Annotated in this window: 47 protein-coding genes (1 of these 47 running past the window's edge); 21 read left to right on the top strand and 26 right to left on the bottom strand. The window is 43.8% G+C overall.

The window, feature by feature from the left end; all coding sequences use genetic code 11:
• From Q0502_RS16445 to Q0502_RS16380, 14 genes are all read right to left on the bottom strand, one after another.
• A protein-coding gene (locus Q0502_RS16445; RefSeq protein ID WP_298653158.1) for a Gfo/Idh/MocA family oxidoreductase crosses the window boundary here: on the bottom strand, positions 1 to 8 show its start. 1,261 nt of this gene lie to the left of the window's left edge; 8 of the gene's 1,269 nt are visible here — the first part of the coding sequence; it begins with the start codon at positions 6 to 8; its stop codon lies off the left edge, out of view.
• 137 nt (positions 9 to 145) lie between these two features.
• Complete coding sequence (locus Q0502_RS16440) at positions 146 to 1,873, bottom strand: glycoside hydrolase domain-containing protein (RefSeq protein WP_298653155.1); 1,728 nt, start codon at positions 1,871 to 1,873, stop codon at positions 146 to 148.
• A 24-nt stretch (positions 1,874 to 1,897) separates the two neighbouring features.
• The gene (locus Q0502_RS16435; RefSeq protein ID WP_298653152.1) at positions 1,898 to 4,996 is read right to left on the bottom strand and encodes a DUF5107 domain-containing protein; all 3,099 of its coding nucleotides are present in this window, start codon (positions 4,994 to 4,996) and stop codon (positions 1,898 to 1,900) included.
• 705 nt (positions 4,997 to 5,701) lie between these two features.
• Positions 5,702 to 6,496 (bottom strand): DUF1080 domain-containing protein, encoded by a 795-nt coding sequence (locus Q0502_RS16430; RefSeq protein WP_298653149.1) that lies wholly within the window; start codon positions 6,494 to 6,496, stop codon positions 5,702 to 5,704.
• Between the two features lie 411 nt (positions 6,497 to 6,907).
• On the bottom strand, positions 6,908 to 8,242 hold the full coding sequence (locus tag Q0502_RS16425; protein ID WP_298653146.1) for a Gfo/Idh/MocA family oxidoreductase: 1,335 nt from the start codon (positions 8,240 to 8,242) through the stop codon (positions 6,908 to 6,910).
• An 18-nt stretch (positions 8,243 to 8,260) separates the two neighbouring features.
• Complete coding sequence (locus Q0502_RS16420; RefSeq protein ID WP_298653166.1) at positions 8,261 to 9,037, bottom strand: FAD:protein FMN transferase; 777 nt, start codon at positions 9,035 to 9,037, stop codon at positions 8,261 to 8,263.
• 31 nt (positions 9,038 to 9,068) lie between these two features.
• The gene (locus tag Q0502_RS16415; RefSeq protein ID WP_298653143.1) at positions 9,069 to 10,478 is read right to left on the bottom strand and encodes a putative oxidoreductase C-terminal domain-containing protein; all 1,410 of its coding nucleotides are present in this window, start codon (positions 10,476 to 10,478) and stop codon (positions 9,069 to 9,071) included.
• Between the two features lie 7 nt (positions 10,479 to 10,485).
• Positions 10,486 to 11,484: a Gfo/Idh/MocA family oxidoreductase gene (locus tag Q0502_RS16410; RefSeq protein ID WP_298653141.1), complete on the bottom strand. Its 999-nt coding sequence runs from the start codon at positions 11,482 to 11,484 to the stop codon at positions 10,486 to 10,488.
• Positions 11,485 to 11,583: 99 nt separating this feature from the next.
• Positions 11,584 to 12,372, bottom strand: coding sequence for a glucosamine-6-phosphate deaminase (locus Q0502_RS16405; RefSeq protein ID WP_298653138.1), 789 nt, complete (start codon positions 12,370 to 12,372; stop codon positions 11,584 to 11,586).
• On the bottom strand, positions 12,353 to 13,549 hold the full coding sequence (nagA, locus tag Q0502_RS16400) for an N-acetylglucosamine-6-phosphate deacetylase (RefSeq protein ID WP_298653136.1): 1,197 nt from the start codon (positions 13,547 to 13,549) through the stop codon (positions 12,353 to 12,355). Before nagA ends, Q0502_RS16405 begins: the two co-directional genes overlap by 20 nt.
• 136 nt (positions 13,550 to 13,685) lie before the next feature.
• Complete coding sequence (locus tag Q0502_RS16395; RefSeq protein ID WP_298653133.1) at positions 13,686 to 15,041, bottom strand: MFS transporter; 1,356 nt, start codon at positions 15,039 to 15,041, stop codon at positions 13,686 to 13,688.
• A gap of 115 nt (positions 15,042 to 15,156) precedes the next feature.
• The gene (locus tag Q0502_RS16390) at positions 15,157 to 16,320 is read right to left on the bottom strand and encodes a DNA-binding transcriptional regulator (protein WP_298653130.1); all 1,164 of its coding nucleotides are present in this window, start codon (positions 16,318 to 16,320) and stop codon (positions 15,157 to 15,159) included.
• 383 nt (positions 16,321 to 16,703) lie between these two features.
• Positions 16,704 to 16,973 carry a 30S ribosomal protein S15 gene (gene rpsO / locus Q0502_RS16385; RefSeq protein WP_298653128.1) on the bottom strand — a complete coding sequence of 90 codons (270 nt, stop codon included), beginning with the start codon at positions 16,971 to 16,973 and terminating at the stop codon, positions 16,704 to 16,706.
• 185 nt (positions 16,974 to 17,158) lie between these two features.
• Entirely contained in the window at positions 17,159 to 18,436 is a 1,278-nt protein-coding gene (locus Q0502_RS16380; protein ID WP_298653125.1) for a carboxypeptidase-like regulatory domain-containing protein, read from the bottom strand.
• A gap of 236 nt (positions 18,437 to 18,672) precedes the next feature.
• Between Q0502_RS16380 and nadB the strand changes: the two genes are divergently transcribed.
• The 5 genes from nadB to Q0502_RS16355 all read left to right on the top strand — a co-directional run bounded on the left by nadB (position 18,673) and on the right by Q0502_RS16355 (position 23,518).
• The gene (nadB, locus tag Q0502_RS16375; RefSeq protein ID WP_298653122.1) at positions 18,673 to 20,253 is read left to right on the top strand and encodes an L-aspartate oxidase; all 1,581 of its coding nucleotides are present in this window, start codon (positions 18,673 to 18,675) and stop codon (positions 20,251 to 20,253) included.
• Between the two features lie 116 nt (positions 20,254 to 20,369).
• Complete coding sequence (gene folP, locus Q0502_RS16370) at positions 20,370 to 21,209, top strand: dihydropteroate synthase (RefSeq protein ID WP_298653119.1); 840 nt, start codon at positions 20,370 to 20,372, stop codon at positions 21,207 to 21,209.
• A 6-nt stretch (positions 21,210 to 21,215) separates the two neighbouring features.
• Entirely contained in the window at positions 21,216 to 21,977 is a 762-nt protein-coding gene (gene cdaA, locus Q0502_RS16365) for a diadenylate cyclase CdaA (RefSeq protein WP_298653116.1), read from the top strand.
• A 135-nt stretch (positions 21,978 to 22,112) separates the two neighbouring features.
• Positions 22,113 to 23,219 carry a DNA replication/repair protein RecF gene (locus Q0502_RS16360; protein ID WP_298653089.1) on the top strand — a complete coding sequence of 369 codons (1,107 nt, stop codon included), beginning with the start codon at positions 22,113 to 22,115 and terminating at the stop codon, positions 23,217 to 23,219.
• A gap of 5 nt (positions 23,220 to 23,224) precedes the next feature.
• Positions 23,225 to 23,518: a DUF721 domain-containing protein gene (locus tag Q0502_RS16355; protein WP_298653087.1), complete on the top strand. Its 294-nt coding sequence runs from the start codon at positions 23,225 to 23,227 to the stop codon at positions 23,516 to 23,518.
• A gap of 126 nt (positions 23,519 to 23,644) precedes the next feature.
• On the opposite strand, the gene Q0502_RS16350 is transcribed toward Q0502_RS16355, so the two are convergent.
• The 11 genes from Q0502_RS16350 to rpe all read right to left on the bottom strand — a co-directional run bounded on the left by Q0502_RS16350 (position 23,645) and on the right by rpe (position 34,409).
• Entirely contained in the window at positions 23,645 to 24,289 is a 645-nt protein-coding gene (locus Q0502_RS16350) for a hypothetical protein (RefSeq protein WP_298653085.1), read from the bottom strand.
• 51 nt (positions 24,290 to 24,340) lie between these two features.
• On the bottom strand, positions 24,341 to 24,709 hold the full coding sequence (gene secG / locus Q0502_RS16345) for a preprotein translocase subunit SecG (protein WP_298653083.1): 369 nt from the start codon (positions 24,707 to 24,709) through the stop codon (positions 24,341 to 24,343).
• Between the two features lie 2 nt (positions 24,710 to 24,711).
• Complete coding sequence (locus Q0502_RS16340; protein ID WP_298653081.1) at positions 24,712 to 25,461, bottom strand: hypothetical protein; 750 nt, start codon at positions 25,459 to 25,461, stop codon at positions 24,712 to 24,714.
• A gap of 4 nt (positions 25,462 to 25,465) precedes the next feature.
• Positions 25,466 to 25,972 (bottom strand): LptE family protein, encoded by a 507-nt coding sequence (locus Q0502_RS16335; RefSeq protein ID WP_298653078.1) that lies wholly within the window; start codon positions 25,970 to 25,972, stop codon positions 25,466 to 25,468.
• Between the two features lie 9 nt (positions 25,973 to 25,981).
• Positions 25,982 to 27,247 carry a sigma-54 dependent transcriptional regulator gene (locus tag Q0502_RS16330; protein WP_298653076.1) on the bottom strand — a complete coding sequence of 422 codons (1,266 nt, stop codon included), beginning with the start codon at positions 27,245 to 27,247 and terminating at the stop codon, positions 25,982 to 25,984.
• Between the two features lie 179 nt (positions 27,248 to 27,426).
• Entirely contained in the window at positions 27,427 to 28,284 is an 858-nt protein-coding gene (locus tag Q0502_RS16325) for a 1-acyl-sn-glycerol-3-phosphate acyltransferase (protein WP_298653073.1), read from the bottom strand.
• 91 nt (positions 28,285 to 28,375) lie between these two features.
• Complete coding sequence (glmM, locus tag Q0502_RS16320) at positions 28,376 to 29,809, bottom strand: phosphoglucosamine mutase (RefSeq protein ID WP_298653070.1); 1,434 nt, start codon at positions 29,807 to 29,809, stop codon at positions 28,376 to 28,378.
• Between the two features lie 21 nt (positions 29,810 to 29,830).
• Positions 29,831 to 30,388, bottom strand: a complete 558-nt coding sequence (locus Q0502_RS16315) for a DUF4827 family protein (RefSeq protein WP_298653067.1) — start codon at positions 30,386 to 30,388, stop codon at positions 29,831 to 29,833.
• 140 nt (positions 30,389 to 30,528) lie between these two features.
• Positions 30,529 to 31,530: a bifunctional oligoribonuclease/PAP phosphatase NrnA gene (locus tag Q0502_RS16310; protein WP_298653163.1), complete on the bottom strand. Its 1,002-nt coding sequence runs from the start codon at positions 31,528 to 31,530 to the stop codon at positions 30,529 to 30,531.
• A 94-nt stretch (positions 31,531 to 31,624) separates the two neighbouring features.
• Complete coding sequence (locus tag Q0502_RS16305; RefSeq protein WP_298653065.1) at positions 31,625 to 33,589, bottom strand: ComEC/Rec2 family competence protein; 1,965 nt, start codon at positions 33,587 to 33,589, stop codon at positions 31,625 to 31,627.
• Between the two features lie 169 nt (positions 33,590 to 33,758).
• Entirely contained in the window at positions 33,759 to 34,409 is a 651-nt protein-coding gene (gene rpe, locus Q0502_RS16300; protein WP_298653064.1) for a ribulose-phosphate 3-epimerase, read from the bottom strand.
• A 350-nt stretch (positions 34,410 to 34,759) separates the two neighbouring features.
• On the opposite strand from rpe, the gene Q0502_RS16295 reads away from it, so the two are divergent.
• The 12 genes from Q0502_RS16295 to Q0502_RS16240 all read left to right on the top strand — a co-directional run bounded on the left by Q0502_RS16295 (position 34,760) and on the right by Q0502_RS16240 (position 52,731).
• Complete coding sequence (locus Q0502_RS16295; RefSeq protein ID WP_298653061.1) at positions 34,760 to 35,590, top strand: calycin-like domain-containing protein; 831 nt, start codon at positions 34,760 to 34,762, stop codon at positions 35,588 to 35,590.
• Positions 35,591 to 35,596: 6 nt separating this feature from the next.
• On the top strand, positions 35,597 to 36,262 hold the full coding sequence (locus tag Q0502_RS16290; protein ID WP_298653058.1) for an HmuY family protein: 666 nt from the start codon (positions 35,597 to 35,599) through the stop codon (positions 36,260 to 36,262).
• A 13-nt stretch (positions 36,263 to 36,275) separates the two neighbouring features.
• Positions 36,276 to 38,210, top strand: coding sequence for a TonB-dependent receptor (locus Q0502_RS16285; protein WP_298653055.1), 1,935 nt, complete (start codon positions 36,276 to 36,278; stop codon positions 38,208 to 38,210).
• Between the two features lie 235 nt (positions 38,211 to 38,445).
• A complete protein-coding gene (locus Q0502_RS16280) occupies positions 38,446 to 39,051 on the top strand; it encodes an HmuY family protein (protein WP_298653053.1) in 606 nt (201 codons plus the stop codon).
• Positions 39,052 to 39,131: 80 nt separating this feature from the next.
• The gene (locus Q0502_RS16275) at positions 39,132 to 41,339 is read left to right on the top strand and encodes a TonB-dependent receptor (protein ID WP_298653051.1); all 2,208 of its coding nucleotides are present in this window, start codon (positions 39,132 to 39,134) and stop codon (positions 41,337 to 41,339) included.
• Positions 41,340 to 41,545: 206 nt separating this feature from the next.
• Positions 41,546 to 45,733 carry a cobaltochelatase subunit CobN gene (locus Q0502_RS16270; protein ID WP_298653048.1) on the top strand — a complete coding sequence of 1,396 codons (4,188 nt, stop codon included), beginning with the start codon at positions 41,546 to 41,548 and terminating at the stop codon, positions 45,731 to 45,733.
• 105 nt (positions 45,734 to 45,838) lie between these two features.
• The gene (locus tag Q0502_RS16265) at positions 45,839 to 46,543 is read left to right on the top strand and encodes a hypothetical protein (RefSeq protein ID WP_298653047.1); all 705 of its coding nucleotides are present in this window, start codon (positions 45,839 to 45,841) and stop codon (positions 46,541 to 46,543) included.
• An 83-nt stretch (positions 46,544 to 46,626) separates the two neighbouring features.
• Positions 46,627 to 47,223 (top strand): MotA/TolQ/ExbB proton channel family protein, encoded by a 597-nt coding sequence (locus Q0502_RS16260; RefSeq protein WP_298653044.1) that lies wholly within the window; start codon positions 46,627 to 46,629, stop codon positions 47,221 to 47,223.
• A gap of 4 nt (positions 47,224 to 47,227) precedes the next feature.
• Positions 47,228 to 47,560, top strand: a complete 333-nt coding sequence (locus tag Q0502_RS16255) for a DUF2149 domain-containing protein (protein ID WP_298653041.1) — start codon at positions 47,228 to 47,230, stop codon at positions 47,558 to 47,560.
• 241 nt (positions 47,561 to 47,801) lie between these two features.
• The gene (locus Q0502_RS16250) at positions 47,802 to 50,210 is read left to right on the top strand and encodes a TonB-dependent receptor (RefSeq protein ID WP_298653039.1); all 2,409 of its coding nucleotides are present in this window, start codon (positions 47,802 to 47,804) and stop codon (positions 50,208 to 50,210) included.
• A 96-nt stretch (positions 50,211 to 50,306) separates the two neighbouring features.
• A complete protein-coding gene (locus tag Q0502_RS16245) occupies positions 50,307 to 51,707 on the top strand; it encodes a DUF4374 domain-containing protein (RefSeq protein WP_298653036.1) in 1,401 nt (466 codons plus the stop codon).
• Positions 51,708 to 51,861: 154 nt separating this feature from the next.
• The gene (locus Q0502_RS16240; RefSeq protein ID WP_298653034.1) at positions 51,862 to 52,731 is read left to right on the top strand and encodes an alpha/beta hydrolase-fold protein; all 870 of its coding nucleotides are present in this window, start codon (positions 51,862 to 51,864) and stop codon (positions 52,729 to 52,731) included.
• A 64-nt stretch (positions 52,732 to 52,795) separates the two neighbouring features.
• Here Q0502_RS16240 and Q0502_RS16235 read toward each other — a convergent pair whose 3' ends face one another.
• Positions 52,796 to 52,951 carry a hypothetical protein gene (locus Q0502_RS16235; protein ID WP_298653031.1) on the bottom strand — a complete coding sequence of 52 codons (156 nt, stop codon included), beginning with the start codon at positions 52,949 to 52,951 and terminating at the stop codon, positions 52,796 to 52,798.
• 304 nt (positions 52,952 to 53,255) lie between these two features.
• Here Q0502_RS16235 and Q0502_RS16230 point away from each other — a divergent pair, with 304 nt between their 5' ends.
• The 4 genes from Q0502_RS16230 to Q0502_RS16215 all read left to right on the top strand — a co-directional run bounded on the left by Q0502_RS16230 (position 53,256) and on the right by Q0502_RS16215 (position 57,514).
• On the top strand, positions 53,256 to 54,368 hold the full coding sequence (locus Q0502_RS16230; protein ID WP_298653029.1) for a TlpA disulfide reductase family protein: 1,113 nt from the start codon (positions 53,256 to 53,258) through the stop codon (positions 54,366 to 54,368).
• Positions 54,369 to 54,878: 510 nt separating this feature from the next.
• A complete protein-coding gene (locus Q0502_RS16225) occupies positions 54,879 to 55,691 on the top strand; it encodes an ABC transporter permease (RefSeq protein ID WP_298653026.1) in 813 nt (270 codons plus the stop codon).
• Between the two features lie 6 nt (positions 55,692 to 55,697).
• Positions 55,698 to 56,432: an ATP-binding cassette domain-containing protein gene (locus Q0502_RS16220; protein WP_298653023.1), complete on the top strand. Its 735-nt coding sequence runs from the start codon at positions 55,698 to 55,700 to the stop codon at positions 56,430 to 56,432.
• 23 nt (positions 56,433 to 56,455) lie between these two features.
• Complete coding sequence (locus Q0502_RS16215) at positions 56,456 to 57,514, top strand: MlaD family protein (RefSeq protein ID WP_298653020.1); 1,059 nt, start codon at positions 56,456 to 56,458, stop codon at positions 57,512 to 57,514.
• Positions 57,515 to 57,671: the final 157 nt, after the last annotated feature.

Genomic DNA, 57,671 nt, shown 5'->3' with positions numbered 1-57,671 from the left:
TCGATCATTTTTACTTCATTCTGTTTCGTGGTCACACATGAAACAGAGAAAAAAATGATATACAGCAGCAGGTGAAATTTTAAACATGTAGGCTTCATAAAATAATCTATAATGATGTCTATAAATTAAAAAAAATATAGTTTTATTATGGTTGGCTCAGGAAATCCAATATCTGCTTTCTAACACTTCTGAAAGAAGTTACACTCGCTTCATAATCGTTGAAATTAAAGATAATAGCGTCAGCATATCTTTTAGCTCTTTTCTCATCTTTCCTTTCCACCATCTTCAAGAGCTGATAATCGTCAATCCCGTCTCTCATAGCTTCAAACCGGATAGAAGAGTATAGCTTGCGATATCCGGGATATATGATACAATTATCTCCTGCCGGCAATCTTCCCCTATCTCTCGAAGCATCTGCATTTAACTGGTCTTCTACCCAGTAATTAAGGCCCCAATGCAGATATCCGGTAGCATCGTATTTATAATTGATCCAATGCAAATATCTTGTCTGATTGAGTGGTAACTCTATAAACCTGTTCGCATAATTACCCCTGGGACCGACGCAAGTATAGAACCAAATTTCCTTTCCTTCTTTTTTCAAATCCTGATAGAAAGCATAATCGTTATGTAAAACATTGAGTACAGGAACCCAAATATCAATCGCTCCGGCTAACTCTTTCGAAGTCAACACCGCATCCAGCACCTTGACCCCGGGCAGAAACTCATGAATATAATTGCTAATGGTGACGTAAGAAGATGCATTTTTAGCCGTCGGTTCATCTGCAATATGCTGCATGTACCTGTCCAGCCACCCTCTTTGTTCAAGATGTTGCTTGAAAGCAGGTAAGAATTGTGTAATGAAATTTTTTGCTCTTTCATCCTCGACAGGGAGCAACGTAAACCTGATTCCATTTTCAACTTTTTTGGGGTTGGGCGATACACGTAATTGGGCGGTTTCCTCATTATCGGGAAGGGGCACTTCCACGAAGAAAGGATCGTCCCATGCACCGGAGCGCCAGGCCAGATGACCTCCTTCTATTCTCTCCAAAGCCCCTACAGCATCAAAAATTTCCGCTTCTTTATCGAACCTGCTGAAATCGAAAGTATATTTCCCGTCATTATATGTATATAACGTATGCCAGATAGGGTATATCCTATGAACATTCTGCCTATGCGAAGCCATCAGTTTAGCATGTATCCCGATCAATTCCCAGTATAACGGAGAATATGCCTCCACAGGGTTATTATTATTCAAATAAGAGAGAGTTACAGGATTAAAATGGGCCGACCAATTCGTAATATACAAAGGTGACTTGCCTAACGTAACCGGATAAATCCGGATATAAAACTCTTTATACCATGCTTTTTTCTTTTTTCCTACTTCTCCCGTAATCTCTACGGTTCCCTTATATAAACCGGGAACTGTTGCCGCATCTGTGGGTATGCTGATCCATAAAGGTTGTATTTCGCCGGGTTTTATGGAAAAGGCGGAATCAGGTATAATGGGATCGGGGAAATAACCGGATACTGACCTGATGATATCTTTTGATGGCGGATTATAAGAGCGTCCAACGCGAACATATCCTACCCAGCCGGTTGTGGCTCCCGCCAGTTTGGAGAGACCGGAGGATATATGGGTCACGGTTGCCTGCATATTTCTAATTTCTGTCAACCCTTGCACAACAATTTGCACACTGGCAACTTCTCCCCTTGCTACCCTGATCGTGTCCGTTTCGTCCCTGAAATAATTTCTTTCTTTAAGGACTTTAATTAACGGATCTACCTGATAGAGATAAACCTGTTTATCCTTACTAAACATGTAAAATACAGAAGTGATAAACAAAAGAAAGAATAAACTCCATTTTTTAATCATAATCATTTGTGTTCTGCTAAAATATTAAAATAATCTTGTGTCTTCCGTCCCGGAAATAAGCCCGATGATCCGAATTGTCCGTTCATAATCGAAAGGATTATTTTTTTCTCTATTTTCCTTATAGAACGACTCTCCCCATTGTTGCATGTTTCCTGCTCTCTGATTATTCTTCCATTGATAGAATAACTCCTCTGATTTTTGTAATTCACCCAATTGATAAAGAGCAATACACTGCAAAAGGGTATTCGGGGAATTTTGGCTTAACGATGTAAATGCTACCTTTCCGAGATATTTTTTCTTCATCTCCGAATTGGACGCTTTAGTGTAGATCATAGCACTTATCCAATCTTCTACCCTTGAGTCAATTACTTCATTATACGGCTTTCCCACGCCTAAATTTCGAGGCCAAAGATTGGCTTCTTCAATTTTCTTTGAAGCTAGTTTTAAATTTCCGGCATTCAAAGCTGTAGCAGCCAACATTAACTTGGTTTCCTGATAGAGTAACCTGCCATCCCTGGCTCCTTCAAAAGGTAAAATGTGAATATCCGTCAAGACTTTTTCAGCATCCTTATATTGTTTATTTCGAATCAATGTTCTTGTATATAAAGTTGCCGTTGGAAAATGGGATGAATTTTCTTTATAAAACGGGGTAATCGCATCTAACGCTTTCCGTGTTTCTGATTTACTTAAATAAAACCGCGTTAATTCATGTACATATCGCCATTCTGCCGGAGTTAACGAAATCGCCCTTTGTATATCTCTTTCGGCATCCTCATCAATGATCAACTGAGATCTGACAATATAGAAGGGAGCGAAATCCGGTCTGTCTTCCACGGAAACAAGTAATTTAATAGCCTCGTTCTTGTTATTCCTGGATGCATGTAATAAAGATAGATAATAGCTTGCTTTCCATTCACTACCGTTATTCTTTGCCCATTCAAACACTTGCCGGCTTTCTTCGCGAAAAGGAAATATAAAATCGGGATTAAGATTCTCTGCTTTTTCTAATTCTATAGCATCACTTTTCAGAAAAGCTTCCCAATACTTTATCTCGGGATTAGATGGGGCAAGCCTGAAAACTTCCAATGCCCTTTCTTTTAATCCTAAAGAATTATACCAGATCCCTAATTCAAGGTAAATCTGTTCCGGCATTTCACTTCTTATCTGATCCTGGAAAATTTCCTGATTCAAAGAAGTTTTGTTTTGCAGGTATTCTTCAAACCGGACAAAATGATTGAATGGGTCTCCTGATCTGATCAGGTTTGCAAAATGAACCGTATGATTTTCATCTCCCGTTAACTGGGTCAGTAAACAGAGTAACTGCAAACTCTCTATGTTGTGTCGGTTATTTACTAAACTTTTTTCCGCATATTCAATTGCTTTGGAGTATTCTTTTCTCAGTGTATATATTTTGGAAAGTTCGGTAAATGCGGCGCTTCTGTACGGAAGAGAAAGGCTGGCGACTTCAAATCCATCCAGCGCATCGTAATATTTTTCTTGTTTTAATGCCGCTCTCCCATATTCAAAATTTGCCGCAGGGTCGTATGTATCAACGGATAATGCTTTATATGCATAATGGAATGCCGAATCATAATCCATTTTATGATAAAAAAGACGGGACATTTCCGTCAATGCAGGAACAAAATAGTTATCATATTCCAAAGCCTTACGAATAAATATCTCGGCCTGATCATACAACTTTAATCCCGAAAGGTCCCGTCCCCTGAGATATTGCCCCTGCGCCGTATCCCAATTGAATTGATCATTCTTATCCACAGGCCTTTCAAGATCAACGCTTTCACTGCTCCATAATATTTTGTTACATAACCTTATTGAATGAACAGAATCAGTTTTCAGCAGGGAGGTCTGAAATTCGTAGGTCTTTGCAACTTTCAACGATACCTCCTGCATAAGAAGTAATTCCCCTTGCTTGTTATAAAACTTAAGCGTATCTTCTATTCTTTGCAAGGGATACAATCTGAGAGAAAACAATCCGTTATCCTGACTGACATATATGACTCCCTCCAAATTTACATTACTCACACCTTGCGTATCTTTATACGGAAACCAATATTCGTTCCATGTATCAGTTGCATAGGGTATAAACCCGATTTGTTTAAAAGGTGTAAGGCTGCTGATTTCCATATTTTGATTGAAAAGTCTTCCGCTCTGAAGTTCTACATATTGCCCTTTACTATCGGTGAGCAATTCTTTCCAAATATTCCCCTGATCGGATAATGCCCAACTGAAAATTTTGCGTCCTAATTTTTCATCCCTGTCGGCGTACTGCATCATTCCGATCTCTTCCGAAGCCCAATAAGCTCCAAAATAAGGACTATGAGTACCCATAATATGATATGATTTAGAGCCTATAAAGTCATTTTCAATCCATCGGGTCAGATTTTTATTTCTCGAAGAATCTATTGGCCAGGGTAAGGCGATACCATCGTGACGGATATTGTGTTTTCCCGGATAAATAAATTCCAGGTCGTCTTTGGCAAGTACGCCCGTATTCACCCAATTATAATAAGGTTGGGTTCCTGAGGTGGAATTATGCCAAAAAGAACGGGTAGTGAACCAGCCTTTATCTTTAGGCAAGTTTATTTCAACAGTCCAACGGGTTCTTGTCAACAAATCCAAAACCCCTATGAAACAACTTGCACTTCCATCATCATTCACCTTTGTCATATAGTCCACAGGAAAAGAACAGGAAGGGGCATGTCCTACGACTCCGTAGTTAAACTCGATACCACCGCTTGTCCATGGCCCTCGTAAGGAGATATCCCTGAATTTCACGACGTCATTGCCATAAAATAGCTCTTTACCGTTTGTCTTGTCAATAACGGACCATATTTTACCTCCAATTTCGGGAAAGATCTTTATCTTAAGAAAATCATTTTCGAGTTCAACAATTTTCCATGACCTTTTCTCTGATCTTTCAGTAAATCCGTCATATCTGTAGTATGGATATATTTTCCCGAATACAGGTATAGGGTTAGGATCGGAAAATGGATATGTGACATATTCCTGCCCGTACTCTTTTATCCCCGATATATTTTGTCCGTATAAAGAAGAAAAAGAACCAAACAATACAAGAACAATAAAAACTGTATATTTCACCATACATAAAGTTTAGAGATAATTCTCGCCTCTTTTGTTTTTGGAAAGGTGAGAAAATTAAAACCTGAACCATTCTGTTTCGCCAGTTCGGATTTTGAGTAAGATTGGGATTCCTGTCCCTCTCAGCTATGGATATCCGCCACAGGTAATTCTTTTTCTCAAATTTATTTAAATATGAAAGACCGCTTTAAAGTTTTTAACCTGATTGTGCTTACTATTCTTTCATTATTGATAAATCGTTCTTATTTGTTAAAATATAAACTTGACTTATACGTATACAAAGAAAATTAGAATACAATTTACAAAAGTTTATTTTGCGAAATCATATCTTCAAAAAACGTTAATGTTTGGGGCTTTTATATGTTTACGATAAAAGCTAAACAACGAGCCAAAATCAGTTTGTATTTTATTTAATCAATTTATTTGAAAACAGACCTCAATCTAAAAAGAATTGGCCGTAATTAGATGATAATATAATAGCTTTAGAATTTTAAGTTCAAGCACGAATAGAGTATCATTAATTCCAAATGTCTTAGAGCGAGAAGAGGGGTCTCAGATGAAAATGTTGATAAACATTATTCTCAAACTTCGAAGATATGTGAGCAAACAGCACATCTGCATCCACCAATGTCCTGTTTCGGATGGCATCAAAAAAATTCTCAATATGTTGAATGAATTGTCTTCTATTGGTTGACAGGGTGTGAATTTTTATAAGGGTCTTACTTTTATGTTTTTAAACCACAATTTACAATTACGGTAATTCTGAAGCAAAAATGCACCACTTTTATTTTCACCGTAACATGACGATGTAGCCCATTTACTTTTTCCCAAGCGTGCATACCAATCAGGGGTCCATGTGTCAAATTCAACAATCTTTTTTCCGTTCAACCAGTGTTCAACATGACCTTTGTGAAAAATAATTTTCGAAACATTGAATTCTCCAACCGGATTCAACTTCTTGTTTTTCAGCTCTACATGCATCTCGTAATCGACACCGGTAAAATGATCTTCAGAGAGCGGGGCAGGCCAACCCAAATCATCAATAATTTGGTATTCGGGCCCGATACACAGAGGTGCTTCCGTGAATTCATCACCCCAGTGATAAATGATACCGCTATTCGCCGCAGGAGCTAGTTTCCATTCGATTGAAAACTCGAAATCGGCAAACTCACTTTGGGTAATGATATTTCTGTTTCTATTGCCTTCACGCCACTCCACCTTCAAACAGTTGTCCTCAACACTCCATCCTGCATCCGGATACATAACACTATCACCAGCCACACGCCAACCATCCAAAGATTTCCCATCAAACAATAAAATCCACCCGGCCTTCTTTTCTTTTTTTGCTAATTGATTGTCTTGAGCATAAGATATCAATGCAATAGGAAACAATGCAATACAGAACAGTATTTTCATACGATTATTTTTTTCTTTTCGGTGTATGGAACCTTTGATATTTAAAATAATCATTCCCTTCGGGTGTTTAATGATTATTTTAAACATATCGGTTTCATACGATTATTTTATTTTTCATTAAAGTGTATGGAACCCGTTTTAATCATGCATATGGGTGCACATGGTTGACATGCTCGTTTCAAGTGAATAAAAATCTAATAATTGAAAAAGAGGCATTACTTTTTTATAAGTCCGCCTGCCAGATAAATTATAAATCGGGAAAAAACAATGATCAGATATAGCACAATTGTTATAACTACGACGTATCCTATTTGAGTAAATATTTCATACCAAGGTGTTTTGAATATGATGATTGAAACGATGTTCGTCAAAAATGCTGCGGCAAAGCAGGCTGAAAGAATGTATATTTCTTTTTTTAATTGCCTCGACGTTATAATTAAGTCTTTCATCTGAGTATTCCTTTAATAGTAAAGTAATAATAATTGTGAGGAATCTTTTCTAAGAGAATTTCATATAAGGAATTTTGTATTCTTCGGGGAAAGTGATTTTCTTTTGCTCTGCCATCGCCTGATTCCCCATATGACAAAGCATGGTAGCGAGATACGCTTCTTCCACGATATTTTTCCCTTTTTCACCGGTAATACAAGCCTGACAAAATGCAGACAGAATTTCATCGGAACCATCTTTTAATGCACCAATCATGGATAGGCCATCATTCACATGAAACTCACCTTCAAGGATATTGTGAGCAATGTATTTCTCTTTCGTTTCCGGGCGCCAACTCGGGCCGGCAGCGGGTACGGAGGCATATAATTTATTACCTATCTGCCCGATCAATTGTTCAATTCCGGATTTTTTACCGCCGGCCTCATCCTCCAGATAATAAATACCGGTAGCAAGGTTCATGGTTCCTTTATTGCCCAGTATCTGGTCTTCCATCCCATTGAATTTATTGGAAATAAGCGATTCATAATTGATTTTGACTCCGTTGGAGTAGTGATATACCAGGCTTACACTATCATATACTTCTCTTCCGTCTTTCCAATATACAATGTCTCCTGTTCCTACTACTGATTCAGGCACCATCTGCATAGCCCAGCAACATACTTCCAATTGATGGGATGCCAATTCAGTCATCAGGCCGGCTGAATAATCCCGATACAAACGCCAGTTGATCTGGCGTTCCAGTTCCGGGGAAGGTACGGGACGCCTCCAGTCATGATTCCTGAACCAATAACAACGTTCTCCCACGATATCACCGATCAAGCCGGAGTGGATCATTTGCATTCCCTTTATATATTTCTTGTCGAACATACGCTGTACGCAGAAATAGAGTACTTTATCCGTTTCTTGATATGCATCGTAAACTGCTTTGCATTGCTCCATGGTTAATGCCATTGCCTTTTCGCAATACACATGTTTTCCTGCATTCAGGGCATCCAATGTCATGGGGGCATGCAGATAAAGCGGAGTAGATATAATAACTCCGTCGATGTCCGGAGATTCCAGCATCTTTCGATAGTCGGTGTATGTCTTCGCATTGGGACAAAGACCGGATGCTTCTTTCAGGTTCGGAGGATATATATCGCACAGGGCCACAATTTCGGCATGTTGTAGAGACAATATGGCGTGTATGTTATACGTCCCTCTGGAACCCGTTCCAATAAATCCTATCCTGGCTTTCTCTTTTTTTATTTCTTTGGCTTTGTCCGGGGTAAATGACTGCAACCAGGGGGTCGTAGCCAAAAGCGCGGCACCACCCGAAACGTAGCCTAAGTCTTTGATAAATTGTCGCAGGCTTGTGTCTACTTGTTTAGATTTTCTTTTCGACATAATATTACTTCAATACTCCTATAAACTATATTCTGCTATATTTTGTACTTTAAAATTTTCTGTAATTCGCTTCTTCTCCATATCATTGGTCATCATGAAAACCGTGCTTAGCACTTCGGCATCCAGCGGATCATCCGAGGTAATCGAGACTACCTTATGTGCCTTCACCGATTCTACTGATGTAGGCCGTACAATGTGCCCCGTGTACGAAGGAGTATTTCCGGATACCGAAAGCGCCTGATCCTTTAAAGAAATCTCATCCAAAATTTCATTCTGGTCATATGGATTTTCAATGCTCACCTTCCATGAATCTCCGTGAGGATGGTGACCAATTCCCAATATAGAACTATTTCCGAAATCTACAAAACAATGTTGCACTCCGGCTTGATAAATTAAATCCTTAATTTTCAATAATGCATATCCCTTAGCGTAGCCTCCGAAATCCAATGAAATATCTTTTTTCGAAAAAATCACAGTATGTGCTTTTTCATCCAGCAATACTTTTGAAAAATCATTTAATGTAATATCAAACAATCCCAAAGTGCGTGTATAATAAATTTGGCAACTTCTCAGGATGAACCACATCTCCGGGCTTACATGAACAGGATCAGTAATAGCTTCGCAATTGATTTTTGAAGTTTCGCTTGTACTATCAAAGCGATTAAAAATCTGGTCGAGCCGTCGAAGTTCGAACACTATATCGTTCCAAATCTCTTGAGATTTCAATCTGTTCTGATCGATGATAAGTATATCGAACCGTGTACCCATGATGTTCTTTAATGAACCATGGAACATCTTTGATGATCCGTAATAAGTTCCGCCGGTGTCAATCCCTATCCTTTGCAATTTCTACAGCTTTTGTTGTGATGTAATATTTTGCTAAAGTATTGTTTTTTTCCCATTCAGGCATAGTGCGGTTTGCTAAAAAGTTGAAAAAGCTTTCAGCAACATATTTGAAATGCGATTCATGCCCCTCTCTGTTTTCCACAGGAATGTTGATGAGATACTCCCCCTTATTGGATGTAGGCGAAACAGAAACAAAAGGATAAGTCGTTTGGATTTTTCCGATCGCTTTTTGCAGATTACCGGAAAATTCATTTTCATCCAATCCTTCGGACTTCTGCACGTATAACTGTTTTACAAAATTTTGTTCCTTGTTCTGTACTGTTTTCAGAATGGCTTTTGTCCCTTTTATAACCGACATGAAGGTGTCTCCGCTACCTTCGGGAGCCTGGTAATTCCAAATAACCTTTAGACTCACAGGATGGTTTTTTACATCGAAATGGACGTTTCCGTTGGCATATACCTTCAGTATGGAATTGTCGAGATATTTTTGCAGATAATCGGGAAAAGCTGTTTCACCGGTCGATTTTGTAAATTGCGCCAATGTAATTTCAGTGGGCCAATGAGTGGAAGAGATATTTCCGATATCCCGTGTATAATCAATAGGCTGACCGGGAAAACATTTCCAGAACAGCAAATCGATCAGGTGTGTGGTTACATCGGCGATACCCTCTCCCTGTTGTTCCACATCGTAATACCATGCCGGACGGATCAAAGGTACTCCGGATACTTCTTTATAGAAATGATGCACGCTTTCCATATACACGGCGGGATCTTCCGGTGTTCCCGGTTGTAGTTCACCGCAGAATTCCCGGTCATTGATAAGTTCTTTTTCGATAATATTGAGCATATCGTAACGCTCGGTCATCATATCATATAACAATACGTTTTGTGCTTCGGCGTTAGCATATGCTTCTTCCAATAAAAGGAAATCTTCCCGATTAATCGCCATCGGTTTATCAGACAGAACGTTTAATCCGGCATCTACCACACTGAGAATATACTCGGTCTTTTCTTTGTTATTACCGGCAAGTACAACTACGTTTCCCTTTTTGTCGGTTATCATCTTATTCAGAAAATCATCACCGATATAAACAACTGTTTGCCAGTTTGTAGGATTTTCGTCTCTTTGATTGAAAGATTCAATGGCCGAAAGATATTGCTTTAAGCCGGCATCTTTGGGGGCTGCATATACAAATACAGAATCGTCCACTTGCAATATGGCGCTTTTTTGAAGCAGATTGGCATGGAAATGCCCCGGAGCCGGGACAATTAATTTTATCTCTCCCGCTTCTCCGGTGAACACCGTTTGATCTCCCGGAGGGGTGTTATTTTTTTGCATGCATGAAAAAAATATCAATCCGACGGCAATAATTAACCAACCTTTCTTCATTTTGCTGCTATTTTAGTTTACGGATCAGTTTTTGGGCCTCTTTTATGCCTTTCTGATAAGTTGCATCCATAGAAATGATCTTTCCCCCTTGGCTTTTACTGATGTCAGCAGCCTCAATAAATGTGAATATCTCCAGCGTTTCTTTTTCAGTTACAGGAGAAACACGGGTTTTAAAGAATTTTAGTATTTCCTTTAACAGCGCTTCATAACCCTCATATACTCCTGTTGAGACGACACCCTGATCCGTGAAAGCATTTCCCCCATAAGGGCTTTTTCCGGTACGGGCCCCTCTTACGGTACCAATTCTTCCATCGTCCCAAAGACCGACTATCACGTCCGTTCCTTCTGAAGACATACGGTTTACTGAAACACAGCCTGTTCCCATAACGGTAAACAAAGCTTCAGTGCCGTGTATTCCATACCATGCCATATCGGCGTGCGATGGTTCGATATGTGCGGGAGAATAACAGTCAGCCCCCAACACTTTACCTAATTCTCCATTACGTAGTTTTTGGCTCTGAGAGACATATCTTAAAGCTGATGATGAGAAGACAGGCACGTTGTATTGTTTAGCCAGTCGAAAAATAGCAATAGATTGAGCTAAATTAGCGCCTATCGGTTTATCGATAAAAACGATCTTCCCCGCTTTAAATACTTCATAGGCCTGTTCCAGATGCAAGTTCCCATCGTTGGTTTCCAGCATCACGCAATCGACCTTATCCAAAAGTTCGGCAATGGATGGAGTAATTTCAACTCCCAATTCCTTTACTTGCTCTATATAACCGGGTATGCGATCGTAGCTCGTTTTGATGGTTTTTGATCCGTAAGGATAGGCGGCTACGATCCTAAACTCCTTGAATTCTTCTTTTTTATCTTCTCCATTCAGAAATTTGGTGAATGCAACGGAGTGGGAGGTATCCAACCCGATAATTCCGATCTTTATTTGTGCCTGGGCAATTAATAAAAGCCCGGACAAAATAGCTGATAAAATAATTTTTAGTCTCATAATGATTGAAAATTTAGATATAAGAGCCAAGACGCAAGACGATTTTAGACAGTACTTTATGTGAATTTTCTCATGCTTGTCTCAAACTATTATCTTGTTTTAATCCAGTAATGATGCACTTTCTTCATCCAGGTATAGTCTGGCATCTTCTTTTGTTCTCAGAATAGTGGCCGGACATTTTTCGCTGATTTCCTCATTTAATGTGCGATAAACGGCCTCGGCTTTATTTTTGGCAGGCACCATACAAAACATATATTTAGCGCTTATCAAGGCAGGTATAGTGACTGTGACGGCATGGGTAGGCACCAGTTTTATGCCGGAAAACAGGTTCTCATTTACTTGTTGCTGCCTGCAAGGCATATCCAGTTCCACCACTTTTACCCGCTTCGGATCTCTGAAGTTAGCTACAGGAGGGTCATTGAAGGCAATGTGGCCATTCTCTCCGATTCCAAGACAAACAATATCAACAGGATATTGATTCAGTAAGCCGGCATATCTTTCGCATTCTTCGGAAGGATCTTTCGCCCGTCCATTTATGTAATGAACACTTTTAAAAGGAACTTTATCGAAGATGCGTTCCCTGAGGAAATTGCCGAATCCTTGCGGTGCATCTTTTTCCAATCCTATATATTCGTCCATATGAAAGGCATTGATCTTTTCCCACCGGATGCGTTCATCGGCAATCAGTTCTTTCATAAAATCACTTTGCGATGGCGCAGCGGCGAAAATCATATTGATCTCATTTTTTTTCCTGAGCAGTTGCCGGATGGTATCCGACACATTGGCTGCTGCTTCTTTACCCATCTCTTCTCGCGTATGGAAGATTTTTACTTCCAACATTCCTTTTGTGAATGTGATTACATTCGTGTTAGTTTCCGTATATGACATTTCCTTCTAAAATTGTGTGTGAAACATTAATATTATCATCAAAAATAACAAAATCGGCATCCTTCCCTTTCCGGATAGATCCTTTCTGCTGATCTATCTTCATCATGCGGGCCGGTGTTAGGGTCATCATTCTTACTGCTTCCACCAAAGGCACTTCCGCTATATTCACCATGGTTCTGACTAAGCGGTCGGTGGTGGCAACGCTCCCGGCAAAGGCCGTACGATCCGGCAGTTTGGCTACACCATCTTCAATGATCACCTTCTGTCCTTTGTCCAGGCTGCCTAAGATGGACTCTCCGTCGGGCATGCCTGCTCCCCGCATTGAATCGGTACAAAGCGCGGTTCTGTCGGGACCTTTGAATTTATAAACGAACTGAAGAAGGGATTTGGGCAGATGGACACCATCGGCGATGATCTCTACGTCCATCCCGTCGATCAGATAAGCGGCTTCGACCACGCCGGCATAACGGTACGCGTTTCTCCGGGTGATAGTAGACATGCCTGAGTACAAGTGAGTGGCAAGAGAGAATCCGGCGTTGAACGCCTTCACCACCTCTTCGTAAATAGCGTCGGAATGAGCGACTGCAGGAAGGATATTCCTTTCAGTGAGTACTTTCCCGAACTCTAACGCACCAGGCAGTTCCGGCGCCAGGCTCCATCGAACGATATCGTCCGATGCCGCTAAGATCTTATTGTACTCTTCCGGTTCGGGATTTCTAAGGTATTGGGGATCCTGGGCGCCCCGTTGGTTATACGCGAAATAGGGACCTTCAAGATGCAGGCCGAGAAATTTGGCTCCCTTATTGTTCTGCTTTACTGCTTCCTTGTAGGTGGAGAATGTTTTCATCAACTCTTCAAAAGTGCTGGTGAGAGTAGTCGGCAAGAGCGCGGTAGTTCCGTGTCTGGCATGTGTTTCTGCCGCTCCAAGATATGCTTCGACGGTTCCGTCCATAAAGTCGTGTCCGCCCCCGCCGTGGGTGTGGATATCAATGAAGCCCGGAGATATATATTTGTTTTGCGCGTCTATGACCACATCTCCGTTACCGAAAACAACCTCTTCCGGTTTTACGATATCGATTATTTTTCCATTCTCACATACAATGGTCACATTATCTTCTATTTTATCGGAGAAAATGACCTTTCCGTTTTTTATGATGAGTCGATTGTTCACATTCATAAGAATAAAGATTTTTAGCGTTAAGAACCAAGACTTGAGATATAGGATTTTGGATCTGGGATGGTTGAACTGGCAGAATTACTGAAATTATTATATTAACAAATCAACATGTTAGTCTCATTGGCATATTATCATATTAATCATGCGTTTTTTTCCAGGATTTGATCTGATATCCTTTGGCAGCATACCATACAATGTAGGCAAAACAGGGAATAAGGATCCAATAGGCTTGTTTCATTGCTTCAAAGGGAGATAACGATGCATTCAATTCTACAAAAGCGTTATAAACGAGGGGCATAATTGCGCTACCGCTTAAAGCCATCACGAGGAATGCGGAACCCAGATTGGTGTATTTGCCCAATCCGTTGATAGCCAACGGCCAGATGCCGGCATACAGCAGGGCATTCGGAAGTCCCATCATCACTAAATACCAAAGGGAGATATCGGTAGTGATGCCAAGGAATTGTATTGTCCCCGATGTGGTTATTATCATGGCGGACAATACCAGATTGATGGAGGCACAAATTAAGAGGGCATTCCGTTGTTTCAGGTATTTGGGGATAAGGGCGATTCCTAAGAAATAGCCGATAAACGTCAGCAACATGGTATAAGAGGGGATATTCCGGGCAGGTCCCGCAAGGCTCTCTCCCATGGTTCCCGCATATTTAATACTGGTTCCCAGCGCAATCATCTGGGTTCCTATATGAAAGAACATTGCCGCCACTCCTAATATAAGCGCCGGATATTGTGAGATGGATTTATGTGAATTTTCATCTTGTTCGGACCGTTTATTTACTATAGAGGGATCCAAGTCAGGTAAGGGTGAATAACGGACAATTATACCGAAAATGAACAGGGCAATGGCCAAAACGAGGTAAGGTGTCATTACCCCTTTTATCAGGGTATCTAAAGCCGTTTCTAAAGCTGCCCCGGTGTAATTTCCCGCTTCAATCTCCCGCATAAGGACTTTGTCGGATTCCCTGATAACGACAGCTGCAAATATAAGATTGGCAATCACCCCCGCCAGCTTGTTGCCGGTTCCTACAATACTCATCCGTTTGGCAGCGCTTTCTATAGACCCTACAATTGTTACGTAGGGATTGGCAGCGGATTGCAAGATGGCCAATCCCACACCCAACAGGAACAGTCCCAAAAGAAATATTTGATAGATACGCCAATAGGCGGCAGGAACAAAAAGCAAGGCTCCTATTGACATGCACCATAATCCAAGCATCATTCCCTTTTTATAGCCCATCTTATTCAGCAGGAAGGAGGAGGGGATCGCCATGATCAGATAGGCGATATAAAAAGCAAATGTGACCAGATAGGACTGGAAATTAGACAATTGAAGAGTTAGCTGAAAATAGGGTATTAAAATGGTGTTCACCCATGACACCAATCCGAAAATAAAAAACAGTAATGCCAATATGATCATCGACTTGATGGTGGTGCTTCTGTCTGGTACATGATTGATTTGGGGACTGTTACTCATATTATTATAAATTTTAAAAAAACATATAGTGATGCTTCCGTGTACTCAAAGCACAAAATTATTTTTTATATGGTTGAAAAATGCTTTAAAAGCGTAATTGTGTTTTCAAATAACGTTATTCCTTATGAGAATCACCATATTTTTTACGGTACTCAAGAGGAGTATAGCCTTTCATTTTCTTAAAAATACGGGAAACGTTCTTGCAATCATTGAATCCGGACTCCAATGCCAGGTCAAATAGTGTTCTCTCAGTAGTTAATAATAAATGTGCGAAATAATCAATCCTGCAACTGAGAATAAATTGATAAATAGAGGTTCCCATTTCATCTTTGAATTTCACTTCCAGGTTACGCCGGGATAGAGGTACCTGTTCTATTAAGGATTCAATGACGATATTGGAGGTAAAATTATCTTCGATATAATTTACAATTTGTGAAATATATTCATTGGAAATATCGTATCTTTCTGTTGATTTCCGGAGTTCAAACCGGGTCGGCCGGACAATGATATTGAAAGGATCTTTCAGTTCTCCCTTTATCAGTCTGTCAATTAATCTTCCCGCTTCATATCCGCCCCTCTCCACATCCGTAACAATGGAAGAGATAGGCGGGTCGGACAAATTGCAGATCAGTTCATCGTTATCTACTCCCAGCAAAGCGATATCTTCAGGAATTCTGATGTTGTTGATCTTGCATATTTGCGATACCCTCAATGCGAAATTATCGTCGCAGGCAAATAATCCCACAGGCTTGGGAAGAGACAGTAACCATTCATCGAGCTGTATATGGCTGGTTCCCCATTCCTCTCCGTTTAAATTTTCGCTTTCAAAGTAATAGTAGTTGCCTCCCGCTTTTTCTATTTGGATTCTGAATCCTTCCGCTCTTTCACATGACCAAACCACCCCTTTATTCCCATAGAATGCAAAATTCCGGTAGCGCCTTTTGATGAAAAATTGTGCCGCCATCTCTCCGGTACCGAAATAATCGCCGGTCAGATTGGAGAAATAGGAACTTCGTTCTTTGTAATTTTGAAGCAGGATAGGGATATTCAATGACGCCAGCAAATTAGTCCCTTCATGATCCCACCGAGCCACAATAGCGTCGGCTTCCCACTCTTTGGCCCACTCCACGATACCCTCTTTACCATACAGTGTTTTATAATAAGAGGGTAATCGATAAAAAATCCAGGGCCCATGTTCCTTGGAGTATTGGATCAGGCCTCTCAGCAGTCGGCGGCTGAATTCGCTGGAATAATCAATAAGAATAAGTATTTTTAGCATAGAGGTCAGATTTATTAGAAAAGTTCAATTACCGAAAAACATCCAATTCATTCCTCAAATATAGATGTTTTTTTATATAATCAAAAATATAAAAAGATTTTAAAAAAAAGAGGCCCCCTCGATCGAGAGGGCCTCTTTTGTATCGGTTAACGTGATATCAGCGTTAAGGTAAAAAAGATTGTTTTAGGTTATCGATGCAAAGATAGGGCGCTATTTTGAATCCGCAAAATAAAAAAATATGTTATAAGACATAGTTTTAGAATATGTTTTTGTAACATATCTTTACGCCAGCAATGTTTAATTTCCTTTAATGGAGAGGGTTATTGATAAAAAAAGAGGATAAAAAGTTATTTCATCCTCTTTCCAGTCTCTCTTTGAGAAAATTATTTTCTGATACCCAATTCTTTGATAATGGAACGGTATCTTTCGATCTCCGTATCGATCAGATAATCGAGTAAACGACGGCGTTTGCCCACTAAAATTCTCAATGCTCTTTCCGTGCTATAATCTTTTTTGTTTGACTTGAGATGTTCAGTCAAATGCGAAATACGGTAGGAGAACAATGCTATCTGCGCTTCTGGTGAGCCAGTATCAGTGTTGGACTTCCCGTGTTTGGCAAAGATTTCCTTCTTTTTAGCAGAATCTAAATACATACTGATTTGTAAATAATAAATAGTGTATAAAACTTTGGGTTACAAAGGTACACCTAAATTTGCTAATTCCAAACAGTTTTGGCTTTTTATTCGATTTCATCAGCCTATTTGAGTCGCCTTCGCTCTTCGATTTTCAATTCTTGCTATGGCAGAGGATAAGCTTGCTTATCCTCTGCTCATTTAGCTTAACGAAATAGTTCACTCCTTCGCCGTAATTTTCCGCTTAATCGTTTCACGGCATCCGTTATTTCCTGATCCGGTTCGATCACGTTGTATTCTCCCCAGAAGTCTGGATCGAGAAAATGTTCCACCTTTTCAGCGATCACATCAGTAGACCGGATCCGTTCATTACGGGGAAATTTCACCACATTGTTGTCGTATCTGTCGGTAATGGCCATTTCCGAACTTATGGTATAAGTAGTGGCAAACAAGCCGAAGAACCGGTTCGTCCACCGTACGCGAAATGCAACCTCGGTACTGCTGTAATTGAAATACCACCTCCCGTTATCTTCAATAAAATCCACTACATACTGCGCATTGTTCACCTCTACCCTCATCTTCGCCGGTTTTCGCCTGATAAAGATATTGGCGGCATCTTTCCGGTCTTCCACATTCATGCTGAATTCCATGCGGGCGAAAGCAAGGGATGCCGCGTCTAAGTAAATATTCCCCCTGAACAGGATATCTTTTATTCCCGGATGGGGGGAAAATGAAATAATATAGTGTGGTTTATCGTTGATATTAATCAATCCCTCGATGTGAAACCCGTATTCAGATGCGTCCGTCCCAAAAACAATCTCCGGGTTCTTGGCTATATCAAGCATCAAAGCATCATTGATCCCTCCCTGAAACTTCAACAGGACAGTGTCGCGGGGAGAGATATCAGTGGCTTTGCGACCGATATAAATTTTAGACTGGTCATTACTATAGGAGCTGTAGGTGGCTTTGTAAATATCCAAAACGGTTTCTACCAGCGAGATATAGTTTGATCCTTTCTTTACCGACTCCCGATAAAAGGCTACCATCATGTGCGGGTTGTCGGGATAGTTCTGCGGGATACGTTGCAGTGCTTCACGCACCAGTTCTGTGCCGTCGCCCGAGACCACGACTATCTCGCTCAGTTGAATGGGAGAGGGTTTCAAAGTGATATGGTTGTTCGGATTATCCATCAGTGTGACCACCGGGATCTTCTGGTTTTCGTATCCCAGGTAGCGGATAAGGAGTTCTGAATGCCTCGTAGAGGCCGGGACACGAATGGAAAAATATCCATCCTGATTGGTGACGCTCGATATATTCACCTGTTGTACCAAGACACTTGCATTGACCAGCGGTTCGTTGGTGTCGGCGCCAAGTACCCTGCCTCTGAGTAGATAGGTGGAATCCGGCTGCGTTATATTTCCGGAAAACAGGTTCGGGGCCGACAGGAAGCAGAAAAACAGAAGCAGACGGAATAAGTTGTTCATACAGGGATAATTAAAAGCGTAAAACAGTTAATAACGTGATGTTTAGCAGTCGGTTCATTTAATATACAAAGAAAACAAATTAGGGGAGATTTTTGAATGATATAATGTTTTTTAACTTTACTGTGCTCTGGAGGATTCAAATGAGAGACTGATATATTGGAAAACCCACCTGATTTTTCCTATTCAAAGGGAAAATCATGTAAATTTGTACCTCAATAATCCTAAAAAAGAGGCAAATGGTTTATAGATACGATTTTCTGGTGATCGGTTCCGGTATTGCCGGAATGAGTTACGCCCTAAAGGTGGCAAAATACGGGAGAGTAGCCATTGCGGCGAAGAATTCACTTGAAGATGCCAATACATACTACGCGCAAGGGGGGATTGCCTCCGTCACCAATCCGTGGGATAATTTCGAAAAACATATAGCCGATACGTTGGATGCCGGAGGAGGGCTCTGCGATGTGGAGGTAGTGGAAAAGGTAGTGCATGAGGCGCCCGCTCAAATCAGGGAACTGATAAGATGGGGGGTGGATTTCGACAAAGATGACAAAGGGAACTTTGACCTCCACCGCGAAGGCGGACATTCGGAATTTCGTATTTTACACCATAAGGACAATACCGGAGCGGAAATCCAGGACAGTCTGATCGAGACCATCCGCAACCATCCCAATATCGATGTGTTTGATCACCATTTTGCTATAGAAGTGCTCACGCAGCACCACCTGGGACAGGTGGTCACAAGGCATACCCCGGGGATTGAGTGCTACGGGGCCTATATACTCAATCAGGAGACAAATGAGATCGATACTTTTCTTGCACGGGTCACGATGATGGCTACGGGTGGGATCGGATGTATTTACCAGACCACCACTAACCCGTTGGTCGCTACGGGTGATGGGATTGCCATGGTGGCGCGGGCCAAGGGGGAGATCAAAGGGATGGAATTTGTGCAGTTCCACCCTACGGCATTATATCATCCCGGTGTACGTCCTTCGTTTCTTATTACGGAGGCGATGCGGGGTTATGGAGGCGTGTTGAAGACACTCGACGGTAAAGAGTTTATGCACAAATACGATGAGCGAGGTTCGCTTGCTCCCCGCGATATCGTCGCCCGCGCTATCGATACTGAGATGAAAGGGAAGGGTTTTGAACATCTCTTTCTGGATGTAACCCATAAAGATCCGGAAGAGACCCGGAAACATTTTCCCACCATTTATGAAAAATGTCTTTCCTATGGGATCGACATTACCAAAGATATGATCCCGGTCGCTCCTGCGGCCCACTATCTGTGTGGAGGGATCAAAGTAAATATGGATGGGGAGACAAGCATCAGTCGCCTCTATGCCAATGGAGAGTGTGCTTGTACCGGACTTCACGGGGCCAACCGGCTGGCATCGAATTCATTGATTGAGGCGGTGGTTTTTGCGGATGCCGCTGCAAGACACTCTCTGCCTGTCTTCAGAGGATATCCGTTTCAGGAAGATATTCCTTCCTGGAATGCTGAAGGAACCACCTCTCCCGAGGAGATGGTGCTTATCACGCAGAGTTACAGGGAAGTAGGGCAGATCATGTCGTCCTATGTGGGTATTGTCCGTTCGGATCTGCGTTTACAAAGAGCGCTCGACCGGTTGAATATACTGTTCCGGGAAACGGAGGATCTCTTCCAGCGTTCCGTGGTATCGAGAGATATTTGTGAATTGAGGAATATCATCAAAGTAGGTTACATGGTGATTAAACAGGCTATGGCGCGCAAAGAGAGCAGGGGATTGCATTATACTGTTGATTATCCGGGCAGGGATCCCGATTCGGTACTTTAATTTCAAAGATTTTAAGATTCAAGATTTAAGATTCAAGATTTAAGATTTCTTCGCTTCTTAGTTCTCAGTTCTTTCTTCTAGAATGTTTCATACGTCGAAAAAAGTAAAATATTCAAATGAAAACCATCAATATAAACGGTACGCTGATTGACCTTTCAACGCCCCGGGTAATGGGTATTGTGAACGTCACCCCCGACTCCTTTTTCCCGGGAAGCAGGAAACAAGCCCCAAACGAGATCGTAGAGAGATGCCGCCAGATACTTCGGGAGGGGGGGGCAATGATTGATGTGGGTGCGCAATCCACTTCACCTGCCGCCCGGTTCCTGGATGCGAAAGAGGAGTCTGAACGGTTGATGCCTGCGCTGAAATTGATCCGCAAGGAGTTTCCCGATATTATACTTTCTGTAGATACCTTTTATGCCGATGTGGCTAAGGAGGCTGTAGAGGAATATGGTGTGAACATCATCAACGATATTTCGGGAGGGCAGATCGATGAGCGGATGTTTCCCGTTGTGGCGCAGTTGAACGTTCCCTATATCCTTATGCATATGCGGGGTATGCCTCAGACAATGCAGCAATTGACCCATTACGACAATTTTATGCAGGATATCCTGTATTATTTTTCTGAGCGCAAGGCAAAACTGAATCAGCTCGGAGTAAACGATGTGATCATTGATCCCGGTTTCGGATTCAGTAAAACGGTATCTCAAAACTATGAATTGATGGCTTATCTGAAATATTTTCATATCTTTGAGGAACCTCTACTGGTAGGCATATCGAGAAAATCGATGATCTGCAAGTTGCTCGGAATTACGCCGGAGGAGAGCCTTAACGGCACATCCGTGCTGAATACCGTGGCGCTGCTTTCCGGCGCTGATATTCTGCGGGTCCATGATGTGAAAGAAGCAGTGGAATGCGTGAAGATCATCGCGAAAATAGTTGAATTTGACACATAGGGAAATATGTTCGCACATTTTGGAGTAAAAGATTTCATTGATGTAATCCTGGTAGCACTGCTCCTCTACTACCTGTTCAGGTTAGTGAAGATATCGGGGATGCGCCCCCTCTTTATTGGGGTTCTGGTCTTCATGGTGATCTGGATCCTGGTCTCACGGGTGTTCAACATGGTGTTGCTCGGATCCATTCTCGACCAGTTTGTGGGTGTGGGACTCTTTTTGCTGGTAATTCTCTTTCAGGATGAGATCCGGCGGTTTCTGATGTCGCTCGGCTCCAAAAAAGGATGGAATTTTATCACAAAACTTTTCTTTCCGGGGGATAAGCAGAAGAACGACAATTCATACCTGACGGCCATTGTGCTTGCCTGCATGAATATGTCAAAGACAAATACAGGCGCACTTATCGCCATTCAGGGCGACCTTCATCTGGGGCTCTACGAACAGACCGGGGAAATTGTCAATGCCGATATATCGTCGCGCCTTATCGAGAATATATTTTTTAAAAACAGTCCGCTGCATGACGGTGCCATGATCGTTGTCGGAAAGAAGATCAAGGCGGCAGGATGCATTTTGCCCATCTCTCAGAATCCCAATATTCCCACTCACCTGGGATTACGGCACAGGGCGGGATTGGGGATATCACAGGAAACTGATGCCAAAGTGATTATTGTTTCCGAGGAGAGGGGCAAGATCTCATTTGCTTCCCAGGGGCGGCTCAAGATGAATATTTCGCCCGAAGATCTGCAACGATTGTTGTTAGAAGACTAATGAAACAATTTGTTGATTTGACGATTTAATGATTTAACGATGAATTTTGGAATTCTGAGAGCATGAATTAAAAATCGACGCAGTCAAATTCTGACAGTCTTTACTCTTGGTTCTTTGTTCTTTACCCTGTATGATATGATTTTAAAAGAACTTTCCCTTATTAATTACAAAAATCTGACTCAGGCAGACCTGATATTGTCCCCTAAGATGAACTGTTTTATCGGTGACAACGGAATGGGAAAGACCAATCTGCTGGATGCCGTTTATTACCTTTCCTTCTGCAGGAGTTATACGAATCCCGTCGATTCGCAGATCATAAAGCATGGTGAGGAGGTGTGTATGTTGCAGGGAAAGTATGAGTTTGCGGATGCCACGCAGGAGGAAATCTACTGCGCCATCCGCCGACGGCAGAAGAAACAGTTCAAGCGTAATAAGAAGGAGTACGAGCGGCTCTCTGACCATATCGGGCTGATACCGCTGGTAATGGTATCCCCGGCGGATAACGAACTGATCACCGGCGGAAGCGAAGTGCGACGGAGATTTATGGATATGGCTGTTTCGCAGTTTAATAAAGAATATCTGCGCGCGCTGGTCAGGTATAACAAGGCGTTGCAACAACGGAATGCACTATTGAAGGACGAGGAACCGCTCATTGATCTCACGCTATTGGATCTCTGGGAGGAACAGATGGCAGAAGCGGGTACCTTCATTCACCGGAAAAGAAAGGAATTTATCGAAGAATTCACCCCTATCTTCAATCAGTTCTATACCTGCATCAGTCAATCGAGCGAACAGGTTTCCTTCAGTTATACCTCTCAGTTGCATGAGGCTGATTTCCGGGAAAAGCTGAGACAAAACAGGCAACGGGATGTCTTTCTCGGTCACACTTCGGTGGGTATTCATCGTGACGAGTTGGAGATGATGCTCGACGGTTACTCTATCAAAAAGGTGGGGTCGCAGGGTCAGAACAAAACCTATTTTGTTTCGCTGAAACTGGCACAGTTCCATTTTCTGCTGAAAACAGGCGATACAACACCTATTATGTTACTGGATGATATTTTCGACCGGCTTGACGCCAGGAGGGTGGAGGAGATTGTAAAACTGGTTTCCGGTCCGGAGTTCGGGCAAATATTCATCTCCGATACCAACAGGGGGTCACTCGATAGGATCCTGCATCGGATCCATAACAACTCACATATCTATTCCGTAGCGGATGGAGAAATAAACCTATTGAAAGATTAGTACGGATGCAGAAGAAAAATGCCCAACCGTTATCAGAAGCGTTCTCCGATTTTTTAAATGAAAATAGTGCGCTGAGAGTGAAAATGGCCCAACAACGTGTTGTCAGGGGATGGAATGAACTGTTTGGAGAAGGAATCTCCAAATATACCGGTAACATTTATTTCAATCGCGGTACCCTTTACGTGCACCTCACTTCTGCCGTACTTCGCGCTGAGCTTCTGATGAATAAGGAGGAGCTGATCAAAAAACTGAATGATCATGCCGAGATGACTGTTGTGCAGGATCTTATGTTCCGTTGATCTGTGCGAAACAGGGGACTGCAGAAAATAGTTGGCGGCAGAAGGATATGCTGAAACCATGTGATGCAACCCATTGCAGGGCGATATACGGACAAAAACAACTAATTTTGTCAGGCAGTTGGTTGTTTAGAAAAATGCGGAGACCCCAAGATAGAATCCGTCGGGATGAGGGGAGTTGGTATGTTGCATCAGGTCGTAGTTCAGCGTGATGTGTGATCTTCCCAACCGAAAACCCCCTCCCACTACCAGCGATGGCACAAGCCCCCTGTCCGTTATGGTTTCCCCTGTAGTCCGGCGGGTTAATTCAGACCAGATATAGTTGAGTTCGGGTTGCACAAAGGCAGCGATGAAATTTACCGGATAAAAATAACCGAACAGATTTGCTCCCAGTAGATTGTTTTTTATTTCATAATCATAGGTACGCGCTCTCGTATAATAGTATTTGATCCCAGCGCCGGCCATGAAATATTTGTTGAACTGATATCCTGTCTGTGGTCCAAAACCCAGATTGGTATAATTTCTGCTTAACGACAGACCCAGGTTTGCGCCGAAACGCAATTTACTCTTATCAAAGGCGGCAGACTGCCTCCCGGCAGTAGATGAACCTTCCCTCCGCGAAGGTTCATTCGCAACAGTCTTTATTTTCCCGCGACGATGGAGATAGATATTCCGCTCGTCATCAGGAGATACTTTGATCGTATCGTATGTGATAGTCTGTGCTCCGGCCAGTAGGGACGGCAGCAGAAAAAAAAGGAATAACAGCTTCTTCATACGAACATCGTTCATTTATTAACGTTAAGGTCGTATGGAAAATCATTGTTTTCACTCATTCGGCGTTCCTTCTTCCGGCGCCGGTTGGGCAGGAATTTGCGACGGAACGGGCATCTCCGGAGTTACATTGGGTGCCGTAGTAGGATTCAGCGGCGCCGGCTGTTCAACTTCTATCTGAGATTGCGGAACATTGGCGTGTGAGGCGGTGTATTTGGCTGTCAGGATGCTTAACACAATGATCGTGCCTGCCAGTGTCCATGTGAATTTCTCCAGGAAATCGGTTGTTTTCCGGACACCCATAATCTGGTTCGACGATGCGAAACCGCTTGCCAGTCCCCCCCCTTTTGATTTTTGTACCAATACGGCAAAGATCATTAGGATCGCCGCCAATACAATAAGGATTGTGATAAAAATATACATATTTATTTGTCTTTGTTTTTTTCGTTAATAATCAATAATTCAAGAAAACGAATTTGGTGGGCAAAGTAAACACTTTTTTTTGGAAAATTCAAACTTAACCTTTTAATAATTGTGAGCGCCTGCTCATATTTTTTTTGTTTGATATAGATCCTTGCGAGTGTTTCGGTCAGGAACTCACCTCCTTCTTCTTTTATTTCCGCATCTTGCCTGGTGTCGGCAGGAATTGTTTCTTTGGGTACGAATAATATATCTGATTTTGCTTTTTCGATAAAAGCATCGATAATATCATGGTGTTGCAGCTTTTGACTTCCGCTCTGATCCGGATTGCCGGTCTCCCCTCCCAGCGATCCCAGATAGGAGAAATAGTCGGTCGTCGCCAGATTCAATTCCGCATTTTCGACAGTCGGCTCAATCATCTCTCTCTCTCCGAGTGAAGAAAGAAATGATTCAAGCAGTTCCTCTGTCCTGTCTCGTCTGCTTGGAAAAATACCGTCGTTCTTATTCAGCAACTTCCCGTATTCTTCCCGGTAGATAAGATAAAACAGTTTCCTCCTGTCGTTACACAAAACAGCCGTTCTTCCCAACTCTTCCTCATAACCTTGACTGTCAGCCAGGTTTAAGTTCTTCGTGTACAATAACCTGGCGGTATGAAAATAAGGATATTCCTCCACAACCTCTTTCAGCTCTTCTAATGTGGAAGCGTCCAGCCTGTCGGGGTTCTCCATCCATCCGTATAGATCTTCCTTTTGCATTGAATTACCAGTTTGCCATGGTAGCGTTGAATATCTGATCTACAATTTCATCGATGAGTTCATTAATGAGTTGATCCTGTACGGAGTCAAAGACGGTATTACTGGGGAATGTGCGATTGGCGGAAATTCTCTCTTCTATCTCGGGCGCATCGATTTTATTATTCCGGAACCGCATCCTCACCGTCATGGTCAGCCGCGTCTCGGAAGCAAATGCATCCTCCTGCACCGCCATAGGGGTTAGTTCATACCCTACGATCTCCCCCTCAATTTCCATATCCCCGTTTTGATTCACCAACTGCAGACGCGTGTTGCGGGTGAACATATCCTTCATCTCTTCGTTGAATCGCTGCTCAAGCGGGGGGTAAACCAATGGTGCCTGATTTACAAAGTGCGCTATCTGGAGCGTTTTGGTGAGATCATAGTCGATAGAGGCAGTCCTGAACGAATAGGATATCCGGCATGAACTGACAGAGACCAGTAATAACAGGAGGAGGAAAATATTTTTCTTCATAATCTTAATCTAACCTAACAGGGAGTATTCCTTAATTTTGCGGTAAAGTGTGCGCTCGGAGATCCCCAGGTCGTTGGCTGCCAACTTTCTTTTTCCATTATGCCGTTCCAACGCCTTAATGATCATATCTTTCTCCACTTCACTGATCGACAGGGCGCTCTCTTCGTACTCGGTGGCTTCCTGGATATTGTTCGTTTCGGATTCATCCAAGGTGAATTTTTTTGATACAGCCTCATATTTCACTGGGACGGAAACCCGGGTATTATCGTTTGTGATGATGGAAGAAGAGTGTATTTCCGGCGAGGGCGTATTGTAGGATGCATGTTGTGTTGAATCCTCCATGATGCTTTTTACCACCCGTTTCAGGTCGGTAATATCTTTTTTCATGTCGAACAGCACCTGATAGAGGATCTCCCGTTCGTTGGTGAATGATTTTTGCTCCGATTCCTGAATCTGATGGATGGAGACGGGTAGCATCCCTACTTCATTGTTCGGCAGGTATTTCTGAAGAATGTCGGAGGTGATCAGGCGCTCCTGTTCAATGACCGAGATTTGTTCCGTAATATTCTTCAGTTGACGTACATTCCCCGGCCAGCGATAGTTTTTCAGTATCTCTTTTGCATCGTCGGTAAGCGTAATCGGGGGCATCATATATTTTTCGGCACAATCGCCAGCAAATTTCCTCAATAAAAGGGGAATATCCTCTGACCGGTCGCGTAACGGCGGAATACGGATAGGTACCGAATTAAGGCGATAATAGAGGTCTTCCCTGAATTTCCCTCTCTCTACAGCCTTGACCATGTCGAGATTGGTGGCTGCCACCACCCGCACGTTGGTCTTTTCTATTTTCGAAGAACCTACCTTAATGAATTCCCCGCTCTCCAGCACGCGAAGCAGGCGTGCCTGTGTCGGGAGTGGAAGTTCACCTACTTCGTCGAGAAAGAGGGTGCCTCCGTCAGCCACCTCAAAGTAGCCTTTTCGGGTTCCCGTAGCGCCGGTAAATGATCCTTTCTCGTGTCCGAAAAGTTCCGAATCAATAGTTCCCTCGGGTATTGAACCGCAATTGATGGCAAAATAGGGACCGTGCTTCCGGTTACTGTATTGGTGCACGATCTGCGGAAAGTTCTCTTTCCCGGTACCGCTTTCTCCGGTAATAAGTACCGAGAGGTCGGTAGGGGCCACCTGTAAAGCTACGTCGATAGCACGATCCAGCTTGGGATCATTCCCAATGATCCCGAAACGTTGCTTCACCTGTTGTAAAGAGTGTTTTGCCATAAGCGTGCTGTTAGTTTGAATATTCAAAGATAGGAAATTTTTCATTGTTTTCATACGATAACCACTTCTACTTTCAAAGGTGTCGTATGGAACTTTTTCGTTAAGCAATGAGCAAAAAGCGAGTTTACTCGAATTTTACCGTTGCGGGAAAAAGTCTAACTTTAGTGAATTCGCTTTAATCACTTAGTTGTGTATGAATAATTTTTATGCTTGTTTCCTAAAGCATAGGTTTCTTCCTTCAGGTACTCGGCCAGATGCGATATATCGTCTTTAAACGGTTTTATCGTATTTGGCATGATGGGTTTACCGAAGGTGATCACCATCTCTTTGCCTTTTTTGTTGTATAATTCGTGACAGAGCCTGAGATTACGCATTTTCCATCCCAATATCCTTGAAAGATAAAACGACGGGCTATTGTGTCCGGAGATATGCATCGGAATGACCGGCACTTTTGTTTTCTGGATAATTTTGATCACTGCCGGTTGCCACTCCCGGTCTTCAATCACCATTTTCCCTTTTTTTAAAATAAGATTGGAAACCGCCCCGGCGGGAAAAAAACCCAATGGGAGCCCTGCCCGCACATGGGCGATGCTTTCTTTGATACCGGCGAAAGTGATACTGTTTTTATCGGCATACTTCATAGGGTTCACAGTAATGAAGTTTTCAGCCATCGTATCGATCAATCCCAAAATAACGTTCACCATCATTTTATAGTGCCGAACCCGGCTGCCTACGGTTTCAATCGCTGCAATCCCGTCGATATGCCCGTAAGGGTGGTTGGATACCGTAATAAAAGGACGGTCTCCCATCTCATCGAGGACCTCCGCATTTCTTACCGTACGGGTGATTTCGAGTTTATCCAGGACATCTTTACAGAAAGCGGGGCCGGTAAGATGTTTGGAGCGGTTGTAAATTTCATTCGGAACATGTAATGCGGATATTCTTATACCCAGGTCTATCAATTTGTCTCCGTATTTTCCCCTGAATGCAGGGTGCAGACTGCGCAACTCTTCGCGCCTGATCAGTGTATCTTTCATTAATTCCGGATCTGTTAGTTTATTTAATTCAAAAGCCACATCAGATGAGGTGAAGTGGCAATTGAGTGAAGAATAGACGATATTTACTATGTTATGAGAACTCTTGTATCAGGTTGATGACCTGTTTGCCGATCCTCTCCGCCTCCTCTATGGAGTGTGCTTCTGAATAAACACGGATGATAGGCTCGGTGTTCGATCTTCTCAGATGTACCCATCTATCGGGAAAATCGATCTTCACCCCGTCGATATCGGTTATCTGCTGATCACTGAATTTTTCTTTCACCTTGTCCAGAATCATCTCGGTATCGATACCGGGTGTAAGTTCTACCTTTTGTTTTGCCATGAAATAGGGAGGATATGACTTCCTCACTTCCGAAGGTGTTTTCCCTGATTTGGCAAGATAGGTGAGAAACAGGGCGATACCCGTAAGCGCATCGCGTCCGTAATGCAGAGCGGGATAAATAACGCCGCCATTACCTTCTCCGCCGATCACGGCATTTGTCTCTTTCATTTTGGTCACTACGTTCACTTCCCCTACAGCCGCAGCATGGTATTCGCCGCCTCTGGCACGTGTGACGTCCCTTAACGCACGGCTTGAACTAAGGTTGGATACCGTATTGCCGGGCGTATGCTGCAAAACATAATCCGATACGGCAACCAGTGTATACTCCTCACCAAACGGTTCCCCGTCTTCACAGTAGATGGCCAGCCGGTCCACATCCGGGTCCACGGCAAAACCGACGGTTGCTTTCGAGCTTCGTGTGAGTGATGCAAGTTCGGTCAGATGCTGGGGCAGCGGTTCGGGATTGTGTGAGAAATTACCATGCGGTGCACAGTGAAGCTTAAAAATCTCTTTTACACCCAATGCGTATAATAATTCAGGGATGGCTATCCCCCCGACGGAGTTCACACAATCTATTGCCACACGGAAGTTGGCAGTTTCTATGGCATCTTTATCCACTAAGTCGAGTGATAGAACCTGTTGGATATGTTCATGAAGGTATTGCTTTTGGGAGATCTTTCCCAGTTCATCTACCGGGGAAAATGAAAAGTCTCCTGCTTCGGCAATGGAGAGGATCTCCTCTCCTTCGGCTGCACTCAGGAATTCCCCGCTGCTGTTCAACAGTTTCAGGGCGTTCCACTGTTTCGGGTTGTGGCTGGCCGTAATGATAATGCCGCCGGAAGCGTTCTCCTTTACCACAGCGATCTCTGTAGTGGGAGTGGTGGCCATCCCGATATCGGTTACATCGCACCCCATCCCCATGAGCGTTCCGGTAATGATACGATGCACCATCTCCCCCGAGATGCGGGCATCCCTCCCTACAACGATACAGGGCTTCTGCTTCCGTGGCAAACCATTGTTGGCTACGCCGATTTTCAATTCAACGGGATGAAGTGTAGTTATTCTTTTGATAAATGTTGCGTAAGCAGCCGTAAATTTTACGATATCGAGCGGAGTCAGATTTTCGGCTACTATCCCGCCGATTGTTCCTCTTATTCCGGATATGGATTTGATTAATGTCATAAGAGTTTTCTTTTTTTGTGATCACCACTGGCTGTCGAACCTGTACTCCACCTGTTCGTAATAGGTCGGTTCATATTGGGACTGGTCATACGATGCACCCATCTCGAAAGGAATGATCAGTTTCACTTTTCCCCTATGCCCCACATAGGACAGGGGAACAGCCCATCCCGCGTTTGCATAACCGCTCCTTGTTATCGAAGAAACAGGCCCGATATATTCTAATTCTTCCGGGCGGGCGCTCTGGTAATTGGAATATCGGATTGTGTCGTCGCCCTTGAAATAATGCAGCCCTTTGAAACGGACATATATTTTTTCCCTCCACTGCGGTCTGATGGTATCACCAAGGTCAATAATATTAAAATAGACGCCCGTATTCGGGTCTTTATAAAATTCATTCTCGCCGAATACACTATCTGCCGGAAAATCCCTGAGGATGCTGAAATTATTTTTAGCTATTAAAAGATCAATGGCCTTTCTTTCATCTTTCAGATAGTCGGCATACGATTTTGTGTTATTGCAGGAGGTGGCTATAATCAACAAACCGATAAGTGTGAGAATTATGGAATTGAATAGTTTCATATGATTATTTTACTTTTTTAATCATCAAAGATTTCATTAGTTGCTGTTACTTAATAAGGAATAGCCTACAAAAATACATAATCTGCTCCAAAAAAACAGAGGTTGCTCCGAAATAAACATTATCTATTCTTAAAAATGGGTTAAAGCTCACCTGCAGTCCTCTTCAGCTTCTCCTCGTAGGATCTCAATCCTTCATTGAAAATGCGGAGCGCTTCTTCGAAGGTGCCGTAAAATTCCCCTCCGGAGGCATTCAGATGGCCTCCCCCGTTAAAGAAATCGGCTGCGAACTCATTGCAGGGAAACGATTTTTGGGAGCGGAACGAAAGTTTGATCAACCCTTCATCTTCGCGAATAAAGGTGGAGAAGATAACCCCTTTGATACTGAGCGGATAGTTCACAAATCCCTCGGTATCGCCCTTACTGAAACGAAACCGGGATTGGTCTTCCCTGGAAAGGTAAAGAAGTGCCGAATGCAGTTCGGGATATATCTCCATCCGTTGCGATAAGGTAAATCCGAGCAGGCGAAACCGCTCCGCGGAGTAATTATCGAATACTTGTGAATAGATGGCATCCTTATTGATGTTTTTCCGCAGCAACAGGCTGATGATCTCATAGATTTCAGGATCACTTGAATTGTATGTAAAACCTCCGGTGTCGGTCATCATGCCGCAATAGATGCATTCGGCCTCCGCCTGTGTCAATTCTTCATACTTTCCCGCCTGAAAAAATAATCTGAACAGGACTTCGCTGGTGGATGATATTTCGGGATGTGATACTATTATGTCGAAGTTCTCTCCGGGGAAAAGATGGTGGTCGATCAGAATTTTCTGTGCCGGAGACTTATCCAGAAAAGGGCCCATATCGCCTACTCTTTTGGATATGTTATAATCCATCGAAAAGATCAGGTCGGCATGAGAAAGGATATGCTGCGCTGCCGTTGGGTTATATTCATATACCTCAATTTCACGGGCGCCTTTCATCCATTTCAGAAAATAGGGGAAGGAGTTGGGTACGATAACCCTTACATTTTTGTTTCTCCTTTTCAGGAAATGGTAGAGGGCGAGTGAAGATCCCAATGCGTCACCGTCGGGAGAGAGGTGCGCGGTGATGACGATCTTTTCCGCCCTGTCGATGGCATCCATAATCTGCTCCATCTGGCGGGGTTGAATCACATTCGAGATCGATGGTGTACAATTCATTTTTTAATCTCTGTCGTTTGATAGAGCGACAAAAGTACTAAAAATTTAGCGAAAAGGCTCCGTTTTCCGTTACATCATGTACCTCTATGCCCAAAGCGGTGCACTCCCGCGCTATCCTGCCGGCGGCATACGGAGGTAGGGAGCTGTCTAAAACGATCATCGCGGGGCGAAACAGGACGAGCAACTGTTCGATATCGAAGGATCCGTACTGTGAGAGGATCAGGATATCTAACGGGAACTGTTGGCCGGCGTGATAAGTGGTGAAAGCAGCATCCGACAGCAGGAAAATCCGTTTTTCAGGATGTGGAAGAATATTATTTTCCGGAATTTCCATGTAGTGCCGTTTGTTGTTGTGAAAAACGGCGATTTCACTCTGGCCCGGACTATTGAATACGGTGAGTTGTGGCGCCGGAGGAGTCAGGTTTTTATAAGTGATGGTGAACTGAAAGAACAGCAGCGCAACCAGCGAGATGATAAGCGGCCGGGCACGGTGTGAAGAGAGGAACCGGACAAAAGGATACATAAACAGTAAAAGCAGTATAAGTTGGAGGAAGGATATCTTTTTGTCGGAGATCTGGGCAAAAGGGATCGATTCGGAGATATATACGATCCTCAATAATATCCCGATCAGGATTTTTTCTATCCATTGAAAGAAAGTATACAACACCGTGATGAAATCCCACTGGAGAGAGCGAAGCAATCCGAATAGAATGAGAGGGAAAGTGGTATAAATAATAATACCGACAAGAGGCACGACCAACATGTTGGTAATGAAAAAATAGGTAGGGAATGTACCGAAATGGTAAAGTACCAGTGGGAAAACACCTAACTGTGCAGTTGTGGTGATGCAGAGCAGATTCCACACATATTTCACAACTTTGTTTGGAGGCCGGTAGAGCCGGCTCATCTTCGGATTAAAGAACAGGATGCCGAACACGGCGCCGAAACTCATTTGGAAACCTACATCAAATAGAGAGAACGGCCGGAAGATGAGAATGAAAAATGCGGCTGCGGCCAACGAGTTATAGGTGAATCCGTTGCGATGATACAGGTCTCCTATGCTAAATAAGGTAAGCATGATGGCGGCACGGACTACGGAGGCCGACATCCCCACTATGAACACAAACGCCCATAGGGCAGTAATGATCAGCCACTGACGGGCAAGGAACCCGTATCCGCTTTTTCCAAAGAAGGAGAACAGCAGACTGATAACTGCGTAGATGATTCCCACATGGAGTCCGCTTAGTGCCAGTACATGTGCTGTACCCGATGCCCTGAACGCCTCCTGCAAATCGTTGGATAGATGAACTTTGTATCCGAGAGTGAGTGCACAGATAAATGCGTATGCATCGCTCTCCAAACGGAAGGAGTGATAGAAGTCGAGCATTTTTGCCCTGCACCGTTGGGCCATGACCGGTATGCTCTTCGCCTGTCGGCCGGTTTTCTGCCAGTCGCTCCCGGGAACATAACCCGATCCTGCGAAACCCTTGACCTGCATGTATCCGGTATAATCAAAATCATCCGGATTTCCGAAATTACTGAAGGGTTCTACTCTGGATAGGAAAACAATTTCATCGCCGGGAATCAACCCTCTCGCCTCGTCGGTTTGCTCTAAGTAAAGGATTACTTTCTTTTCTTCAGGGAGGGCTGTTTTTATATGGACCGCAATACTACGCGGCTTCACCTCCGGTATGTCGAGCACGATGCCAAGGTCATATTGTCCGTAACCGGAAGGGGTGAGCCGGGTGGACTCCGCATGTTGCCGGTACTGATACAGGGAAAGGGAGAACAGAAAGAAGCAGACACCGGCGCCGAACAACCATCTGAACCTGAATTGCTCGTCCGGGCGGATAAAGAATGATAACAGCATCAGGAGCAATCCGCCCAAAGCTGCCGGGAGTGATGCAGACAGAATTCCGGGAAAAAGAGAACCCGCAATGATACCGGCAATTATGGGAAGCAAGAGACGGAAGAAAGGCGTTTTTCCGATCAATGCATTCATTAAAATTAGACTATTTCTACGTTAAGCAACAGGAGCAGAAAGCAATTGACGACAAACTGAACCAAAAAAACAAACTTGTTTGGATTTTGGTGAGGTACGAAGGAAGAAGACGAAGTCAAATGTCTTTGTATTACGTCATAGGGAATATTTACGAAGGCAAAAGGCGATTTTACAACATTTTTAACTGGTGGATAGTCTCTTCCGGATGTTTCGAAGAGAATACGAAACTGCCGGCCACCAGCACATCGGCGCCTGCATCCACCAACCTTTTGCCTGTTTCCAGGTTTACCCCGCCATCCACCTCAATCAGGGTAGAGGTTTGCTGTCGTAGGATCATCTCTTTGAGCATAGCGGTTTTCCTGATGGAATGCTCAATGAATTGTTGCCCGCCAAACCCAGGATTCACCGACATCAAAAGTACCATATCCAGGTCGGGAAGAATATCTTCGAGTATCGATACGGGAGTATGCGGATTCAGTGTGACAGCCGGCTTCATCCCTTTTTTTCTTATCTCCTGTACTACACGGTGCAGGTGTATACAGGCCTCATAGTGCACATTCATGTAGGTGGCGCCTGTAGCAGCTATTTCATTGATAAACTTCTCAGGTTGTACGATCATCAGGTGTACATCCAGCGGTTTTTGAGTCACTTTTCCCAGTAGGTCGATCACCGGAAATCCGAAGGAGATGTTGGGCACGAAAACACCATCCATGATATCCAGATGAATCCAGTCGGCCTCGCTGCGGTTCAGCATTTCGACGTCTCTTTCAAGGTTCAGAAAATTGGCCGCCAACAGCGACGGCGCTACAATTGTACCCATACGTTTCGAAGTTTATCGACTCAAAGTTAGCAAAAAATGGTAACAGGGCAAAGATTTGATAGAATAATCAATGTAAACTAAAAACTAAAAGTGAAAAATTGGGGATATTTGATTAGCAGATTTACCGATGAATTAATAATTCACTAAGCGAATAAAAGGCACGGGCAGATAGTATAGATAAAATCTATTTTTTATTTTATATACCTATAATTAGGGATAAAACGTTACTTTTTTCATAATTTTTAGGGATTGTACACTCTTTTTTGACTTCCTACTTTTGTAATCGGAAATAACAAGACTGTATTAGCCTTGACTAAACGATTCAATTCACCTGTTAAATTTTAAAAAATATGAAACTAAAAACTCAATTGATTATGTTGGTTGCCGTACTTTTTACGGTATCGTGCGACAAGAACGACGAACCTGATGTCAATCATGCACAGGATATTGCGGGGAAATACGAAGGCTATTCCGTATCTGAATTTCAGTATACCGCTATCCCGATAACCACGCCGAGCGAGAACATTTCCATAACCGCAAACGAAAACGGAACGGGAACCCTTTCGTTTGAATCGGTAACTTGGGGTAAATTCACCATACCGACTGCCGAAGTAACCCTTACCGGCAATGAATACAAAATAGCGGGCAGCGGAAAAACCGTCATGGGAATGGATCCCGCATCGCAGAAAGAGTATGACTGTACGATCACGGGTACCATCAGCAAAGACAAAAAAACGGTATCAATACTGTTCGAGGTGCCTGCAGTTATGGGCGGACTCAAAATAACCTTTACGCAGGGTGAGGCTCCTGCCAGCATGGTCGTTGCCGGAGTGTATAATGGAACATTGGAACTGTCGGTTGGAAGCACCAATATGGACCCTGTGGAAAACAGCAAAGTAACCATCAAACATCAGGAAAACGGAAAAGCCGAGGTTACGCTAGAAGGGTTTGGAGAAGGAGGTATGGCATTCCAGGATATTGTGATAGAGGATGTGGAAGTAACGGCGAAAACGGATGGCAGTTATTCCTTAACCGGGAACATAGACACAATGAGTGGCACGACAAACGTAACCGGCAAGTTGGAGGGAGCCATAGCGAAAGAAGGTGATGCCAACATCACATTTACCTTGAAACCCGGCGCCATGCCGATGAATATCATTGCCGTGTTTACCGGAGAATAACGAAAGATGAAGCCGGTTACTCTTTTCACCCAACTCATCATGCTGGGAGTGATCCTTCTGTCATTCCCCGCATGTAACGGTATTCTGGGTAATATCTACGATGAACCGTTCGCCGAAGAAAAGAACGAATTCGGATTTATCGAAACGGACAAGGCAAATAATTCCGGTACTGTTTACATAGACGCTACAAGCTATACCAGATGGACGTACATAGATTTTCATGCGCTCATCGTTGATTCACTGAAAATTACCGAAGATATGCGCGAGCCGGAAAACTGGGATATCGCTGTCCACCGCTACGACGCCAAAACAAACGGGGCCTCCGTACTCGAAACGGGATTTACCGGCCTTTCGACCCTCAAAACCTCCGGAGAGATCCCGAAGGGCGATTACATCTCCGATGAGTGGACAACAAACAAGATTGTGGTGGATATGTCGGGGATGATGGATGGAAAACTGAAATACGCCGAGTCGTACTACAATCGTGAACTTTCCAAATGGCTGTTTGTAGATACGAGCACGATGCCGCCTGCTTACAATCCGTCGAATAAGGTTTATGTCATTAAGCTGAAAGACAATACCGTTGCCGCCGTTCGCCTCCGGAACTTTATGGATACCTCAGGCATAAAAGGGTACATGACCATAGATTATATCTATCCTTTTAAAATATAAACAAAACATTATTATGCAAAAAATATTGGTAGCAGCATTTTTTCTTGCAGGATGCTGCTTCCTTGTGACTCCTGTTTCTGCACAACCTATCGTCAGCGCAACTGTTTTAGACAGTGCTGCATACGACACGTTACTCGACGAGATAGTGGTTACAGGCACACGCAGCCCCAAGATATTGAAAAATTCACCGGTCATCACCAAAGTGTTTACCGAGAACGAGATAAGGAAAGTGGACGTAACGCATATCGGGGAGTTACTCCAGTCGGAACTTCCCGGTATTGAATTTATCTACTCCATGAACCAGCAGGTCTCGCTCAATATGCAGGGTTTCGGTGGAAATTCCGTCCTTTTTCTTGTCGACGGTGAGCGGATTGCGGGTGAAACATTAGACAACATAGATTACAGCCGCCTCAACCTTGATAATGTGGAACGCATCGAGATCATCAAAGGAGCGGCTTCATCGCTCTACGGGTCAAATGCCGTGGGGGGCGTGGTGAACATCATCACTAAAACTCCTGTAGACCCGTTGCATGTCAATTTCAATAGCCGGTTTGCCTCCAGCAATGAACAGCGGCACGGTGGCAGCATAAGTTTTAATACAGGGAGGCTGAGTAGTGCGACCAATGTCCAATATGCATCTGCCGGCGAACTCAAAATGAAAAATGAAGGAGTCTATTCCAAAGTGTACGGTAACCGCACGCTGAACGTCAAAGAACGATTGCAATATAATCCGGGCGACAACTTCAAACTTACCGGGCGGGCCGGTTACTTCTTCCGGGAACGCGATTCGCAAGTCAGCAGCAAAGACCGTTATCGCAGTTTCAGCGGAGGAGCAAAAGGAGAATACGCCTTTCATGAAAAAAGCAATCTGGAACTGGCCTATTCGTTTGACCAATATGATAAAAGCAGCTATCTGATTGAAGACCGGCTCGATGTACGCAATTACAGTAACGTACAACATGGACTGAAAGGCTTGTACAACTATTCGTTCGACACCAACAACACACTGACGATAGGTGGCGACTATTTGCGCGATTACCTGATGAGTTACCAGTTCAAAGACAATGGCAATTACCTGCAATACGTGGCAGACGTTTTTGCCCAATACGATTGGACGCCCGTCGAAAAGCTGAACATAATAGGCGGTTTGCGTTATGACTATTTCTCCGATGCAGGCATCAGTCATGTTTCGCCTAAAATCGGGTTGATGCTCAAACAGGGACGTTTTACTTTTCGCGGTTCTTATGCCGGCGGTTTTCGCGCTCCTACCCTCAAAGAAATGTATATGAACTTTGACATGGCAAGTGTTTTCATGATTTACGGAAATCGCGACCTGAAAGCCGAATCGAGCCATAATTTTTCCCTTTCCGGCGAATATACCAAACAATACTATAATTTTTTACTGACGGGGTACCACAATCTGGTGGACAACCGCATCACAACGGTATGGAATCAGGAACTGAAAGGGATGCAATACACCAATATCGATAAAATCAATATCACGGGTATAGATGTGAATGCTTCCGCCCGGTTTCCGTGTGGCATCGGTGCCCGCCTTTCCTACACTTTCACCCGCGAAAACATACAAATGGGGCAGCCCACTCTTTCGCAAACGCGCCCTCATGCAGCCACAGCCCGCATCGAATACGGTAAAACATGGAAAAACTACAGCTTTAACATTGCCTTGAACGGACGTGCTCTTTCGAAACTCACCGCCAACGAATATACGTCCCTCACTTCCTACGAAGAAGTGGAGGAAGTTACCTATCCCGGATATACTATCTGGAAACTCAGTTTGATGCAAACCTTTCGGCAGGGAATTAACCTGATCGTCGGGATCGACAACCTGTTCAATTATGTTCCCGCCTATTATTACAGTAATTCGCCTTATACGACAGGTGCTACCTTCTCCGCCGGAATCTCGGTAGACATCAATAAGTTTTTTTAGAGAATCGACCTGGGGTTATGAATTGACAATCGGTGTACGCCAAAGAATCTTCCAGGCTATCAGGTAAATAATGGATATTCATTCTATTTATCTATGACCGATTTTAAATAACAATACCTTAATGTTATGATATAAATCCGAAAAAATGATAATTTATAGGTATTGTAGTAGGGGTTGATTCCCGGTAACTTTGCACTTTATTATTATTAGTAACAATTTGAGTGTAAAAAAACAGATGAAGAAGATTGGTTTTTTAATGCTGCTCAGCATTTTATTCATAACAGCCTGTGATAAGGATGATAAAGAACCCGCTCTGCCGGGAGATGTAAAAGAACAGAAATTTATTGACGTGAGGTCATACACCGATTGGAAATATTTCTCTTTCTCGAAAGGAGAGTTTGTTACCGTTACTGACTATCAGAACGACCTGTCGTGGGATATTGCTTTCCACCGGGGCGATGTCCGCCTCAATGGGGGAGCCTCCGGCAAAGGGAAAGGAGAAGCGGTCAATACCCAAAAGACAGATTGGAATGCGGTAACGGAAGCGCCTTCCAGCGGTTACGTGAAAGACCAGATCGGCAAGATCACAACATCGTTTATCGGAAACGGTATCACGGAAGAAGATCAGCCTTTCTCCCAGACACTTACAACATGGTTGACGGTAGATACAAGCAATCCGCCTCCCAAATATACCGTGCATAACTGGATTTATGTGCTGAAAGCTGCGGACGGTAATTATGTGAAACTGTGGATATATGACAACAAAGACGAGAAGAATACCGCGGGCTATGTTAGTTTCAGGTATCAGTATAATGCAAGCGGAAGCACCAAGTTCATTTAAAAGAGCTTAATAAGAAAAGATTGGCAAGATTGTCTGATGGTTTTCACTGTTCGGGCAATCTTGTTTTTTGGATAAAAAGTATGAGAATTATTCTATTGACAATATTTCTTATTGCCGGTGTAACACTTAACGCTCAACTCCGGCGGATGGAAGGCCGGATTATGGATTGTAGGTCGCAGGAAGGGATTCATCTTGTTAGTGTAGGGATATTGGGCACAACAAAAGGAGCCATTTCCGACGAATCGGGGAAATTCGTGATTGAAGAGATACCTGAGGGTGATTATACCTTAGCCGTTTCATCGATCGGTTATGAAGACAAACGTATATCGGTTTCCATCCCCGTCAGAAACGAAAATCCCGTAATAACCATATCGCTGTGCGAGAAAGCCATCGACCTGGATCAGGTGGTGGTGACGGCTACCCGTACCGAACGGTTGCTGAAAAATGTTCCTATACAGACCCAGATGATCTCGGCCAAAGCCATTGAGCGTATGCAGGTCTCCACTTTCAGGGATTTGCTGGAATACGAGTTGCCCGGTGTGGAGTTTACGAACAATGGAGGTTATGCCAATATCAACATGCTCGGATTCGGAGGTAAATATGTGCTGTTCCTGGTGGATGGCGAGCGCATGGCCGGCGAAACGTTCGACAACATAGATTATAACCGTGTGGATATGGACAATGTGCAGCAAATCGAGATCGTTAAAGGTGCGGCATCCTCCCTCTATGGCTCAAATGCTGTCGGAGGAGTGATCAATATTATTACCCAGAAGCCCCGGAAAGCATTTGAAACGGGCGCCAATGTAAGATTCGGCAGCAATAACGAACAAAACTACCGCTATACCATAGGCTCGCGTAGGAAATGGGGATATGCAAACCTGACGGCATCGTTCAAATCCATGGATCCGTATCTGTTAAAAGACCGGGAACCGCTGACACAATGGTTTGCCAACGGGGAAAAAGTGGAATCTCCCTTAAGTGAAACCTACATCGCCGGATACAAAGATTACAGCATTGATCCCCGGGTGGGAATAGACCTGTCCGAAAAATTACACATAGAAGCAAGAGGAGGTTATTATTTTAAGGAAAGAAACCCCGGAGGCCTGGACGGAACAAAAGTAACCGACCGTTATTACAATTATTCGGGCGGATTAAAAGCGGATTACAAACTATCGGACACCCGGCATCTATTGCTTTCGGGGAACTTTGATCGGTACGACAAGTATGAATATTATAAACTGTTGAGCGAAAAAGAAAAAAATTACGAGAATTCCCAACAGCGGTTCAGCGGGCTTTATAACGTAACGTTACCCTCCGGGCATTCGTTGGTAGCCGGCGCCGAATATTTTTCGGACAACCTGATGACATTCATGTTTGAGAGCGACGGCAGCAATGCAAAGCGCGATGCGCAGACGTATGCCGTTTATACCCAGCAGGAATGGATAATAGAGGAGAACTTTACCCTCGTAACCGGTTTACGTTACGATTACCATTCGCAATTCAAAGACTACTTTACGCCCCGCCTGTCCGTAATGTATAAATTAAATCCGAAAATCACGCTCCGGGGCGGATATTCGGGTGGTTTCCGTTCGCCTACCCTCAAGGAATTATATACCGACTGGTTTCATCCTTACGGTGGAGGATTTCAGATCATTGGAAACAAAGATATGAAAGCCGAAAAAAGCAATAACCTCAATCTATCTACGGAAATTTCCCTCGGTAAAACGGTCGTCACAGCCATGGCGCAATATTCCCTTATCGACGATATGGTTAGCACGCAATGGGTCAACGACGATACGGTAAGGTACGCCAATATCGGCGACGCCAAAGTGTTGAGTACGGAATTATCGGTTACCAGCCGGATAACCAACAACCTGTCCGTGAAGGGAGGCTATTCTTATGTGCACAATAATCTCGGGAGAAGGTCGCTGGTACGACCCTATTCGGCCACTGCCCGGATAGACTACATCATTCCTTTGTTCGGGAAATATAATCCAACTGTCAGTTTCAGCGGGAAATATTTCAGTGGAATGAATATTTACGGAACCGGCGATATTACGGACACGGATAACGAATCGGGGATCGAAAAAGAAGTTACCGAAGAATACAGGGTACCTTATGACGGATATGCTATCTGCCGGCTGTCACTGGCGCAGGCGCTTCCTTTCAACCTGACGTTGAATGCGGGGGTGAATAACCTGTTCGATTACAAGGCCAAATTTTCAAGTTTCTATTCGAGCATATCGCCCGGAAGGACTTATTATGTCGGATTAAAATGGAGGCTGTAAGGAAAGACTTTAAAATCAGGAAATAACTTATCATCTATATGAAACGAGCATGAAAACCGTTCTCACCTAAGAACATGATTATTGCGAGTTCAGTAAACTTAGACTATTCCTCGCTATGGCATAATCCAAACAAGTTTGGCTTCTGCTCATTTAGCTTAGCGGAATAGTTCCATATGATACATTTGAAAGTCAATAATTTTAATCGTATGAAAAAGAAATATGTACTCATTGCTTTATCCGCCCTGCTCATTATCGCCGCAGGATGGATAACCTGGCAGAAAATGGCTTCTCCTACCAGAATCGCCCTGTATAATTTTCAGCCTTTTCAGGTATCGAATATTTCACTGTCGAACAACGATAAATTTATAAAATATGAAGAGGTTCCTGTGGAAGAGGTCGGTAAACTGAAAAATTATGATTTTGTGCTCGGTTTCGGCATGGGGCTGAAAGTGTCGGAAGAACAGCGTGCGCAGATCCAGTCGGCGGCAGATAAGGGAACACCGATTTACATGTTTGCCGTTACCAATCCGCAAAATAATATCTGCAATCTGGACAGTACAGACCTCGAACAGATATCCAGATACCTTGGGAGCGGCAATAAGGCCAACTACCAGAATATGGCGCGTTATATACGCCGGAATATCGATAAGAAGATCTTATTTGCCCCGGAGGCGCAGCCTGTAGTGGAAAGTGTGTCCGATGCGATTTTTCATCTCGATGAGAATGTATCTTTCGAGGATGTGAATGAATACGAGGCTTATCTCAAAAGGCAAGGCTTTTACAAGGAAGGAGCCGATAAAGTAGCGATTGTTGCCGGTATACACGATCCGTTCAGCGGCAATAAAGAGCATTTGGACAGCCTGATCGTAGCCCTGCAAAATTCGGGATTGAACGTCTATCCTATCTCTTCAATGACAAAACGTATTGAGTTCCTGGAACAGGTAAACCCCGTCGCGGTAGTTTATTTCCCGCACGGACGCCTTTTGATGGGACAGCCGGATGCTGCCGTGGAATGGCTGAAGAGGCAGAATATTCCTGTTTTTGCGCCGATTACCATTCTGCAACTGAAGGAAGACTGGATGAAAGACCCGATGGGGATGTTCGGCGGATTTATGGGGCAGACGATTGTCATGCCGGAACTCGACGGCGCCATTTATCCCTATTCATTGGTAGCCCAGGAAAAAAACAACGAGGATTTGTATGTGTTCAGAACAATTCCCGACAGGCTTAAAAGTTTTACGGCGATCGTCAATAATATGATCGCCCTTAAACATAAGAAGAACGCGGAAAAGAAAGTCGCTATCTATTATTTTAAGGGAGCAGGACAGGAAACATTGGCTGCACAAGGTCTGGAAACCGTGCCTGCCCTCTATAACCTGTTGAAGCGATTAAAGGCCGAAGGGTACAAAGTGAATAACCTTCCGGCAACCGAAAAAGAGTTCGAGAATCTGTTGATGACGCAAGGGTCGGTTTTGAGCACGTATGCCGAAGGCGCGTTCGATGATTTTTTGAAAAATGGCCATCCGCAACTGATAAAAAAACAGGATTATGAAGCGTGGGTGAATCAAACCTTATCCGAAGAATTATATAAAGAAGTAAACGGCGAAGAATACCTTGCCGTAGCCCGCATACAATTGGGAAATGTCGTCTTGCTGCCTCAGCCCATGGCTGCGTTGGGCGATGATGATTTTGCCATTGTTCACGGAGCGAAAATGCCGCCGCCGCATACCTATATTGGCTCCTATTTATGGATGCAGTTCGGGTTTAAGGCCGATGCGTTGCTCCATTTCGGGACGCACGGCAGCCTTGAGTTTACACCCCAAAAGCAGGTCGCTTTAAGTAGTAATGACTGGGGAGACCGTCTGGTCGGAACTATTCCCCATTTTTACTACTACACCATCGGTAATATCGGCGAAAGCATGATGGCGAAACGCCGTTCGTATGCTACTACCGTTTCTTACCTTACCCCTGCTTTCACGGAGAGCAATACCCGTTCGCAATTCAAAACATTGCAGGATAAAATACGGGAATACTATAGGACCGGTGAAGCGGAGCAGCCGAAAGCATCGTTAGAGGTGAAGAAGATCGCCGTTGCTATGGGTGTCCACCGCGATTTGCGTTTGGACAGTGTCCTTTCCCAGCCCTATACCACCGAAGAGATAGAACGCATAGAGAATTATGCGGAAGAAATTGCGAATGAAAAGATAAACGGGCAACTCTACATTTCGGGCGAACCTTATACGCCGGAGAAAATAAAGTCTACCGTGTTGGCTATGAGCGCCGATCCGATTGCTTACAGCCTGTCCGCTTTGGATAAACAGAGAGGGAAAGTATCCGAAAAACAATTGAACAGCAAAGCGTTTTTCACACAGCATTATCTTGACCCGGCAAAAAATCTGGTCAATCAGATATTGGCAGGAAAAACCGTCGATGATGGATTTGTATGTGCGGTGGCAGGTATTACGGCTGCCGAATTGAGCGAAAGTAAAACTATTTTAAATCCGCCCAGAAGAGGCATGGGAGCAATGGCGGCGACAGGCAACGATACGCCGAAAGACGGTGCGAAAAAACCCGAAACAGGTATGCCGAAAGATAGTGTGGCGAAACGTCCGGAGGTAGCTACACATAAAGATTCATCGGCTACAAAAAGCGAGTCTCGTCCGACCGGGGCAGGTACACCCGGACAACCCAAAATGCCCGAATACACTAAGGAACAGAAGGAAAAAGCCCGTATGATAGCTGAGATTGAGCGTACCATCTATAACATCGTCCTTTACAAATCGGCGTTGGAAAACAGCCCCGAACTGGAGTTCGCAGCTATGCTCAATGCGCTGTCCGGAGGATATGTAGAGCCGTCTTCGGGTGGCGATGCCGTGGCGAACCCCAATGCTGTTCCTACCGGCAGGAATCTTTACTCGGTAAATGCAGAGGCTACTCCCTCGGAAGTGGCCTGGGACAGAGGCGTATCGCTGGTAAATGCCACACTCGGACAATATCACAAGGAGCATGGCGAGTATCCGCGTAAAGTGAGTTATACCTTCTGGAGCAGCGAGTTTATCGAAAGTGAAGGCACCACCATTGCCCAGGTGCTGTACATGCTGGGAATTGAGCCGGTGCGTGACACCTATGGGCGTGTTTCCGAACTTCGGCTTATCCCTGCCGAGGAGTTGGGGCGTCCGCGTATCGATGTGGTGGTGCAGACATCCGGGCAATTCCGTGACCTGGCCGCATCGCGTCTGATGCTTATCTCGAGAGCCGTGGAAATGGCTGCGGCGGCAAAAGACGAAAAATATGAGAACCTCGTGTCAAAAAGTACCGTTGAGATAGAACGCCAGTTAGTGGAACAAGGTATATCGCCCAAAGATGCCCGTGCCATGTCCACCCGCCGCATATTCGGGGGAATCAACGGTATGTACGGTACAGGTATTCAGGAAATGATCACCAGCAGCGATAAATGGGAGTCGGAAAAAGAAATCGCCGACGCCTATATCAACAACATGGGGGCAGACTATGGAAGCGATAAGAATTGGGGTGAATTTCAGGCCGGACTTCTCCGTACCGTACTCAGTAATACTGACGTGATCGTTCAGCCGCGCCAGAATAATACATGGGGTGCATTGAGCCTTGACCACGTATACGAATTTATGGGCGGGATGAATCTTGCCATCCGTAACGTAACCGGTAAAGACCCCGACGCCTATTTTGCCGATTACCGCAACCGCAATAACGCCAAAATGCAGGATCTGAAAGAGGCTATCGGCGTTGAATCGCGTGCCACCGTGCTCAATCCCGAATATATCAAAGAAGTAATGAAGGGCGGGGCGTCGAGCGCCGCGCAGATAACGGAGGTAGTAACCAATACGTTCGGGTGGAACGTTACCAAGCCCAATGTCATCGATAATGAGCTATGGGACGAACTCTACAATGTGTATGTAAAAGATAAGTTCGATCTGGGTACGGAAGCGTTTTTCAGGGAAAAAAGCCCGGCAGTGCTGCAGGAAGTGACCGCCATTATGATGGAAACCGCACGGAAAGGCATGTGGAAAGCCACCCCCGAACAGCTCGCCGATATCGCGAAACTGCATACCGATCTGGTAAAAGAGTTTGGTTCGACAGGTTCGGGTTTTGCCGGAGGGAATGTCAAACTGCAGGATTACATTGCCCAGAATATAGCTCCTTCCGATGCCCAGGTTTACAACAGGCAACTCAGTGCAATGAAAACTGCGGGAGCCGATGCACGCGTAACCCCGGCAGGCACAGTTCTCAAAAAAGAGCAGGTAGGGGAAATTGAGAACGGTGAAAAGAATACCCTCAACGGGATCCTTGTTGCCGCGGTAGTACTTGTGGTATTTGTCATACTTTTACTAATTTTGAGGCGGAAAAGGAAAGAATAATGTGCTAATTCATTAATATGCCAATGTGCCAATTAAGGAGTTATTCCATTATTCACATTGGCACATTATTCACATTGGCACATTGGTTTTATTGGCACATTATTTATGGAAATCATTATTCAGGTATTGATCCTGTTTATCATTATCAACAGCATCCTGAAGCTTAGCTTCTGGAAATGGTGGCAAACGGTAATCTTCGGGGCTATTTGTGCAATTTTCGTGGTTTGGGCGCAACAATACGCTATTGTACAGTCCAAAACACAGCTGCATGATTATCTTTCGAACCGTCAGGCATTGCAGGATATGGCAGTGCTTATCACAGTGGAATCAGCCATCTGTTTTGCTTTTTGCTTTGCCGCATTGATGAACATGTTCGGTAAAAAGAAGAAGCGCTGGAGACGCTTATTATACTGGTATCCCAGCCTCCTGCTGTTTCCGGTTTTATTTTATATGCTGACACAGGCTATTTTCAGCCTTTCCGGAACCAATTTCAGCACTATTGCATATACCATTGCAGGAATCACCCTTGTCGTTATCCCTGCCGCTTCCTACGGCATTCAGCTTTTGCTGCCGGAAAAGGAACTGCGGTTGGAAGTGCATTTTCTTGTAAGCCTGTTTGTGGCCATATTGGGGTTATTGACAACCGTCAACGGGAATGTTACTTACGCGGCGGTAAAAGAGCCTTTGAATATTCAGGCAATACTTTATTCTGTTATCTTGTTTGCGGTATTTTTCGCTGTTGGCTATGTCTGGAATAAATATAAATGGAAGTTCAGAAAAAAATATCGCCGTAAAGATATGAAGGTGTAAAGTAGCATAGACTAAAACTCAATCAATTCACTTATCCTGAAATTTCCTCTTTTGGAGATTCAGGAAGCTTAAAAAAACCAATAATGGAAGTTATTTCAAAAACGCTATTTTGGGTAGCCAACAGCTTATTGATACCCGATATTATTATTTTGCTGTTTCTTTTTGGACGCTCGTTGCTGCTCATCGGCAGTTTTTACGACCAGTTCATGACCAAACGGAAGAACGACAAGGCAATAGGCAATAAAATAAAGGAATTGTCGAAACCCACCATAGACGAGTTGAGAGCCGTCATTCCCAAAAACGACAATTCGCTTTTCATCAAGTACCTGCGCGACTTATTGACCACTCCGCCGAGCGAGGCGTATTCCGATTTTCTGATCTCGAATTTCGAGAACGAAGCCGATAAAGATCTTGCCCTCTCGAAAATGCTTGCCAAAATGGGGCCGGTACTAGGGTTGATCGGAACGCTTATTGCCATGAGTCCTGCACTGGTAGGGCTTTCAACAGGGGATATTTCGGGAATGGCGTACAATATGCAGGTGGTTTTTGCCACCACGGTCGTCGGCCTGGTGGTATCCGCTATCGGGTTGGTTACATTGCAGACCAAACAACGCTGGTATGCGAAAGACGTGAACAATCTCGATTACGTTTCCCGGATATTAACCGAAAAAAATAATTGACATTATGAGCAGAAAACGACGGATTAATAAATTTTCGCGTGAAGAGGACACCGACCCGCTAAGCGTTATCGTGAATTTGTTCGACGTAGCGATGGTATTTGCCGTCGCGTTGATGGTCGCTATGGTGATGCACATGAATATGACCGAGGTTTTTACGCAGGAAGATTATACCATCGTAAAGAATCCGGGCAAGGATAATATGGAAATCATCACGAAAGAAGGGAATAAAATCAATAAATATACTCCCTCGAATGAGCAATCCTCAGGATCCCAAGGCCGTAGGGTCGGGGTCGCTTATGAACTCGAGAACGGGGAGATCATTTATGTCCCCGAATAAATTCAAAATAAGAGATAGAATCAGTTTATAGTTATTCCCTATAGATTTATAGTTCAATTGAATCACTTCCTGTTATTATGATAATAGGAAGATCCAGTATTGTTTTACCGGCAAACTCTACCATTTGTGGGTATATATGGCTGTTTTATACCGGAAAAATACTCATTTCTTGCGATTGTTACCTTATATTATTGCATATATCTTTGTCCCGTAATTTTAGGTAGTCAATGTTTAGAATAAAATGAATCAATTAAGGAGTCTTACTATAAGAATAAGGCTGACCGGGATAATCGTTTTCATTTTCTTTTTTCATTCTTTATTTGCACAACAAGATCGCCAGGCCGTTATTCGGGGAAGCGTGAAAGATAGTAAGGGTGATCCGGTAGAATTTGCTACCGTCTATATAAAAGAAACCCAGCAGGGGACACAATCGGATAGTAAGGGCGATTTCCTTTTGCTGGTGGCGCCGGGGAGTTACACATTCTGTGTACAGTTGATGGGGTATGAAACACATGAACAGTCCATCACCGTGCAACCGGGCGAGAAAATGACCATTCCCGTAGAGTTGGCCGAGAAGAGATATGCTCTGCAGGAGGTGGTGATAGAAGCCAAATCAGCCGTGCAGCGCATTAATGAATCGGCATACAATGCAGTAGCGCTGGATGCCAGGGTACAACACAACTCGACCGCCAACCTGTCGGGTATGTTGAATAAAGTGTCCGGTGTCAGGATCCGCGAAACGGGCGGCGTGGGATCTGAAATGCAGGTAATGATGGACGGCTTCAGCGGGAAACATGTGAAAGTCTTTATCGACGGGGTTCCCCAGGACGGTGTGGGCCAGTCGTTCGGACTGAATAATATTCCGGTGAACTATGCCGAGCGTATAGAGATATACAAAGGGGTGGTGCCCGTGGAGTTCGGTACGGATGCCATAGGCGGCGTAATCAATATTGTGACCAGAAAGGGTTTTAATAAGAAATGGCATCTCGATGCCTCCTATTCGTATGGTTCGTTCAATACCCACAAGTCTTACTTCAATTTCGGACAGACATTCGACAACGGGCTGACTTACGAGGTTAACGCGTTCCAGAACTATTCCGATAATAATTACTATGTAGATACGCCTGTCAAAGAGTTCCTGCCGGATGGAGGCAGTAGTACGGACAGGTCAAAAATTGAGCGTGTAAAACGGTTTCACGATACTTACCACAATGAGGCGATATCGGGAAAGGTCGGTCTGGTAGACAAGCCGTGGGCGGACCGCTTGATATTCGGACTGACTTACTCTCAGGTATATAAGGAGTTGCAGACCGGCGTGCGCCAGGAGATTGTTTTTGGCGGTAAATACCGTAAAGGGCACTCCGTTATGCCGTCGCTCGAATACAATAAACGAAACCTGTTTGTCAATGGGCTGGATGTGACGCTTACGGCCAACTATAATAAAAACAGTACGCACAACGTGGACACCTCGGCCTATGAATTTAACTGGCGGGGGGAAAAACGGCCGCGGGCCGGAATGCCCGGAGAGCAGTCGTACATGCATCTGCAATCGGATAACAATAACTGGAACGGAACACTCTCCGCCCGTTATCGGTTAAAGGATATCCATTCGTTCACTTTCAATCACATTATTAACTCGTTCCGCCGTTCCAACAGGTCGCTTCTGACACCAGGCTCCGACCCTGACCCGATACCCAAGGAGACGCAGAAGAATGTCAGCGGCCTGTCTTACCAGCTTATGCCTAACAAGAGATGGAATGCATCGCTGTTCGGTAAATATTACTATCAGCATGTGGCAGGCCCCGTGGCTACTTCTTCCTCACTGGATGAATTTGTGCGAACCACAAAAACCATCAGTACCACCGGGTATGGTGCGGCCGGAACCTACTTTATCCTGGATAATCTGCAGGCCAAGGTATCCTACGAAAAGGTATACCGGTTGCCTGCCAATAATGAGGTCTTCGGGGATGAAGACCTGGAATCGGGAGATATAGGGATCAGGCCCGAGAACAGCCATAATATCAACTTCAATGTAAGTTTCGACGAGTCATTTGGCAAGCATGCCGTTTACCTGGAGGGAAGCATGGTTTACCGCGATATAAAGGATTATATCCAGCGCAATATCACGGGGCTGAGTGGTGGTCGCTATGGTGCGGCTTATATCAACCACGGCAAGGTCCTTACGAAGGGATATACCCTTACCGCGCGCTACAATTTTTCAAACCTGTTGAGCGTGGGAGGGAATTTCACAGAGATCAACACCCGCGATAACGTAGCGACAACCGTCACGGGTGCACCCAGCAATACCTACAAAGCCCGTATGCCGAATGTGCCTTACCTCTTCGCCAATGCGGATATTACTTTTTATCGTCACGATCTGGGAGCGACAGGCAATGTGCTGACGGTCTCCTATGATAACTTTTATGTGAAAAGTTTTCCCCTTTATTCCGAGGTACTGGGAAGTAGTGACAGTAAATCGGTTGTGCCCACCCAGTTTTCTCATAATGTGAGTGTTTCCTACTCCCTGAAAGAAGGGCGTTACAATATCTCATTCGAATGTCAGAACCTCACCAACGAAAAGCTGTACGACAATTTCAGCCTGCAAAAGGCGGGAAGAGCATTCTACGGTAAGGTCAGGGTTTCTCTGTAAAACAAGATAGTAATATATGGACCGACTCAGCCGATCCCTGTTTATACAAATTCAAATCATTTATTTTCAAACATCATCCATTAAAACAAAAACAATATGAGACTTTCTAAATTGTATTTGACTTCAGCACTATTGATAGCAGGAGTTGTATTTTATTCCTGCGACAACGATACCCCGGTTATAGATGACGGTGATAAGGTTTCCGAAAGGTATGTCATTGCCGCTATCGATGGTAATAATGATGTGACAGCCAGTTACCTGTTGACTTCCGAGGCCCTGGATAAGGGTACGGTTACCGCCGGGGAGAATAATGGCCATGAAACGGAACTCGGTACCTACTGGGTGTACTATCAGGATAAATACCTGTTCCGCCTGGCCTATAATCAAGGGAATGCCGGTATCAGTTCTTCCTATATCCTGAATAATCAGGGAAGTATGGAAGACCGGAACAACACGTATGAAATAAAGCGATTTACCTCTTACGGAACGTATAAAAATTATATTATCACCTCCTCTACCGGTGATTTGGGTGCCAACCTTGCCGATGAGAACGGTTACCTCCCCAAAGGATTCCTGTTCTCTTATCTCGATGTAGAGAAAGAAACCTACAACTCGAATCAGGAGGTGATCCTGTCTGAGAACTATCTGGGCAACGGTGAATTTGTGACCCTGGCAGGTATCCTGGAGTCCGGCAATAAAGTTTATTCGGCGCCCATCCCTATGGGCTTGAGCCAGTATGGAGTGAAAACAGAAGGTGGAAAGTATGTGAAGTATCCCGAACTGGTGAAAACGGAAGACGGGGGATCTGCCAGCAGCGCATACAAAAAAGGGGAATTGCAATGGACGCAATATCCTGATGAGGCATGGATCGCTATTTATAACAACGAGAAAATGGAGGATCCGGAATTGATCAAAACCGATAAGATCAGCTATGCCTGTGGACGCTATCGTTCGCAATATTACCAAACGACCTGGGCAGCCGACAACGGCGATATCTATGTCTTTTCTCCCAGTTATGCAAAGACAATGACAGGTGTGCAGAAAACGACGTTACCTGCGGGTGTTGTCCGGATTAAAGCAGGTGCCGAAGTGTTTGACAATGATTACTATTGCAATCTTGAAGAGCAAACCGGTGGCAACTCCTTCCTTCGTACCTGGCATATTGGCGGCGATTATTTTTTGTTGCTGATGTATGATGTGCCGTTCGTTGAAGGATTCGATGCAACGACCACTCCCGCTTCTCGGCTGGCTGTCTTCAAGGGAGAGTCCAAAGAACTTACCTACGTAACCGGCTTGCCTGCTCCTGAGAATATCCAGGGTTTTGCGGAAACGCCCTACGTAGAAGAGGGAACTGCTTATATCGCGGTAACTACTACCGGCGGCACTTCCCCTGCTGTGTACAGCATCAATCCCCAAACTGCTACGGCTACCAAAGGCCTTACGGTGCAAGCTAATCAGATTGCCGCTATCGGTAAACTGAAAGCGTCCGGGAACTGATCCCGGCGTAAATCATCTGATTATTCCTCCCGTTTTCGTAATATGATCGAGGGCCGGGAGGAATAGTTAGACTATTTCTCGCAACGACGGAACACAGGCGAGCTTGTCTTCTGTTCGTATTGCTTAACGAAATAATTGCATTCAGAGAACCGGTATGAATCAGATCATCCTTTTTTTATTACTTCTTTTTATAGCCTATCCTATGCAGGGCCAACCAAGCCAGGTGAGAACCCCCATTGAAGAATCCGCACGGCAGTTGTTCGACATGGAACAACATGACCTGACGTACAACGGGAAAGAGTACCGTCTCTATATCGCGCAACCGGCAGGTAGCGGGCAGACTCCCCATCCGGTACTCTATATGCTGGATGGCAATGGGCAGTTTCCCATGCTGGTCAACGCGATGGAAGAGGTCTCGGATAATACGCCACTGATCGTCGGTATTGGCTATCCTTCGTTGCAGGCTTATCCTAAAGAGCGTACCCGGGATTATACGATCTCCGTTGAAGGGAATGGCGAGGGAGGAGATGCCGAAGATTTTTACAGGTTTATTATCGATAAAGTAAAGCCTTTTGTTGAGGCGAATTATGCTGTGGATACCACGCGCCAGACATTGTGCGGACATTCTTACGGAGGCTTATTCACATTATATGTTGCGTTCAACCATACCCGGGCTTTCCAGCATTATCTGGCCGGCAGTCCTGCCATATGGTGGGGGCAGGGGGTAATTGTTCCGAAACAAAGGCCGTTCTTTTCCCATATCCCTCATTCGGTAACCATTACGTTGGGGGAATATGAGGAAAATCCCGAATCGGATCCGTCCAGAAAGAATTTAACGCCGGAGATCCGGAAAATAAAAGAGCAACGGAAGGGTGGTCTGTCGCCCCGGGATTTGGCTTCAATGATCGCGGAAGAAGTGCCGGACTGCCGTTTCATTCTGTACCCGAGTAAAAACCATGGAAGTTCGATCCCGGAATTCCTTAAAGAAGCGGTATATGTAGCAGGAGGAAAAGCGGGTCAATGATCCCTATAGGGTTACATCATTTATATCGAAAGATAATTGCCAGGTTTTTGTATTAATTTATTATTTAATTAATACCGAATGTATTATCCGGTATCTGAAGTTGTCTTTCAACATGAAAGCATTCGGCAAATTGGCGGATAAGGGCCAACGAGAGTTTCGATGGCTTTGTCTCACCGGCAATACCCGCCGTCCCGCTCCATTTCCTTTTGGGTGTATGCATCTGCATTCAATAAATTTAGACTATCTCTTTCACACTTTTTCAATTTTTATTCTACTATTTGAGTCCCCTTCGCTCCTTGATTGATAATTCTACGCTCAACATAGTCAAAACAAGTTTTGCCTCTGCTCTCGTTTGTCGAAATAGTTCTCACGATAACTAATTAAGTAAACTTAATTGTCGTTTGTACGATTAGAACGCTTGTAAAGCCTCTTTATTGCAATCGTTTAAAAAAAACGCTAAAATAATTTGTCATCATTACATTTTACATATCTTTGTTGTGATTTAATTATAAAAAAGAAAGCAAATGAGAAAACTAATCTATCTTTTTATTGTTGCAGGCACCCTCTTATCGTGCCAGAACAACCATAAATATACAATCAACGGTACGGTAGCCGGCGATGCTTATGAAGGAACGAATGTATATCTGCAGCAGATGACGGACGATGCGATGGTTGCAACCGATACGGCTGTTATTCAGAACGGTATGTTCTCCTTCTCGGGAGCGGCCGATACGACGGTGCTTCGTTTCATTGCATTGGATGAGACCGTGAATCCGCAACAGGAAAGCAGAATACCGGTATTGGTCGAACCGGGCAAACTGGAGGTAACCTTCGATACCGTAGTCACTGTGAAGGGGACAAAAGTAAATGATGCATACACTAATTTCAGATTGCAACAAAGAGAACTGGTGCAAAATATCAGAGGCATTATAGGGCAATTCAACAGTGAGACTGCTGCCGGAACCATGACTGAATCGCGGGACGCTGAACTGAAGCAGTCTTACGAGGAAATCAGCAGCCAACTGACCGATCTGAATTTCAATTTCATCAAGGAAAATATCGGAAATAGACTGGGAGAATATGTTTTCCAGAACTCTTCTTCCATGTTTGAGCCGGAACAGCAGAAAGAGATCCTCGACCTTGCCGGTGATGAATTCAAAGCCGGTGAAAATATCCAGCGGGTAATAAAAAGGCTGGAAAACCTTGAAAATGTGGCAGTGGGTAAGAAATTCGTCGATTTCACTTTGAAGGATACCCAGGGGAACGAAGTTTCTCTCTCCGATTATGCCGGCAAAGGAAATTATGTGTTGGTCGATTTCTGGGCTGCCTGGTGCGGACCCTGTCGTCAGGAAATGCCTAACGTGGTTGCGGCCTATAATAAATATAAAGCAAAGGGATTTGAGGTGGTAGGTGTATCGCTCGATCAGGAGCACGACCGCTGGACACAAGGTATCCAGGATTTGAATATGACCTGGCCGCAAATGTCCGATCTTCAGTATTGGAATAGCCCGATAGTGGATCTGTATGCTATAAACGGAATACCTCATACTGTGCTCCTTGATAAAGACGGCACGATAATCGAGAAAAATCTGAGAGGAGAGGCACTGGACTCCAAATTGGCCGAGTTGATGCCTTAATAGCCCGGATGTAGAAATATCTTATATGCTGCTTCATTGTGAAGCGATAGAACAGAAAGAGGGTCTGTCTCATACAATGTGAGGCAGACCTTTTTATATGCGTAACCGGGGTTTTTATTCAGTATATGGAATATCATGCGAAACAAATATATTCTTTTTATTGTTCTAATAGAAGTTCTGTTATAAATATCAATGGTTCATTAAAATTAGTCGTTTTCAATTCTTATTGCACTATTTGAGTCGCCTTCGCTCCTCGATCGATAATTCTACGCTCAACATAGTCAAAATAAGTTTTGCCTCTGTATTCGCTTAGCGAAATAGTTCTCGCTATAATATAGTCCGAACAAGTACGGCCTCTATTCATTTAGCTTAACGAAAACGTTCACTAAAGTTAAATATTTGAATTTTATTCTGCTATTTCTGCGTTCGGCAAAGCAAATGAATTTGTTCTGCTCATTTAGCGTAACGCAAATAGTTCCATGCACGGAAATGTAAAAGTAAAATAATCATATGAAACACCTTAAAATGAATCAATTATCGCCACGAAAAATCCATATAAAAGAGGAAACCCGGCATTTTTATAATGGACTTTTTATTGATTTGGGAGAGTTGGTGATTTTTTCTATAAACGTAATAAAACAATTTTTTCGTCCACCTTTTGAGCATAGGGAATTGATAAAACAAGGGTTTCTGCTGGGGAATAAATCCTTTGCCCTGGTAAGCGTTACCGGTTTTATAATGGGATTAGTATTAACCATGCAGATGAATCCGGTTTTGGCGGATTTTGGCGCTCAAACTTTATTGCCGGGTGCTATTTCTGTGGCGATGGTGCGGGAATTGGGCCCGGTAATAACAGGGCTTATCTGTGCAGGGAAAATGAGTTCCGGTATTGGGGCTGAGATTGCGGCCATGAGAGTAACAGAACAAATAGATGCGATGGAAGTTTCGGGAACAAATCCTTTGGGGTTTGTGGTTGCTACCCGGGTGTTGGCAACAACCGTAACAGTTCCCGTTCTGGTTATTTTTGCCGACGCATTCAGTTTTTTTGGCGCATTTCTTGCCGTAAATGTTTTCGAAGATATTTCCTTTACCCTGTTTATTGACAGGGCTTTTGCCATGCTTGGTTTCGTGGATTTGATCCCGGCTACTATAAAAACAGTCTTTTTTGGTTTCTTTATCGGACTCATAGGTTGCTATAAAGGTTATAATGCGGGAATCGGAACAGAATCGGTAGGAACTGCTGCCAATTCAGCGGTAGTAGTAGCTTCTCTTACTATTTTCGTGATAGACCTGATTTTTGTTTTAATAACCAATATTCTCTGATTTTGTATGGGAAGAGAAGAAGTAATTGTAGTAAAGCAGCTGTACAAATCTTTTGGGGATAAGCATATTCTTCAGGGGATTGATTTGGTCCTGCATAAAGGTGAGAATTTGGGTGTCATAGGTAAGTCCGGCACCGGAAAATCGGTACTTGCTAAATGTATAGTGAGATTAATAGAACCTGATGCGGGTGAGATTAACGTACTTGGAACCGATGTCCTGGCATGTAATAATATTGAACTGAACGAAATAAGGAAAAAAGTGGGTTATCTTTTTCAGGGAGGTGCGCTGTATGACTCAATGAGTGTAAGGGAAAACCTGCTTTTCCCGATAAGAAGAACCCAATTTGTGGATAAAAAACAAGATAGTGAAGAATTGGTAGAAAAATCTTTGAGGAGTGTAGGATTGTTAGATGCCATAGACAAGATGCCGGCAGAATTATCGGGTGGAATGAAAAAAAGAATAGCTTTGGCAAGAACCCTTATATTAAGGCCTGAGATTATTCTATACGATGAGCCAACCACCGGTTTGGATGCGGTTACCTCCGGAGAGATCAGTGAACTTATCCTCAAAATAAAGGAGGAATATAATACGGCATCTATTATTATTACTCACGATATGAAATGCGCCAAAATAGCCACCGATACAATTAGAATTATGCAAGAGGGTGTTTTTGTGGTGGAAGGTACGTACGACGAGCTAAGCATGAGTGTGGATAAAGAAATACGGGATTATTTTATTTAATAATAAACAGATAACAGATAGTTATGAAAAATACAAAAAAAGCTTTACGCTTAGGTGTTTTTATAGCTGCAGCATTAATTTTATTTATTGTAGCAGTATATTTAATAGGAAGTAAGGGAAACTTGTTCAGTCCCACTAAGGATGTATTTTCCTCATTTAAAGATATACGGGGCCTCGTGGTGGGAAACAATGTCAGGTTTGCAGGCATAAATGTGGGTACCGTGAAAAATATCCGCATCATATCCGATACATCTGTTGTGGTAACAATGTCAATACGTGAAGATTATTCAAAGTATATTTATAAGAACTCCACAGTACAGATCGGACAGGAAGGGTTGATGGGAGGAAAGATCGTACTGATCTCTTCCGGAACTCCCGAAACGGGCGTAATCGAGGAGAATGACTACCTGGTTGTGGCTGAAGGATTGGACATACAGGGGATGATAGCCCAGGCACAGAAGATGCTTCGGGAAGCTACGCAAACAGTATCGAATCTTAATTCGGTAACTGATAAAATTAATGAAGGGGACGGAGATATAGCCCGTTTGCTGAATGGGAATGATTTAACTACGCAGTTGGGAATTGCCACCCGTAAATTGAATAGCTCTATGTCCGATGTAAATGAAATAACGGCGAAGGTAAGCAGTGGACAGGGAGATTTAGGTAAGCTGATAAATGATAGTGCTATTACGGATCAGTTGTCAGGAATCATGGAGGAGCTACATACCACTTCCGTAGAAGCCAATGCAGTTATTGAAGAGTTACAGCAGACAGTACACGCTATAAATTATGGAGAAGGTGTTTTACCTCGCTTACTTCACGATAAAGATTTAGGATTGAGTGTGGATACGGCTATAACAAGAGTGGACCAGGGTGTTTTTGAGGTGACCCGGGCAGCTGAGACCATAGCAGACAGTTGGATTTTCAGGTTATTTTCAAAAAAGAAAAAAGTTAACAATAACCAGACTCCATCTGTAACAGCAGAAAAACAGCCCAAAGAATTTGAAGTTCAGCCGGGAGATACCATCATAGTCCCGCTGAATGAATCGGCCGGTACCGAAATAAAAAGAAAAGAGCCTTAAACGGGTGATCACTTTTATACAGAGGGGCTGTCTCAAGATTAAATTGGAGACAGCTTTTTCCGCATTTAAGGTATGGTAAGGTTTATTTCATGTTAAATTCTTTCAAAGTTGAATAAATTTATCCTCCCCGTTCCCTGAAACCCGGTTTCAATATAAA

Origin of the sequence: uncultured Proteiniphilum sp., from assembly GCF_937873925.1 — a bacterium.
Lineage (GTDB): Bacteria > Bacteroidota > Bacteroidia > Bacteroidales > Dysgonomonadaceae > Proteiniphilum.
The sequence above is the reverse complement of the archived record's forward strand: the minus strand, read 5'-3'. Positions and strand labels throughout refer to the sequence as shown.

What these genes read in the sequence shown, in the direction of transcription:
- Q0502_RS16340 (WP_298653081.1), bottom strand. Translation starts at nt 25,461, where the DNA reads ATGCAAAAGGAAGATCTATACGGATGGATGGAGAACCCCGACAGGCTG.
- Q0502_RS16255 (WP_298653041.1), top strand. Translation starts at nt 47,228, where the DNA reads ATGAGCAGAAAACGACGGATTAATAAATTTTCGCGTGAAGAGGACACC.
- Q0502_RS16330 (WP_298653076.1), bottom strand. Translation starts at nt 27,247, where the DNA reads ATGGCAAAACACTCTTTACAACAGGTGAAGCAACGTTTCGGGATCATT.
- Q0502_RS16310 (WP_298653163.1), bottom strand. Translation starts at nt 31,530, where the DNA reads ATGGATGCCATCGACAGGGCGGAAAAGATCGTCATCACCGCGCACCTC.
- Q0502_RS16405 (WP_298653138.1), bottom strand. Translation starts at nt 12,372, where the DNA reads ATGTCATATACGGAAACTAACACGAATGTAATCACATTCACAAAAGGA.
- Q0502_RS16220 (WP_298653023.1), top strand. Translation starts at nt 55,698, where the DNA reads ATGGGAAGAGAAGAAGTAATTGTAGTAAAGCAGCTGTACAAATCTTTT.
- Q0502_RS16280 (WP_298653053.1), top strand. Translation starts at nt 38,446, where the DNA reads ATGAAGAAGATTGGTTTTTTAATGCTGCTCAGCATTTTATTCATAACA.
- Q0502_RS16395 (WP_298653133.1), bottom strand. Translation starts at nt 15,041, where the DNA reads ATGAGTAACAGTCCCCAAATCAATCATGTACCAGACAGAAGCACCACC.
- Q0502_RS16420 (WP_298653166.1), bottom strand. Translation starts at nt 9,037, where the DNA reads ATGTTCCATGGTTCATTAAAGAACATCATGGGTACACGGTTCGATATA.
- Q0502_RS16295 (WP_298653061.1), top strand. Translation starts at nt 34,760, where the DNA reads ATGAAACTAAAAACTCAATTGATTATGTTGGTTGCCGTACTTTTTACG.
- Q0502_RS16250 (WP_298653039.1), top strand. Translation starts at nt 47,802, where the DNA reads ATGAATCAATTAAGGAGTCTTACTATAAGAATAAGGCTGACCGGGATA.
- Q0502_RS16380 (WP_298653125.1), bottom strand. Translation starts at nt 18,436, where the DNA reads ATGAACAACTTATTCCGTCTGCTTCTGTTTTTCTGCTTCCTGTCGGCC.
- Q0502_RS16350 (WP_298653085.1), bottom strand. Translation starts at nt 24,289, where the DNA reads ATGAAGAAGCTGTTATTCCTTTTTTTTCTGCTGCCGTCCCTACTGGCC.
- secG (WP_298653083.1), bottom strand. Translation starts at nt 24,709, where the DNA reads ATGTATATTTTTATCACAATCCTTATTGTATTGGCGGCGATCCTAATG.
- Q0502_RS16235 (WP_298653031.1), bottom strand. Translation starts at nt 52,951, where the DNA reads ATGCATACACCCAAAAGGAAATGGAGCGGGACGGCGGGTATTGCCGGT.
- Q0502_RS16305 (WP_298653065.1), bottom strand. Translation starts at nt 33,589, where the DNA reads ATGAATGCATTGATCGGAAAAACGCCTTTCTTCCGTCTCTTGCTTCCC.
- Q0502_RS16355 (WP_298653087.1), top strand. Translation starts at nt 23,225, where the DNA reads ATGCAGAAGAAAAATGCCCAACCGTTATCAGAAGCGTTCTCCGATTTT.
- Q0502_RS16215 (WP_298653020.1), top strand. Translation starts at nt 56,456, where the DNA reads ATGAAAAATACAAAAAAAGCTTTACGCTTAGGTGTTTTTATAGCTGCA.
- Q0502_RS16440 (WP_298653155.1), bottom strand. Translation starts at nt 1,873, where the DNA reads ATGATTAAAAAATGGAGTTTATTCTTTCTTTTGTTTATCACTTCTGTA.
- Q0502_RS16265 (WP_298653047.1), top strand. Translation starts at nt 45,839, where the DNA reads ATGGAAATCATTATTCAGGTATTGATCCTGTTTATCATTATCAACAGC.
- Q0502_RS16335 (WP_298653078.1), bottom strand. Translation starts at nt 25,972, where the DNA reads ATGAAGAAAAATATTTTCCTCCTCCTGTTATTACTGGTCTCTGTCAGT.
- nadB (WP_298653122.1), top strand. Translation starts at nt 18,673, where the DNA reads ATGGTTTATAGATACGATTTTCTGGTGATCGGTTCCGGTATTGCCGGA.
- Q0502_RS16430 (WP_298653149.1), bottom strand. Translation starts at nt 6,496, where the DNA reads ATGTTTAAAATAATCATTAAACACCCGAAGGGAATGATTATTTTAAAT.
- Q0502_RS16260 (WP_298653044.1), top strand. Translation starts at nt 46,627, where the DNA reads ATGGAAGTTATTTCAAAAACGCTATTTTGGGTAGCCAACAGCTTATTG.
- rpsO (WP_298653128.1), bottom strand. Translation starts at nt 16,973, where the DNA reads ATGTATTTAGATTCTGCTAAAAAGAAGGAAATCTTTGCCAAACACGGG.
- rpe (WP_298653064.1), bottom strand. Translation starts at nt 34,409, where the DNA reads ATGGGTACAATTGTAGCGCCGTCGCTGTTGGCGGCCAATTTTCTGAAC.
- Q0502_RS16415 (WP_298653143.1), bottom strand. Translation starts at nt 10,478, where the DNA reads ATGAAGAAAGGTTGGTTAATTATTGCCGTCGGATTGATATTTTTTTCA.
- Q0502_RS16290 (WP_298653058.1), top strand. Translation starts at nt 35,597, where the DNA reads ATGAAGCCGGTTACTCTTTTCACCCAACTCATCATGCTGGGAGTGATC.
- folP (WP_298653119.1), top strand. Translation starts at nt 20,370, where the DNA reads ATGAAAACCATCAATATAAACGGTACGCTGATTGACCTTTCAACGCCC.
- glmM (WP_298653070.1), bottom strand. Translation starts at nt 29,809, where the DNA reads ATGACATTAATCAAATCCATATCCGGAATAAGAGGAACAATCGGCGGG.
- Q0502_RS16435 (WP_298653152.1), bottom strand. Translation starts at nt 4,996, where the DNA reads ATGGTGAAATATACAGTTTTTATTGTTCTTGTATTGTTTGGTTCTTTT.
- Q0502_RS16270 (WP_298653048.1), top strand. Translation starts at nt 41,546, where the DNA reads ATGAAAAAGAAATATGTACTCATTGCTTTATCCGCCCTGCTCATTATC.
- Q0502_RS16360 (WP_298653089.1), top strand. Translation starts at nt 22,113, where the DNA reads ATGATTTTAAAAGAACTTTCCCTTATTAATTACAAAAATCTGACTCAG.
- nagA (WP_298653136.1), bottom strand. Translation starts at nt 13,549, where the DNA reads ATGAATGTGAACAATCGACTCATCATAAAAAACGGAAAGGTCATTTTC.
- Q0502_RS16315 (WP_298653067.1), bottom strand. Translation starts at nt 30,388, where the DNA reads ATGAAACTATTCAATTCCATAATTCTCACACTTATCGGTTTGTTGATT.
- Q0502_RS16245 (WP_298653036.1), top strand. Translation starts at nt 50,307, where the DNA reads ATGAGACTTTCTAAATTGTATTTGACTTCAGCACTATTGATAGCAGGA.
- Q0502_RS16425 (WP_298653146.1), bottom strand. Translation starts at nt 8,242, where the DNA reads ATGTCGAAAAGAAAATCTAAACAAGTAGACACAAGCCTGCGACAATTT.
- Q0502_RS16285 (WP_298653055.1), top strand. Translation starts at nt 36,276, where the DNA reads ATGCAAAAAATATTGGTAGCAGCATTTTTTCTTGCAGGATGCTGCTTC.
- Q0502_RS16230 (WP_298653029.1), top strand. Translation starts at nt 53,256, where the DNA reads ATGAGAAAACTAATCTATCTTTTTATTGTTGCAGGCACCCTCTTATCG.
- cdaA (WP_298653116.1), top strand. Translation starts at nt 21,216, where the DNA reads ATGTTCGCACATTTTGGAGTAAAAGATTTCATTGATGTAATCCTGGTA.
- Q0502_RS16325 (WP_298653073.1), bottom strand. Translation starts at nt 28,284, where the DNA reads ATGAAAGATACACTGATCAGGCGCGAAGAGTTGCGCAGTCTGCACCCT.
- Q0502_RS16225 (WP_298653026.1), top strand. Translation starts at nt 54,879, where the DNA reads ATGAAACACCTTAAAATGAATCAATTATCGCCACGAAAAATCCATATA.
- Q0502_RS16390 (WP_298653130.1), bottom strand. Translation starts at nt 16,320, where the DNA reads ATGCTAAAAATACTTATTCTTATTGATTATTCCAGCGAATTCAGCCGC.
- Q0502_RS16275 (WP_298653051.1), top strand. Translation starts at nt 39,132, where the DNA reads ATGAGAATTATTCTATTGACAATATTTCTTATTGCCGGTGTAACACTT.
- Q0502_RS16240 (WP_298653034.1), top strand. Translation starts at nt 51,862, where the DNA reads ATGAATCAGATCATCCTTTTTTTATTACTTCTTTTTATAGCCTATCCT.
- Q0502_RS16410 (WP_298653141.1), bottom strand. Translation starts at nt 11,484, where the DNA reads ATGAGACTAAAAATTATTTTATCAGCTATTTTGTCCGGGCTTTTATTA.